This is a genomic window from Kribbella sp. NPDC050470, assembly GCF_044458365.1.
Lineage (GTDB): Bacteria > Actinomycetota > Actinomycetes > Propionibacteriales > Kribbellaceae > Kribbella.
Genome location: NZ_JBITHV010000004.1, coordinates 507752 through 565422, shown reverse-complemented (window position 1 = coordinate 565422; position 57671 = coordinate 507752). Strand labels below are relative to the sequence as shown.

At 69.6% G+C, this 57671-nt stretch carries 50 protein-coding genes (2 of these 50 running past the window's edge); 20 read left to right on the top strand and 30 right to left on the bottom strand.

Going from position 1 to position 57671, the window contains the following annotated elements; genetic code table 11:
- The 4 genes from ACIBGM_RS14680 to ACIBGM_RS14665 form a co-directional block, all read left to right on the top strand.
- Positions 1-2584: the 3' portion of a GNAT family N-acetyltransferase gene (locus ACIBGM_RS14680; RefSeq protein ID WP_396385735.1), read on the top strand. 2 nt of this gene lie to the left of the window's left edge; 2584 of the gene's 2586 nt are visible here — the last part of the coding sequence; its start codon straddles the left edge of the window (only 1 of its three bases is visible, at position 1); it ends in the stop codon at positions 2582-2584.
- 198 nt (positions 2585-2782) lie between these two features.
- On the top strand, positions 2783-3010 hold the full coding sequence (locus tag ACIBGM_RS14675; protein WP_396385734.1) for a hypothetical protein: 228 nt from the start codon (positions 2783-2785) through the stop codon (positions 3008-3010).
- A gap of 13 nt (positions 3011-3023) precedes the next feature.
- Complete coding sequence (locus ACIBGM_RS14670) at positions 3024-4355, top strand: protein kinase (protein ID WP_396385733.1); 1332 nt, start codon at positions 3024-3026, stop codon at positions 4353-4355.
- A 55-nt stretch (positions 4356-4410) separates the two neighbouring features.
- The gene (locus tag ACIBGM_RS14665; protein ID WP_396385840.1) at positions 4411-6564 is read left to right on the top strand and encodes a fibronectin type III domain-containing protein; all 2154 of its coding nucleotides are present in this window, start codon (positions 4411-4413) and stop codon (positions 6562-6564) included.
- Here ACIBGM_RS14665 and ACIBGM_RS14660 read toward each other — a convergent pair.
- From ACIBGM_RS14660 to ACIBGM_RS14645, 4 genes are all read right to left on the bottom strand, one after another.
- Entirely contained in the window at positions 6561-7370 is an 810-nt protein-coding gene (locus ACIBGM_RS14660; protein WP_360518313.1) for an SAM-dependent methyltransferase, read from the bottom strand. The genes ACIBGM_RS14665 and ACIBGM_RS14660 overlap by 4 nt on opposite strands.
- 81 nt (positions 7371-7451) lie before the next feature.
- Entirely contained in the window at positions 7452-8069 is a 618-nt protein-coding gene (locus ACIBGM_RS14655) for a right-handed parallel beta-helix repeat-containing protein (protein WP_396385839.1), read from the bottom strand.
- 321 nt (positions 8070-8390) lie between these two features.
- A complete protein-coding gene (locus ACIBGM_RS14650) occupies positions 8391-9032 on the bottom strand; it encodes a helix-turn-helix transcriptional regulator (RefSeq protein WP_360518310.1) in 642 nt (213 codons plus the stop codon).
- A complete protein-coding gene (locus ACIBGM_RS14645; protein WP_396385732.1) occupies positions 9029-9313 on the bottom strand; it encodes a hypothetical protein in 285 nt (94 codons plus the stop codon). Before ACIBGM_RS14645 ends, ACIBGM_RS14650 begins: the two co-directional genes overlap by 4 nt.
- Before the next feature lie 101 nt (positions 9314-9414).
- On the opposite strand from ACIBGM_RS14645, the gene ACIBGM_RS14640 reads away from it, so the two are divergent.
- Positions 9415-9537: a hypothetical protein gene (locus ACIBGM_RS14640; protein WP_396385730.1), complete on the top strand. Its 123-nt coding sequence runs from the start codon at positions 9415-9417 to the stop codon at positions 9535-9537.
- Between the two features lie 241 nt (positions 9538-9778).
- Here the strand turns inward: ACIBGM_RS14640 and ACIBGM_RS14635 are convergent, their stop codons facing one another.
- Complete coding sequence (locus ACIBGM_RS14635) at positions 9779-11368, bottom strand: BTAD domain-containing putative transcriptional regulator (protein ID WP_396385729.1); 1590 nt, start codon at positions 11366-11368, stop codon at positions 9779-9781.
- 450 nt (positions 11369-11818) lie between these two features.
- On the opposite strand from ACIBGM_RS14635, the gene ACIBGM_RS14630 reads away from it, so the two are divergent.
- Positions 11819-12292, top strand: coding sequence for a DUF4129 domain-containing protein (locus ACIBGM_RS14630; RefSeq protein ID WP_396385728.1), 474 nt, complete (start codon positions 11819-11821; stop codon positions 12290-12292).
- 100 nt (positions 12293-12392) lie between these two features.
- Here the strand turns inward: ACIBGM_RS14630 and ACIBGM_RS14625 are convergent, their stop codons facing one another.
- The 6 genes from ACIBGM_RS14625 to ACIBGM_RS14600 form a co-directional block, all read right to left on the bottom strand.
- On the bottom strand, positions 12393-12590 hold the full coding sequence (locus ACIBGM_RS14625) for a hypothetical protein (RefSeq protein WP_360518298.1): 198 nt from the start codon (positions 12588-12590) through the stop codon (positions 12393-12395).
- Between the two features lie 154 nt (positions 12591-12744).
- Positions 12745-14475: a malto-oligosyltrehalose trehalohydrolase gene (gene treZ / locus ACIBGM_RS14620; protein ID WP_396385727.1), complete on the bottom strand. Its 1731-nt coding sequence runs from the start codon at positions 14473-14475 to the stop codon at positions 12745-12747.
- Positions 14476-16872, bottom strand: a complete 2397-nt coding sequence (gene treY / locus ACIBGM_RS14615; RefSeq protein WP_360518292.1) for a malto-oligosyltrehalose synthase — start codon at positions 16870-16872, stop codon at positions 14476-14478.
- Positions 16869-18986: a glycogen debranching protein GlgX gene (glgX, locus tag ACIBGM_RS14610; protein WP_360518289.1), complete on the bottom strand. Its 2118-nt coding sequence runs from the start codon at positions 18984-18986 to the stop codon at positions 16869-16871. The genes treY and glgX overlap by 4 nt, the downstream gene beginning before the upstream one ends.
- Positions 18987-19096: 110 nt before the next feature.
- Positions 19097-19531, bottom strand: a complete 435-nt coding sequence (locus ACIBGM_RS14605; protein WP_360518286.1) for a hypothetical protein — start codon at positions 19529-19531, stop codon at positions 19097-19099.
- A 57-nt stretch (positions 19532-19588) separates the two neighbouring features.
- Positions 19589-20161 carry an SMI1/KNR4 family protein gene (locus tag ACIBGM_RS14600; protein WP_360518283.1) on the bottom strand — a complete coding sequence of 191 codons (573 nt, stop codon included), beginning with the start codon at positions 20159-20161 and terminating at the stop codon, positions 19589-19591.
- 335 nt (positions 20162-20496) lie between these two features.
- Between ACIBGM_RS14600 and ACIBGM_RS14595 the strand changes: the two genes are divergently transcribed.
- The 4 genes from ACIBGM_RS14595 to ACIBGM_RS14580 all read left to right on the top strand — a co-directional run bounded on the left by ACIBGM_RS14595 (position 20497) and on the right by ACIBGM_RS14580 (position 24737).
- The gene (locus ACIBGM_RS14595; RefSeq protein WP_360518280.1) at positions 20497-21000 is read left to right on the top strand and encodes a hypothetical protein; all 504 of its coding nucleotides are present in this window, start codon (positions 20497-20499) and stop codon (positions 20998-21000) included.
- A gap of 96 nt (positions 21001-21096) precedes the next feature.
- A complete protein-coding gene (locus ACIBGM_RS14590; RefSeq protein ID WP_360518277.1) occupies positions 21097-21558 on the top strand; it encodes a hypothetical protein in 462 nt (153 codons plus the stop codon).
- 38 nt (positions 21559-21596) lie between these two features.
- On the top strand, positions 21597-23690 hold the full coding sequence (locus tag ACIBGM_RS14585; protein ID WP_360518274.1) for a glycosyltransferase: 2094 nt from the start codon (positions 21597-21599) through the stop codon (positions 23688-23690).
- A gap of 108 nt (positions 23691-23798) precedes the next feature.
- Positions 23799-24737, top strand: coding sequence for a zinc metalloprotease (locus ACIBGM_RS14580; RefSeq protein WP_360518271.1), 939 nt, complete (start codon positions 23799-23801; stop codon positions 24735-24737).
- A gap of 46 nt (positions 24738-24783) precedes the next feature.
- Here the strand turns inward: ACIBGM_RS14580 and ACIBGM_RS14575 are convergent, their stop codons facing one another.
- Entirely contained in the window at positions 24784-25449 is a 666-nt protein-coding gene (locus ACIBGM_RS14575) for a TetR/AcrR family transcriptional regulator C-terminal domain-containing protein (protein WP_360518268.1), read from the bottom strand.
- An 81-nt stretch (positions 25450-25530) separates the two neighbouring features.
- Between ACIBGM_RS14575 and ACIBGM_RS14570 the strand changes: the two genes are divergently transcribed.
- Positions 25531-26223 (top strand): DUF4386 domain-containing protein, encoded by a 693-nt coding sequence (locus tag ACIBGM_RS14570; protein ID WP_396385725.1) that lies wholly within the window; start codon positions 25531-25533, stop codon positions 26221-26223.
- On the opposite strand, the gene ACIBGM_RS14565 is transcribed toward ACIBGM_RS14570, so the two are convergent.
- On the bottom strand, positions 26192-27865 hold the full coding sequence (locus tag ACIBGM_RS14565) for an alpha-amylase family protein (protein ID WP_396385724.1): 1674 nt from the start codon (positions 27863-27865) through the stop codon (positions 26192-26194). The two genes, ACIBGM_RS14570 and ACIBGM_RS14565, sit on opposite strands and share 32 nt — an antisense overlap.
- Positions 27866-27956: 91 nt before the next feature.
- On the opposite strand from ACIBGM_RS14565, the gene ACIBGM_RS14560 reads away from it, so the two are divergent.
- The 4 genes from ACIBGM_RS14560 to ACIBGM_RS14545 all read left to right on the top strand — a co-directional run bounded on the left by ACIBGM_RS14560 (position 27957) and on the right by ACIBGM_RS14545 (position 32004).
- Positions 27957-28718, top strand: coding sequence for a S1 family peptidase (locus ACIBGM_RS14560; protein WP_396385723.1), 762 nt, complete (start codon positions 27957-27959; stop codon positions 28716-28718).
- A gap of 114 nt (positions 28719-28832) precedes the next feature.
- Positions 28833-30416: an FAD-dependent oxidoreductase gene (locus tag ACIBGM_RS14555; RefSeq protein WP_396385722.1), complete on the top strand. Its 1584-nt coding sequence runs from the start codon at positions 28833-28835 to the stop codon at positions 30414-30416.
- Complete coding sequence (locus tag ACIBGM_RS14550; RefSeq protein ID WP_396385721.1) at positions 30413-31072, top strand: Rid family hydrolase; 660 nt, start codon at positions 30413-30415, stop codon at positions 31070-31072. The genes ACIBGM_RS14555 and ACIBGM_RS14550 overlap by 4 nt, the downstream gene beginning before the upstream one ends.
- A 65-nt stretch (positions 31073-31137) precedes the next feature.
- Positions 31138-32004 (top strand): LLM class flavin-dependent oxidoreductase, encoded by an 867-nt coding sequence (locus ACIBGM_RS14545; protein WP_396385720.1) that lies wholly within the window; start codon positions 31138-31140, stop codon positions 32002-32004.
- Between the two features lie 3 nt (positions 32005-32007).
- Here the strand turns inward: ACIBGM_RS14545 and aceB are convergent, their stop codons facing one another.
- The 6 genes from aceB to ACIBGM_RS14515 are packed head-to-tail and all read right to left on the bottom strand — an operon-like array spanning position 32008 to position 40143.
- Positions 32008-33576 carry a malate synthase A gene (gene aceB, locus ACIBGM_RS14540; RefSeq protein WP_396385719.1) on the bottom strand — a complete coding sequence of 523 codons (1569 nt, stop codon included), beginning with the start codon at positions 33574-33576 and terminating at the stop codon, positions 32008-32010.
- Positions 33577-33586: 10 nt separating this feature from the next.
- Positions 33587-35620: an alpha-amylase family protein gene (locus ACIBGM_RS14535; RefSeq protein ID WP_396385718.1), complete on the bottom strand. Its 2034-nt coding sequence runs from the start codon at positions 35618-35620 to the stop codon at positions 33587-33589.
- A complete protein-coding gene (locus ACIBGM_RS14530; protein WP_396385717.1) occupies positions 35617-37077 on the bottom strand; it encodes a hypothetical protein in 1461 nt (486 codons plus the stop codon). The genes ACIBGM_RS14535 and ACIBGM_RS14530 overlap by 4 nt, the downstream gene beginning before the upstream one ends.
- Complete coding sequence (locus tag ACIBGM_RS14525; RefSeq protein WP_396385716.1) at positions 37074-37889, bottom strand: carbohydrate ABC transporter permease; 816 nt, start codon at positions 37887-37889, stop codon at positions 37074-37076. Before ACIBGM_RS14525 ends, ACIBGM_RS14530 begins: the two co-directional genes overlap by 4 nt.
- Positions 37886-38833 (bottom strand): sugar ABC transporter permease, encoded by a 948-nt coding sequence (locus tag ACIBGM_RS14520; protein WP_360518235.1) that lies wholly within the window; start codon positions 38831-38833, stop codon positions 37886-37888. The genes ACIBGM_RS14525 and ACIBGM_RS14520 overlap by 4 nt, the downstream gene beginning before the upstream one ends.
- A gap of 5 nt (positions 38834-38838) precedes the next feature.
- The gene (locus ACIBGM_RS14515; RefSeq protein WP_360518232.1) at positions 38839-40143 is read right to left on the bottom strand and encodes a sugar ABC transporter substrate-binding protein; all 1305 of its coding nucleotides are present in this window, start codon (positions 40141-40143) and stop codon (positions 38839-38841) included.
- 134 nt (positions 40144-40277) lie between these two features.
- On the opposite strand from ACIBGM_RS14515, the gene ACIBGM_RS14510 reads away from it, so the two are divergent.
- Positions 40278-41279 (top strand): LacI family DNA-binding transcriptional regulator, encoded by a 1002-nt coding sequence (locus ACIBGM_RS14510; protein ID WP_360518229.1) that lies wholly within the window; start codon positions 40278-40280, stop codon positions 41277-41279.
- Here the strand turns inward: ACIBGM_RS14510 and ACIBGM_RS14505 are convergent.
- Genes ACIBGM_RS14505 through ACIBGM_RS14495 form a run of 3 tightly spaced genes read right to left on the bottom strand, consistent with a single transcriptional unit; the run spans position 41262 to position 45619 of the window.
- On the bottom strand, positions 41262-42128 hold the full coding sequence (locus ACIBGM_RS14505) for an LLM class F420-dependent oxidoreductase (protein ID WP_396385715.1): 867 nt from the start codon (positions 42126-42128) through the stop codon (positions 41262-41264). The two genes, ACIBGM_RS14510 and ACIBGM_RS14505, sit on opposite strands and share 18 nt — an antisense overlap.
- Positions 42125-42685 (bottom strand): TetR/AcrR family transcriptional regulator, encoded by a 561-nt coding sequence (locus tag ACIBGM_RS14500; RefSeq protein ID WP_360538390.1) that lies wholly within the window; start codon positions 42683-42685, stop codon positions 42125-42127. Before ACIBGM_RS14500 ends, ACIBGM_RS14505 begins: the two co-directional genes overlap by 4 nt.
- Before the next feature lie 48 nt (positions 42686-42733).
- Positions 42734-45619, bottom strand: a complete 2886-nt coding sequence (locus tag ACIBGM_RS14495) for a S8 family serine peptidase (protein ID WP_360538392.1) — start codon at positions 45617-45619, stop codon at positions 42734-42736.
- Positions 45620-45757: 138 nt separating this feature from the next.
- On the opposite strand from ACIBGM_RS14495, the gene ACIBGM_RS14490 reads away from it, so the two are divergent.
- Positions 45758-46780: a glycosyltransferase gene (locus tag ACIBGM_RS14490; RefSeq protein WP_396385714.1), complete on the top strand. Its 1023-nt coding sequence runs from the start codon at positions 45758-45760 to the stop codon at positions 46778-46780.
- A gap of 19 nt (positions 46781-46799) precedes the next feature.
- Positions 46800-47966 (top strand): hypothetical protein, encoded by a 1167-nt coding sequence (locus ACIBGM_RS14485; RefSeq protein WP_396385837.1) that lies wholly within the window; start codon positions 46800-46802, stop codon positions 47964-47966.
- Here the strand turns inward: ACIBGM_RS14485 and ACIBGM_RS14480 are convergent.
- Positions 47937-48506 (bottom strand): TIGR03086 family metal-binding protein, encoded by a 570-nt coding sequence (locus ACIBGM_RS14480; protein WP_360538396.1) that lies wholly within the window; start codon positions 48504-48506, stop codon positions 47937-47939. The genes ACIBGM_RS14485 and ACIBGM_RS14480 overlap by 30 nt on opposite strands.
- Before the next feature lie 65 nt (positions 48507-48571).
- On the opposite strand from ACIBGM_RS14480, the gene ACIBGM_RS14475 reads away from it, so the two are divergent.
- Both ACIBGM_RS14475 and ACIBGM_RS14470 read left to right on the top strand, forming a co-directional pair.
- Positions 48572-49513, top strand: a complete 942-nt coding sequence (locus tag ACIBGM_RS14475) for an aldo/keto reductase (protein ID WP_360538398.1) — start codon at positions 48572-48574, stop codon at positions 49511-49513.
- Between the two features lie 169 nt (positions 49514-49682).
- Complete coding sequence (locus tag ACIBGM_RS14470) at positions 49683-50021, top strand: YciI family protein (RefSeq protein WP_396385713.1); 339 nt, start codon at positions 49683-49685, stop codon at positions 50019-50021.
- Between the two features lie 17 nt (positions 50022-50038).
- Here the strand turns inward: ACIBGM_RS14470 and ACIBGM_RS14465 are convergent, their stop codons facing one another.
- The 7 genes in view from ACIBGM_RS14465 to ACIBGM_RS14435 are tightly spaced (at most 20 nt apart) and all read right to left on the bottom strand, a layout consistent with a single transcriptional unit that may run on beyond the window.
- Complete coding sequence (locus ACIBGM_RS14465) at positions 50039-50413, bottom strand: cupin domain-containing protein (RefSeq protein ID WP_360538402.1); 375 nt, start codon at positions 50411-50413, stop codon at positions 50039-50041.
- 20 nt (positions 50414-50433) lie between these two features.
- A complete protein-coding gene (locus tag ACIBGM_RS14460; protein ID WP_360538404.1) occupies positions 50434-50721 on the bottom strand; it encodes a hypothetical protein in 288 nt (95 codons plus the stop codon).
- 16 nt (positions 50722-50737) lie between these two features.
- A complete protein-coding gene (locus ACIBGM_RS14455; protein ID WP_360538406.1) occupies positions 50738-51895 on the bottom strand; it encodes a VWA domain-containing protein in 1158 nt (385 codons plus the stop codon).
- Positions 51895-54108, bottom strand: coding sequence for a DUF5682 family protein (locus ACIBGM_RS14450; RefSeq protein ID WP_360538408.1), 2214 nt, complete (start codon positions 54106-54108; stop codon positions 51895-51897). Before ACIBGM_RS14450 ends, ACIBGM_RS14455 begins: the two co-directional genes overlap by 1 nt.
- Positions 54105-55187, bottom strand: coding sequence for an AAA family ATPase (locus tag ACIBGM_RS14445; protein WP_396385711.1), 1083 nt, complete (start codon positions 55185-55187; stop codon positions 54105-54107). Before ACIBGM_RS14445 ends, ACIBGM_RS14450 begins: the two co-directional genes overlap by 4 nt.
- A complete protein-coding gene (locus ACIBGM_RS14440; protein ID WP_396385710.1) occupies positions 55184-56587 on the bottom strand; it encodes a DUF5691 domain-containing protein in 1404 nt (467 codons plus the stop codon). Before ACIBGM_RS14440 ends, ACIBGM_RS14445 begins: the two co-directional genes overlap by 4 nt.
- On the bottom strand, positions 56584-57671 hold the 3' portion of the coding sequence (locus tag ACIBGM_RS14435; protein WP_360524859.1) for an SWIM zinc finger family protein. The gene runs 202 nt beyond the window's last position; the window shows 1088 of its 1290 coding nt (coding positions 203-1290); its start codon lies off the right edge, out of view; its stop codon occupies positions 56584-56586. The genes ACIBGM_RS14440 and ACIBGM_RS14435 overlap by 4 nt, the downstream gene beginning before the upstream one ends.

Here is a 57671-nt window from a genome sequence, read left to right as displayed (position 1 = left end):
GAACGCGAGGGTCTACCGGGACGCGTACGGCGTACCGCAGCTGCAAGCGGGAGACCCGCTGGCGCTCGTCTACCTGCAGGGCCTCAACGCCGCAGAGGAACGCGCCTGGCAACTGGAGCTCGAACGGCGGCGTTTCCTCGGGACGAGCGCCGCCTTCCTCGGCCCGGAGGCCGCCCCGTGGGACGTGTTCGCCCGGCAGGCCCGGCTCGCCGACACCGCGCAGCGCTGCTTCGAGGCGCTCGACGACGAGACGCGCGAGTGGATCACGGCGTACACCGAGGGCGTCAACCACGCGCTGCCGGTCGGGGCGAAGCGCGCGCCCGAGTTCGCGCAGACCGGCCTGACGCCGCAGGGGTGGGAGCCGTGGGCGCCGCTCGGGATCTGGCTGGCCGTCCACATCCTGTTCGCCGGGTTCCCGACCAAGCTGTGGCGGACGCACGTCGCGCAGCACCTCGGCGACGAGAACATCGAGCTGTTCTCGTCGGAGGGTCCGCGGACCGCGGGCAGCAACGGCTGGCTGATTCCGGGTTCGCTGACCGCCTCGGGCCAGGCGATCATCGCGGGTGACCCGCATCGCTTCATCGAGAGCCCGGGCATCTACCAGCAACTCCGGCTGACCTGCCCGGAGTACGACGTCCTTGGTCTCGCCGTCCCCGGGGTCCCGGGGATCGCGCACTTCGGTCACACCGGCAAGGTCGCCTGGGCGATCACCAACGCGATGTCGGACTACCAGGACCTGTACGACGAGCAACTGCGGCGGACCGGGGCGACGGTCGAGGCGCTCGGCCCGGACGGGTGGAAGCCGGCCGCGGTGCACACCGAGGTGGTCGAGGTGGCCGGCGCGGATTCGATCGAGATCGAGGTGATCGAGACCGAGCGCGGACCGGTGATCATCGACACCCCGACGCGGACCGTCAGTCTGCGGTACCCGCCGCGGGTCACCGGACGCCTCGGCTTCGAGGTGCTGCCGAAGTTGCTTCGGGCAACGAACGCCGCCGACCTGGACGCCGCGCTGGAGGATTGGGTCGAGCCGGTCAACGTGGTCCTGGCGGCCGATCAGACCGGCGGTCTGTTGCATCGGACTGCTGGCCTGGTGCCCACCCGCGATCACTCGAACCGGCTGCGCGTGGTCCCCGCGTGGGAGGCCGGGAGCCAGTGGCAGGGCTGGCACAGCCCGATGCCGCGGGCAACCGTCGACGGGCCGGCGGTGATGGCGAACGCGCGTGAACTCGCCGCGCCGCTGGGCGTCGAGTTCGCCGCACCGCACCGATCCCGGCGGATCGCGGAGCTGCTGTCCGCACAGACTGCGTGGTCGGTGGACGAGATGCCGTCCGTGCACACCGACACTTATCTCGGCTCCGCGGCCGACCTGCTGGACATCCTGGCTGAGCTGGAAGATCTCTCGTCGGAAGCCGTTGCCTTGCGCACCGAGTTGCTCGAGTGGGACCGTCGGATGGACGCCGCGAGCACCACGGCGTCGTCGTACGCCGCGGTCCGCAAGGCCCTCGTCTCCCGGTTGGCGGACCACTTCGCCGTACTCGAGGGAGCGGACGGGCCGGAGGTCTTCGCCCCGTGGATGGACCCGCTCACGCATGTCTCGTACGCGCTGGAGAACCTCCTTGCCGCGGAGCTTCCCTTCGTCAACGTCAGCTGGCTGGCGCGGGAGGCGCTCGAGGAGGTGGCTGCGCGGAAGCCCCGGCCGCCGTGGGGTGAGACCCACCAGGTGGCGCCGCTGCACATGCTGCGTGGTCCGGTGTTCGCGCCGGACGAGGAGCCGTTCGACCTGGGCCTGTCCGGCGACCACCACTGCGTGATGTCGACGTCGAGCCTGCCCGGCCTGACCGACGTGTGCATCCGTGCCTCGGCGGCCCGGTACGCCTGGGATCTCGCGGATCGCTCGGCCAGTGGGTGGATCGTGCCGATGGGCGCGTCCGGCGTACTCGGGGATCCGCACCACCACGACCAGTTGCCGCACTGGCTTCGTGGCGAACTGGCACCGGTCCAGGGTGAACTCACTCGGGTCGAGAAGGGTTTCGCGCAGGACGTCGAAGGGTTCGGTTCGGTGCGGATCGTCGAGGCCGATCCGGACCGCGACCTCGATCTGATCCACGGCTGGGTGACGGCCGAGCGGGCGACGTACTGGGGTATGGGGCACCTGTCGCGGGACGAGATCGAGGGGATCTACCGCTTCCTCGACTCGGTGCCGACGCACCACGTGTACCTCGTGCATCTCGACGGTGCGCCGATCGCCTTGTTGCAGACCTACGACCCACAGGCCGATCCGGTCGGGGCGTCGTACGACGTCCAGGCCGGCGACATCGGCCTGCACTTCCTGATCGCGCCCGGCGACCCGCGCCCGAACTTCACCGGCAACCTGCTGAAGGTCCTCGGCCTGTTCTTCTTCGCCCACCTCGGCCACCCGCGCGTGGTCGTCGACCCGGACGTCCGCAACGACCGCGCCATCGACCGCTTCCTCCGCACCGGCTTCACCACTGGCCCCGAGGTCAAGATCACCCACCCCGACGGCACCACCAAGACCGCCCAACTAGCCTTCCTCACCCGCGACCGCTTCCTCGGCGCCTAGATAAGTCCCCAGCACCACCTCCAACCGCCCCCGCCGAAACCGCCCCGGCTCGGCGTCGTACACCCGCCGCCCTTCGACAGTCCAACATGCCTCCTCGGGTACGACGTCCGAACCATCCGGAATGAACTTCACCACCTCCCCAACCGCCGCCAGTACGTCGGCCTGGGCAACAGCCCGGAGAACCCCAGCCTGTTCGCTGTGGGCCTGCCCGGCGTCGGCGCAGCGGCCATGCTCGACCCGGGCAGCTACGAGCTGTGGCAGTGGGGTTCGCTGGCACCGTCGCTCTGGCACTGCTGCGAGGTCCGGGCGTCGGTGAGGAGCCAGCTCGACGAACAGGTTGGCGCGGCCGACGTGATGGCCGAGGTACTCGGGGATCTGCGGTTTCTGATCGCTCACGGTTGTGCCTACCTGGACGTTGTCGGGTGACAAGATGGCCTTGATGGCTGAGATTCCGTTGGACGCGTTGGTGCCGCATGGGAACGGGCCGGTTGCTTCCGTTTACTTGGTGACGGGTGGGCGTACGGCGGTTTTGAAGGTCTACCCGCAGCCGTTGGATCGGCGGACGTACAACGCGGTCGAGATCGAGCAGGCGAAGTTGGCGGGGTTGCGGTCGGCGGCGTCGATCGTGCGGGTGGAGGCGCTGGACGAACTGCCGGACAGGCGGACCGGGTTGCGGATGGAGTTCTGCCCGCAGTCGTTGCCGGACCTGGTGGCGAACGGGCCGTTGCCGATCGGGGACGTGGTCGTGCTCGGGCAGATCCTGAGCTCGGTGCTGGCCGAGGCGCATGACACCGGGCTGGTGCATGGCGGCGTGACGCCGGCGAACGTGCTCGAGCGGCCGAGCGGGCAGCCGGCGCTCGCCGACTTCGGCGTGGCGCTGCGGTTGCGGTTTCCGCGGGATCTGATGGCCGACGCCGCGTTCACGGCGCCCGAGGTACTGCGGGACGGCGAGCTGTCGGAGCAGGCCGACGTCTACGGGCTGGGCGCCGTACTGTATCTGGCGTTGACCGGGCAGTCGCCGTTCCCGGCGCAGACGGGTGAGTCGGCGGACGGCGTCGTACTGCGGGTGTTGCGCGAGCCGCCGCCGGAGGTGTCCGGGCGGGATGTGCCGCCGGAGTTGTCCGGGCTGCTGCAGCGGATGATGGCGAAGGACCCGGACGCGCGGCCGGAGGCGGTGACTGTACTGCGCGAGTTCGAGCAGCTGCTGACCGCCGAACCGGTCGAGGACGACCTTGACTTCGACGACTTCAGCGACGAGCTGGCGGCCGGCCGAAACGTGCCGGTGGCAACGGCTCCGCTGAAACCCGTTGTGCAGAAGGCGAAGAAGAAGACCAAGCAGCCGAAGCCGCGCAAGGGATTGCTCATCGGCGCAGCCGCCGCGATTGCTCTGATCGCGGTCGTCCCGGTGATGATCCAGCCCGGTGATGACGACCAGACAGCGCCTCCGGCCCCGGTCGTGACGCCGCCCACGAGGACGGCAGCGACGCCCCCAGCGCCGACCGCGATCACTCTGAAGCCGCCGCAGGACAACGGCACCTCGGTCGTCCTGGCCTGGTCGTCCCCGAAAGCCCTCGACCGGTACGTCGTCTTCGTCGCCGAGCAGGGGGCGAAGGAGCCGCGATCGGGCTACAACGGTTCCGGTACGACGGCCACCGTGCAGATCAGCCCCGGTCTCAAGTACTGCTTCCAGGTTCAGGGCACGGACGGCGTCGGCACGTACACGAGCCAGGCCCGGAGCATCCGCGGCGCCACCTGTGTCGGCGGGCGGTAGACGGAAACTGGACCGGTCCTGGACCCTGCTCGCCTAGGCTGGTCGGGTGAAGCCGATGTCCCTCCGCCCCAGGCGGCTCACCACGAGCCCGTCGGAACAGTCCGAGCGCAAGGCTCGCGCCGGGTTGGCAGCGGTCGTCGCCGGTTGCATCGCCCTGACGAGTGTCGTCGTCCTGACCGGCGCGGGCAGCGCGACGTCCGGAGTCGGGTTCACCCAGTCCGGGCACTGGGTCTACAACAGTGCGATCGGCCGGATCTTCCACCTGGACGGCGCGACCAAGGACGTCGACGCCGAGGTGAAGCTCGACACGGCCGGTCCCGGTGCGCAGGTGGTGCAGACCGACAAGAACGGGTACGTGCTGTCCGGGTCCCGGATCGATCAGTTCGGCAAGTCCGACCTGACCGTCGCGGAGCCGATCGAGGCGCCGGTCGACGAGCAGCCGGTCGGGCTGGAGGCCGCCGGCGCCGCGTTCGCTGTCTACCCGAAGGCCGGGCACGTCATGCGCCTCGGCGAGAAGCAGGCGGCCGCGTTCCCCGGCGGCCCGCTCGGCGATCCGGTGGTGACGCCGGACGGCACGCTGTGGGTGTTCCGCGCGAGCCAGGGGGATGTCTGTCAGTTGCCGCTCAGCGCGGACCGGATGTCCTGCCCGGCCTCGGTGCCGAAGGGCCACAAGGGTGGGCTGACCGTGCTCGATGACGAGGTCGCCTTCGTCGACCTCACCGCCCAGAAGGTGTACCGGTTGAGCAACGACGGCATCGACGAGCGGCTGGATCTCAGCGGCATCGAAGTACCGGACGATGCGCTTGTCGCCGGCAACGACGTCGGCGGCCGGCTGGCGATCGTCGACCCGGGCAAGAGCGTCGTCCACCTGGTCGAGATTGCCAAGGGCAAGCAACCGGCGGCGACGAGCGCACCGATCCGGCGCGGGAAGTACGACAAGGTCGCGTCCTCGGGCGACGGGCTCGCCCTGCTCGACCGGAAGCGCGCCGACCTGGTGACCCTCGACCGCAACGGCCGGGAGGTCTCGCACCAGCAGGTGCCGAGCCGTGCGGTCGCCGGCGAACGCAAGCGGGAGCCGAGCCTCTTCCGCGGCGACGATTCCCGCGTGTACGTCGAGAGCGGCAAGGGCGACCGCGTGGTCGTGGTCGACCGCGACGGACAGACCGAGTCGGTGACGGTCGGCGGCGAACGGCCCGGGCCGGTCCCGACGACCCCAACCCCGACCACCACGCCCAGCAAGACGACCGAGACCCCCAAGGTTCCGGTCAGGAAGACGCCGCCGACCCGCAAGACCCCGCCCAGCAAGACGACCGAGCCCGAGAAGACCACCCCGACCAACCAGGCGACGGCTAGGGCGGGCCTGCCCGGTGCGCCCTCCGCAGTCCGGGTGCGGGCGGTCAGCGGTGCCGCGACGGTGACCTGGCAGGCGGCGGCTCCACATGGCGCGACCATCTCGTCGTACCGGCTGAGCTGGACCGGTGGCTCGATGACGGTGCCGGGGTCGGCCCGGTCGGCGCGGATCACGGACCTGGCCGGGAACACCGGCTACACCATCAGCGTTCGCGCGGTGAACCGCGTCGGCGCCGGTCCCGCGGTCCGGTCGAATCGCGTCCAGTTCAATTGGGGCGTCGCGGAGTCGCCGGGCGGCCTCGCAGTCCGCGGCACCCCCAGCGGCGGGTCACTCGTCCTCGGCTGGAACCGGCCCCAGTTGGGCGAGGGCACCTTCGTCCGGTACGACGTCTCGATGGGCTCGCAGACCCGTACGACGACCGCCGCGCAGCTCACCTGGACCGGGCTGACCGCCGCGACGCGGTACACGTTCACGGTGCGGGCGATCACCCGCTCACCCGACGGCCGGACGCTGACCGGCGAAGCGGCCACCGTGACCGCCACGACGCAGCGCAAGGAGAGCGTGATCGCCTCGCGCGGCGCCGGCGCGGACTACGGGAACTGCGAGCCGCCGGAGTGCGCGTTCATCCTGATCCGGATGTCTGGTCTGCGCCCCGACACCAGGTACGAGATCCACCCGTGGACGACCGAGTGGGGCAACTTCAACCCGGGTGCGACGCTGACCACCGACGAGAAGGGCGGCATGGTCGTCGACGACCGCTTCCCCTGCAACGCGGTCGGCCAGACGGTCTGGGTGACGGTGAAGGCGCCGGACGGGACCACCTACACGTCCAACAAGTTCGTCTGGACGTCGAGTTAGTCCTTGACGGCGAGCACGGCGGCGATCAGGCGTTGCCAGTCGGTGATGTCGTCGGCGGGCTGCGGGTTGCGCCACTCGACGGCCGGGACCAGGCCCGGCTCGAGCACGGTGAAGCCGTCGCCGAACAGCGCGAGGATCTGCTCGTCGGTCCGCCAGCGGCCGCGGCCGAGCGACCCCTGCAGCACCTGCTCGAGCTCCTGGCTGCGCGGGTCGTTCTCACTGCGGAAGTGGCTGATGAACACGTAGCTGCCGGAGACGATCCGGTCGCTCCAGAACTTGACCAGGCCGGCCGGGTCCTCGTCGTCGTTCACGTGGTGCAGGGTCGCGCTGAACACGATCGCGACCGGCTTGGTGAAGTCGATCAGCCGCTGGGTGTCCGGGTGGTCGAAGATCGCCTTCGGCGTCCGCAGGTCGGACTGGATCACGGTGGTGTTCTCGTTCTCGGCCAGCAGCGCGCGGCCGTGGGCGAGCACGATCGGGTCGTTGTCGACGTACACGACCGTGGAGCTCGGGTCGTATCGCTGGGCCACCTGGTGCACGTTGTCCGCGGTCGGCAGCCCGCTGCCGAGGTCGACGAACTGGTGGATCCGGTTGCCCGAGACCAGTTCGCGGATGGCCCGGATCAGCGCCGCGCGGTTGTCCAGCGCGATCTGCTGCGAGCCGGGCAGGTCGTTGATGAACTTGTCCCCGAAGGCGCGGTCGACGGCGAAGTTGTCCTTGCCGCCGAGCAGGTAGTCGTACGTGCGCGCGATGCTCGGCCTGTTCATGTCGAATCCGGGGTACGGCGGCTTCTCTGCCTCGGCCATTCGCGACGGTCCTTCCGATCCGGTGCTGGCGCTCATCACTGTAGGCGATACCGGCACTACGCCGTCGGGGACCCCGGCCTGTCAGCCCCGGCGGCGGTCAGCACGTCGGCCGGGAGCAGCGACCGCAGTTCGTCGGTGGTCGGCATCCGCCCGAGCGTGCTTGCCGTACAACCGCGCGACCGTGGTCTTCCCGGTGCCCGGTGCGCCAGCGAAGATCAGGTGGTGGCTGACCGCGCCGACCGACAGTCCGGCGGTACGGCGCCACTCGTTGACCTGGATTTCGTCCACGAGCGCATGCACTTCGGCCTTCACGCCGGGCAGACCGACCATCGCGTCGAGATCGGCGAGCAACTCGTCGACGGGTCCGCCACCGCCGGCGGCGACGGCATGACTCTCCTCGACCACCTCGACCGTGGCCCCGGCGGCCAGCGCCAACGCGGGCTCCGCCGTGTTCGAGAACCGGCTGCCCTCGATCGTCCCGCCGCAACCCGGCGCGACGGTGATCGCGGAGCCGCGGGTGTCGTGCACGGTCACTCGCCGGATCACCGGTGTGCTGCCGTGGGCGACGCCGATGCCCTCGGCGCCGGTGTGGGCGATCTCGAGGTCGGTGAGCTCCGGCCGGCTGTACTGGTAGATGTAGACGCCGCGGCCGCCGCAGCCGGACACCGTGCCGCCGCGGATGACCGGATCGGCGCCCAGGGCAACGACGATGCCGTCGCCGGAGATGTCCCGGACGGTCGACCGAGACGGCGATGCTCTCCACAGCCCGTACGTCGAGACCGCGCAACGTCAGCGCGCCGTCGACGGCCCGGATGGTCGGCCAGTCGGCGCCGGAACCGTCGAGGATCACCGTCGCCCCGTCCTCGGCCCGGAGGGTGACCGAACGGCCGGTCAGCTCGAGCGTCTCGGCGTACGTCCCGTCAGCGATCGCGATCGCGGCCCCGTCCGGCGCCTCGAGAAGGGCAGAGCCGATGGTCGGATACGCGGCGGGACGGTCCGGGGCGACGGTGAGCACCCGCATCAGCTGGCTCGTTCTAGGAGCCAGCCGCGGTCGGCGGCCTTTACACCGGCTTGGAAGCGGCTGCGGGCGCCGAGCCTGTTCATGATCTGCGCGACCATCCGCCGGACCGTCCGGACCGAGATGCCGAGCTGGGCCGCGGCGACCTCGTCGGTCGCGCCGAGGGCGAGCAGCCGCAGCATCTCCTGCTCGCGCAGGGACAGGTCGGTGTCGTCCGGCAGGTCGTCGCCTGCCAGCGGTACGGCGTCCGGCCAGATCCGCTCGAACAGCTCGACGGCCGTGGTGACGACACTGGTCAGCCGGAGTACGGCGACGCTGCCGTTCGCCGTGTCCGCGGGCAGCACAGCGATCGAGCCGTCGATCACCAGTGCGTTCATCGGGATGTACGGCATCGTCCGCACCGCGACCCCGGCCAGAGACATCGCCCCCAGGTGCCGGCACGCGGTCGGCGCCGTCCGGGCGGTGTCGGGGTAGATCGCCCGGTACCGCAGGCCGGGCCGCACGTCGCGCGGCCCGAAGGCAGGCCCGGCCGGGGTGAGGTTGCTCATCGCAATCACCTCGTCCTCGGCGGCAGCCAGCAGCTCGGCGATACCGCCGTGGGCAGAGATCTGGTGGAAGGCAGCGGGCAGCATCGTGACAGTCATGTGAGAGGGACCCCCAGAGGTAGCGTGGCGGCGACGCCGTCGGCGTGCCGGCCGTCGAGGCGCTCGGGCTCGGCCCCGAAGGACCGGGCCAGGTTGCTCAGTACGGAGAAGGCCGTGTCGAGGGTGGCCGGGTGTGAGGCGGCCAGCCGCAGTACGGCGTCGTGGCGAGTGGGCAGGTGGTGATCGGCGGATGCCGTCACCGTGATCGCGATGGTCTGGGCGGCGCCGGTGCCGGTGCCGAGCAGGACTGCGGCCAGCGCCTGCATGTTTGTGGCAGGCAACGAAGCGGACCCGGCCAGCCGGACGCACAGCTGCCGGACCGGCCCGCAGGACCAGGTCGACCAGCAGGACGCCGACCCAGCGGTACAGCCAGAGTCCACGGATGCGGATCGAGGTCAGCGCCACCAGCGAGACTGCTGCTGCCGAGGTCAGAATGAGCGCCGTCCGCGAACCGGCCGTCGCCGCGCCGACCGCGACCACCGCGGACTGCCAGCAGACGATCTGACCGACCCGGATCGACCGGTCCGGCCGCTCGACGGTGTCGGTCGCCGGCGCGGGCGCGGGCGGTTGCTCCACCAGCGTGAGTCGCTGCGCCTGCGCCGGCTGGGCGATCGGTGCCGCCGGCAACTTAGGCGGCCAGGGCCGGGCGACCGGGACACCCACCGACGTCTCCTGCGGGACCGCTCTGGTCACCCCGACCTGGACGGCCTCGCGCTGTGGGGCGGCGGCTGCCGCGGCGTGCGGCTTCATGCGACCAGCTCGGCCTTCGACTCGGTGGCGAGCAGCAGCCGGTGCGCGTGGTCGCGGACCACCGGCAGCAGGACGAACCGTCCAGGCGCCGGCTCGGCGACCAGGTTGAGATCCATCAGCAGGTCGACCATCGACTCGACCTCGTCCTGCCCGACGCCGGCGAGCCGGGCGGCCCGGCGCAGGTCGAACTGCGGTGTCGTCGCGATCCGCCGGTAGAACCGCTGCACCGGCCGCGGGAGCGCCTCGTACGCGGTGTCGAACGTCGCCAGCACCTCGGCCAGCGCACGGCACCGGGCCGCGGGGTCGTCGAGCCGGGCCGCCATCCGGGCGACCGTCCACGGCTGCCGGTTGCGCATCCGCTCGACCAGATGCCGGATCGCGCCGGGATGCCCCTCGCACCAGCGCAGGATCTGCTCGATGTCGGTGAGCCGCTCGGCCTCGTCGACGGCGAGGACGTCGAGGGTGACGGCGCGGGTGCGGTCGAGGCCGGTCAGGCGGTGCCGGCTGATCACGAGGACCAGTGCATCCGGGTCGTTCGGCAGAAGTCGTCGTACCTGGTCGGTGTGCTCGACGTTGTCCAGGATCAGCAGGCCGGTTGCTGAAGGCAACGAGGTGTCCGTGCGCAGGTCCAGGTAACGCTGGGTCTCGAAGCCGGAGGCGGCTGCGACCTCAAGGGCGAAGGCGGTCTTGCCGATCCCCGGCATCCCGTCGATCGTCACCACGCCGGTCGCACCCTGCAGAGAACGCAGCTCCGCGGTGCGGCCGACGAAGCCGGGGACCCGCGGCGGCAGGTTCGAGCTCACCGGCGGCGCGATCAGCCGCGGCGCCTCCTCGCTCAGGATCTGCTGGTGCAGCGCGGTGAGCTCGGCACCCGGCTCGATCCCGAGATCACGCCCAAGCGCGGTCCGGGCCCGTTGGTACGCAGCCAGCGCGTCGTGCCGACGACCGGTCTTCCGGTACGCCGTCATCAGCCGAGCCCACGCAAGCTCGCGCAGCGGCTCCTCCTCGGTGAGAGCCCGCAGTACGGCGATGGCCTCGGCAGGACATCCGAGCGCGAGCTGCGCGTCGGCCAGGTCCTCGCGCAGGCTGCGCTGGAGCTCGGCGAGGCGGTCGACGGCCGACGTGGCGTCGACGGTCAGGCCGTCGTACGGGCAACCGCGCCACAGGCCGAGCGCGCGCTCGACAATCGCGGCGGCCTCGGCAGCGGCACCGCGGACGAGCAACTCGCGGACCTCGTCGCGGAAGCCGGCGGCGATGTCGGCGTCCAGCTCGCCCGGCAGCACCCGGACCCGGTACGCGCCGGGACGGCTCTCGATGCGCTCGTCCGGCAGCGCCCGGCGGAGCTGCCAGACGTAGGTCTTCAGGTTGTTCTGCGCCGACGCGGGGATGTCCCGGCCGGCCCATACGGCGTCGACCAGCTGCTCGGTGCTGACCCAAGCGTTGCGGTGCAGCAGCAGCAATGTCAGCACGGTGGCGGGCTTGCCGCCGCAGACGTCGAGCGGGTGTCCGTCCGGGCCGTCGACCTCGAGCGGGCCCAGCACGCGGAAGGACAACCGGGCCGGTGCGTGCGCTGAGTGACCGTTCATGACACATACGATCCGTGCCGACGATGACATTTCGATGACACACGAGGGTGCCGGTGCGCGTACTGGTGGTAGAGGACGACGAGGACCTGCAGGTGGCGGTGCCGGCCGCGCTGCGGTCGGCGGCGCTCGCGGTGGACGTCGCGGGCACCATCGCGGCCGCGGACGAGGCGCTGTGGGTCAACTCCTACGACTGCGTGGTGTTCGACCGGATGCCGGCTCGTCGTCGGGTTCCGGGCACCCGCCGAGCCCGAGGCCGACGGGCTCTACACGATCCGCGACAGCGACGCGTACGCCTGGCCGGAGGTCGCGGTCGAGGGGGTCGGCTGGTGGCCGCTCGACCCGGTCGACCAGGCCAAGACCGGGAAGGCCTCGATCGCCGGCTCCACCGCCGAGATCACCGAGCAGGCCCGGGCCGCGGTCCCGCCGGTCGAGCAGATCGAGGACCCGGAGGTGCCGCCCTCGACCGACGACGGCGGCTCCGACCGGAGCTGGAGCGGCGTCCGGATCCCGCTGCTGTGGATCTTCCTCGGCTCGGCGGCGTTGCTGCTGCTGTGGCTGGCCGGCGTACCGCTGCTGAAGTCGGTGCGGGCGCTCCGACGGCGGCGCCGTACCGGCAGCGCGTCGGTGGTCGGGGCATGGGCCGAAGCCCGCGACCGGCTGCGGGCGCACGGCGTGCCGGTGACCGCCGGTATGACGGTCCGCGACCTGGCACATGCCGCCCGAGAGCTCCCGGACACCGAGCCCGGACTCACCCACGTCGCCCGAGCGGTGGACCATGCCCTCTGGTCCGGCGGTCCAAGCGGCCCGGATCTCAGCGACCAGGCCTGGACCGGCGTGCGTGACCTCCGCAAGGCGCTCCGATCCCGTCCCTGGACCGACCGACTCCAGGCATCCCTCGAGCTACGGACGCTGTTCAGCCGGTAAGGCATGCCGCAGCGGCCGTCGGGTTCCGGCTCGACGGCCGCTGTGGTGACTGTTCGGCGGACTACGGTGACCTGGTCTGGCGGGCCCTGCCACCGGTTCGTCAGCCGAGAACGGTCTTCTTCTCGTCCCTGCCGACGTGCTCACGTCCGGCCGGAAGGCGTTCGTGAGTCTGGGTGTGGTCGGCTGTTCGTGGCGCCGGGCAGACCGGCCCGCGGTGGATCGGCCCACCGCCCAGCCGCCGGCTCTTCCACTGCTTCTCTTCGTAGTCGTAGTAAGTGTCGACGCCTCCGACTGTCATATATGTCCTCCCGTCAACCCCTGCTCCCCTGCTGGCGGATTCAACACTCCGCTACGAGTGGCCTAGGACACAAGCAATTCCGGAAATCCCCATCGACAAACGGATTCGAACAGCCGGATATGTTCGGTTTCCGCACAAATCTGGGCCAAACCCGTTAAATGCTTGACGTTCGCAGACTGACGGCGTGCGCGGAGAGCCGAACACCATCCGTGACGGCCGCGGCCGTGCCGAAGGTCAGCAGCTCGTGCGACAGCCCACCGTCGACCGGGACCACGGCCTCTCCGGCGGCCAGGTTCACCACGATGCGCACGCTCCCACGGGTGACCACGATCCAGTCGCCGTCGGCGTCGTACGCGATGCCGACCGAGGACAGCCGGTCGTCGCGCAGGTCCGGCGTCCGGGCGCGCAGGGCCAGCAGGTCGCGGTACCAGGCCAGCAGCTCGCGGTGCGGCGACTCGTCCAGCTCGGTCCAGTCGAGGACCGAGCTGTGCCAGGTCTCCGGGTCCTGCGGATCCGGGATCTCGTCGGCGTCCCAGCCGTGGTCCGCGAACTCCCGCCGCCGGCCGGTCCGGACCGCCTCGGCCAGCTCGGGTTCCTCGTGGTCGGTGAAGAACCGCCACGGCGTCGAGGCGCCCCACTCCTCGCCCATGAACAGCATCGGCGTGTACGGCGACGTGATCACCAGCGCGGCCCCGATCGCCAACTGGCCGGGCGTCAGCGCGGGCCGGTCGCCGAGCGCCCGGTTGCCGACCTGGTCGTGGTTCGAGGTGTACGCGAGGAACTCGCCGCCGCGGTGCCGGGCCGGATCGACCGGCCGTCCCCAGTCCTTGCCGCGGAAGGTCGAGTACGACCCGTCGTGGAAGAACACCTGGGTCAATGTCTTGGCGAACACCCCGGGATCGCCGAAGTCCACGTAGTACCCGGCCCGCTCGCCGGTCAGCAGCGTGTGCAGTGCGTGGTGGAAGTCGTCACTCCACTGCGCGGTCATGCCCAGACCACCCTCGGACACCGGCTCGACCATCCGCGCGTCGTTGAGGTCGGACTCGGCCACCAGCCCCAGCGGCCGCCCGAGCTGCTCCGACAGGTCAGCGGTCTCCGACGACAGCTGGGCCAGCAGGTGAGTCGGACTGTCGTCCGCCAGCGCGTGTACGGCGTCCAGCCGCAGAGCGTCGATGTGGAACGCCCGGAACCACCGCAGTGCGTTGTCGCAGATCCACCGCCGTACCTCGGCGCTGCCGGTGTCGTCGAGGTTGACCGCCGGTCCCCACGGGGTGGTGTGCCGGTCGGTGAAGTACGGCCCGAACTCGCCCAGCCGGTTCCCACTCGGGCCGAGGTGGTTGTAGACCACATCGAGGCAGACCGCCAGGCCTACCTCGTGGCAGCGGTTGACGAACCGCTGCAGCGCCTCCGGCCCGCCGTACGGCTCGTGCACGGCGTACAGGTGCACACCGTCGTACCCCCAGCCGTGCCGTCCGGGAAAGGCGGCGACCGGCATCAGCGAGACCACCTCGACGCCGAGCAGGACCAGGTAGTCGAGGTGCTCGGTCGCCGCGTCCAGCGTGCCCTGCTCCGTGAACGTGCCGATGTGCAGCTCGTAGAACACCGAGCCGCGCACGTCGCGACCCGCCCAGTCGCCGTCCGTCCAGCGGAAGCGGTGCTCGTCGAACACCCTGCTGAAGCCGTGCACCCCGTCCGGCTGCCACGCGCTGCGCGGATCGGGTAGCGGCTCACTCCCGTCCACGGTGAACGCGTAGTCGGTGCCGTGGTGGGCCTCGACGACGTCCCGCACCCACCAGGCGCCGGCCTGGTGCAGCGGCAGACGACCGTCGCGCAGGACCAAGTCGACCGACTCGGCGTTGGGCGCCCAGACGCGGAAGGTGTGCATTCAGCTCCTTACGAGCAGCGCCACCGGGAGATCCTCCAGCAGCTCATGGATCCGGGCTGCTCCACTACCCACCTCGCGGCCGGTCAACACGTTCTTCCACTGACCGCTCGGCAGCACCACCGTGCTGTCACCCCATCCGCCGAGTCGGTACAGCGCAGCCGGCAGGCGGGTCGCGACCGTGATGACCGCGTCACCACGGGCGAAGGCGACCGCGTGGCCGTTGGAGGTCGGGAGCGGCGTGTAGCTGCCGGTGAAGGCCTCCGGGTACTGCCTGCGGAGACGGAGTGCCCGGCTGGTGACCAGCAGCTTCTCGTCAGACAGGTCGTCCGGCTTCGTACCCTCGTCCAGCCGCTGCAGCCGGGCGATCCGGTGCTCGTAGTCCACCGGCCGCCGGTTGTCCGGGTCGACGAGCGACAGGTCGACCAGCTCGGTGCCTTGGTAGACATCCGGTACGCCGGGCATCGTGAGCTGCACCAGCTTCTGGCCGAGCGTGGCCGCTCGGACGAACTCCGTTTGTCCTGCGGCGAAGCGCCGTACCGAGTCCAGGACCGTGGTGTCGGCGAGGACTGCGGTCGTGAAGGCGGCGACGGCGTGCTCGTACTCCTCGTCCGGGGAGGTCCACATGGTGTGGCGCTTGGCTTCGCGGATCGCCTTGAGCAGGTAGGCCTGCAGGCGGTCCTCCGGCAGCGGGCCGTCGTCCCAGGTGCCGAACAGTGTCTGCCAGAACAAGTACTCGGTGCTGCCGTCCAGCAGCGGGCTCCGGTGGTCCTCCGAGAGCCGTCTCCACTCCCGGACCGCCTCCGACCAGGCCGCAGGCTGCTCGGACAGCACACCGAGCCGGGCACGGACGTCCTCGGACCGCTTGGTGTCGTGGGTGGACAGCGTGGTCATCGTCTTCGGCCAGTGCTGGTTCAGCCGGGCCGCGTACGCGTGGAACTCCTCCGGCGTCACACCGAAGTGCTCCGGGTCCCCACCGACCTCGTTGAGCGACGCGAGCCGGAACCACCGGTAGAACGCGGTGTCCTCGACCCCCTTGGCCATCACCGGCCCACACGTCTGCTGGAACCGGACGATCAGCTCGTCCCGCGCGTGCTCGTCGATCGGACTCGTGTCTTTACCGAGCAGCAGGTGCAGCACGACGTCCAGCGTCTCCTGCCGGTCCTCGTCCAGCCTCTCCCGCGCCTTCTCGGCCGCCCGCTCCAACGCGACGACCGCAGTCGGAGACGGCTGCTCCCCCGGTACGACGTACGCCCGGTAGATCTCGAAGTGGACGAGCAGCTCCACGACCACCTCGTGGAACGCTCGCCGCGTGTGGTCGCGCAGCCGGACGTCGTCCTGGCAGATGCGGGCCAGCAGCTCGACGAGCCGGTGCACCTCGGCGTACTGGCCGTGCTTCACGACCTCCCGCTTGGCCTCCTCCACGACCGGACCGAAGTCGGCAGGCTCACCGGTCAGCTCGGAGTGGAACGCCGCCAGCGGCGCAGCACCGGCCGGGTCGACGAAGAGGCCGCCGACGCGCAGCAGGGCGTCGTACCCGGTCGTGCCGGCGCACGGCCAGTCGCGCGGCAGTTCCTCGTCGCCTTCGAGGATCTTCTCGACCACGACCCACGCGCCGCCGGTGCGCTCCGCCAGTCGGCGCAGGTACCCACGCGGGTCGGCCAGGCCGTCCGGGTGGTCGATGCGGAAGCCGTTGAGCTTCCCCTCGTGCAGGAGCTCCAGCAACAGCTCGTGCGTGGCCTCGAAGACCTCCTGCGTCTCCACGCGGACTGCGGCGAGCGTGTCCACGTCGAAGAAGCGCCGGTAGTTCAGCTCCTCGTCAGCGACCCGCCAGTGCGCCAGGCGGTACCACTGCTCGGTCACCAACTCGGCCAGCGGCAGGTCTCTGGTCCCGGGCCGCAGCGGGTACTCGTGGTCGTAGTACCGCAGTACGTCGCCCTCGACCGACAACTCGCCGTCCGCGAGCACCTTGCCGATCCGCTGACCCAGCACGGCCATCAGCAACGGCTGGTTCCCCGCACCCCAGTCCACGTCGAACCACTCCGCGTACGGCGACCCCGGCCCGTCCCGCAGCACCGACCACAGGGCCTTGTTGAGCCGCGCCGGCGTCGGCACCGCGACGTGATTCGGTACGACGTCCGACACCGCGCCCATCCGGTGATCGGCCAGCCGCGCGGCCAGCCGGTCGAACGCAGGGCGTCCCCCGGCCGGTTCGGACAGCCGGCTGTGGTCCACCACGTCGTACCCGTGCATGGATCCGGGCGCGGCCTGGAGGATCGGGGACAGGTAGGCGTGCGAGATCCCGAGGCTCTGCAGGTACGGGACGACCGCCGCTGCGTCGTCGAACCCGAAACCGGCGTGCAGTTGCAGTCGGTAGGTGGCCTGGGGAGCTGAGGTCATTCCGCGGCCTGCCTCGCGCGGGTCAGGACGAGCGTGCTGCGGGACTCCAATCGAATCGTGCTGCCGGCTGCGTGCGGCTCGTCGCCGGCGCCGCCCTGCGCGGTCGTCGTGTCCACGGCGACCGTCCAGCTCTCGCCGTACTCCTTGGGCGGGAGCAGGAAGTCGAGCGGCTCGTGGTTGCTGTTCAGCAGGACCAGGAACGAGTCGTCCACGACCGGCTCACCACGCGGGTCCGGCTCGGAGATCGCATCGCCGTTCAGGAACACCGCGATCGCGCGGGCGTCGTCGCGCTGCCAGTCGCCGTTCTGCATCTCGGTGCCCTTCGGCGTGAACCAGACCAGGTCGCCGAGACCGTCGATGCCGGTGTCGCCGTGGAAGAAGCGGCGGCGGCGCAGGACTGGGTGGTCGTTGCGCAGCTTGACGAGGGCCTGGGTGAAGGCCAGCAGGTCCTTCTGGCCGTCGGTGAGCTTCCAGTCCACCCACGAGATCTCGTTGTCCTGGCAGTAGACGTTGTTGTTGCCGCTCTGGGTCCGGCCGAGCTCGTCACCGTGCGCGATCATCGGCACGCCCTGCGAGATCAGCAGCGTGGTCAGGAAGTTGCGCTGCTGCTTCGCCCGGAGCGCGAGCACCTCGGCGTCGTCGGTCGCGCCCTCGACGCCGCAGTTCCAGGAGCGGTTGTGGCTCTCGCCGTCCTTGCCGCCCTCGCCGTTCGCCTCGTTGTGCTTGTCGTTGTAGGAGACCAGGTCGCGGAGCGTGAAACCGTCGTGCGCGGTGATGAAGTTGATGCTGGCCAGCGGGCGGCGGCTGTCGTCCTGGTACAGGTCCGACGAGCCGGTCAGGCGGGAGGCGAACTCGGCCATCGTGTACCGCTCGCCGCGCCAGAAGTCCCGGACGGTGTCGCGGTACTTGCCGTTCCACTCCGTCCACAGCGGCGGGAAGTTGCCCACCTGGTAGCCGCCGTCGCCGACGTCCCAGGGCTCCGCGATCAGCTTCACCTGGCTCACCACCGGGTCCTGCTGGACCAGGTCGAAGAACGCCGACAGCCGGTCGACCTCGTGGAACTGGCGGGCCAGAGTGGCCGCAAGGTCGAACCGGAACCCGTCGACGCGCATCTCGGTCACCCAGTAGCGCAGCGAATCCATGATCAGCTGCAGCACGTGCGGGTGCCGCATCAGCAGGCTGTTGCCGGTCCCGGTGGTGTCGTAGTAGTGCCGCTTGTCGGCGTCCACCAGCCGGTAGTACGCCGCGTTGTCGATGCCCTTGAACGACAGCGTCGGGCCGAACTCGTTCCCCTCGGCGGTGTGGTTGTACACCACGTCGAGGATCACCTCGATGTCCGCCTCGTGCAGCGCCTTCACCATCGTCTTGAACTCGGTCACCTGCTGGCCGAGGGTGCCGCCGGCGGCGTAGTCGTTGTGCGGCGCGAAGAAGCCGATGGTGTTGTAGCCCCAGTAGTTCGACAGGCCGCGCTCCTGCAGGTGGCCGTCCTGGGCGAACTGGTGGATCGGCATCAGCTCGATCGCCGACACCCCGAGCTCCTTCAGGTGCTCGACGATCGCCGGGTGCCCGATCCCGGCGTACGTGCCGCGGATCTCCTCCGGCAGCGCCGGGTGGGTCTTGGTGAGGCCCTTCACGTGGGCCTCGTAGATGACGGTCTCGTGGTAGGCGTGCCCCGGCGGGCGGTCGTTGCCCCAGTCGAAGAACGGGTTGGTCACCACCGACAGCATGGTGTGCTCGCGGTTGTCCATCGTGTTCAGCTCGTCCGGCTTGGCGAACCGGTAGCTGAACAGCGACTCGTCCCCGTCGAGCTGGCCGTCGATGGCCTTCGCGTACGGGTCCAGCAGCAGCTTGGACGGGTTGCACCGGTGCCCCTCGGCCGGGTTGTACGGCCCGTGCACCCGGAACCCGTACCGCTGCCCCGGCTGCACCGCCGGCAGGTACCCGTGCCAGACGAAACCGTCCACCTCGGTCAGCTGCACCAACTGCTCGGCCCCGTCGTCGCCGATCAGGGCCAGGTCTACTCGCTCAGCTACCTCCGAGAACACCGCGAAGTTCGTCCCGGAGCCGTCGTACGTGGCTCCGAGTGGGTAAGGACGGCCAGGCCATTTCTGCACCTGATGACAGTAGCCACCCCACCCCCCAGACCATGCACGCCGGGGCGATTTGCTCCCGACTATTCACCCACCACGCCCCGGTACGCGCTTCCCGGGCCGTGCCTGCTTCGTCAGCTGTGGTCCGACGGGTCCTCGTAGACGAGCCTCGGCGGGACCCGGTCGTCGTAGACGGGCGACTGGCGGGGCTTTCCTCGCGGTAGGACCGGCGCCAGGGCGTGAAACACTCGGCGGATCGCGTCGTCGTCGTACTCCTCCAGCCTGTCGGTGGCGCGCAGTAGCGCGGCGCCGTAGTCGAGCCGCCGTACCTCCGTGAAGGCTCCGGTGGCCTCCAGCGCCTCGTACCCGCCTAGGCGATCGACGAGCGCCGGCGGACAGACCGTGACCCAGGAGTACCCGCGCAGTACCTCGTCACTCTGGAGCACACCGTGGTCCTCCAACCGGGGCAGGACGACTTCCAGCGCGGTTCTGCCGCCGTCATTGTCGTCGGCGACGTTGCCGAACGAAGCACGAGCACGTTCGGAGAACTCCGCGAGGAAATCGACCAAGGCCTCCTGCACCTGCACCGGAACCGGGACGTCAGCGGTTCGCTCATCGCAGCCGTCCTACGCCAGCGGGCCGCCGGACTCGGCGAGTCGACGAAGGACGGGGATGAGTCTCCCGCGCCGGTGGGCGAGCACCGGCTGACCACTCGGCTCGACCGACGACACGACGAACTCACCCTGCCGGGCCTCCGATGCGATGAAGCTCAGCAGGTCGGACATCGACCGGGAGATCACAGCCTTCCGGTCCTCGTCACGGCCGAAGTTGATGACCTGTCCGGGCTGACCACCAGGTCCCGGAGCGAGGTCCAGGCCCAGGTAGCTGCCCTCCATACTCTCTTTCAGGATCGGCAACCAACCAGCGGCTGTGTACTCCAGTTGAACTGCCTCGGCCGGGACCGACGCGGAGAACATGCGCAGTGCCTGCATGTCCTCGTCGGACGTCTCGTCCCGCAGCGATGACCAATCGGCCCATTCTCGCAAGGACTCCGCCACCCCGAGGAACACCAGCCCGCCGATCGTTCCGCCGCTGGGCTCGGGACCGGCTTCACCGTCGTGTATCCCCCACAATTGCCGCAACTCGGCAGGCAGTTCCGCGCCGACGGCTTCCTCGTACTGATCGACCTGAGCCTCCACCGCAGGCCCCCTCAACGCGGCATCCAAGTCCGGCACAACCCCCCGAAGCCAAGTCCGGTGCACCGCAAAGAACGAATCCAGATTCACCGTGATTACCTCTCACTGATGCCAGATCAAGTGCGGAGTGAACGAGTAGACGTACAGCAACCGACCACAGCGCAGAACCGACAGAACCAGCACCGCACCAGGAAGCAGGCGCCGTTGTCGCGTCAACCAGATGGCGACAGTGGCGAGAACGATGGCGACGACCGCCCCAGCCAACGCCACACCCTGGAGTGCTCCACGCTCATCACTCTCGACCAACCGTGGTCCTCGCTGAACTGTAGGTTGGTGCGATGGGTTACTGGGGCTACCTCGTCGCGACCAAGAGCGACGTACCACTGGATCAACTGGCCGAACTCGCGACTTTCGGCGAAGACTACGTGCGGGTCGAACCACTCCACGACGGCTGGCAACTGGCCTGGGTCGCCGGAGCCAACGTGGACCCGCTGGTCGGCGCCGAGCTCCTCGCCAAAGCCACCGGCCACCCCGTCCTCGCGGCCTTCATCCTCGACAGCGACTGCGGCCCCGTCGCCGCCGCAACCCCCGATGGCCTCACTTGGTCGGGCACCCTCGCCAAGTCCATGGCCATCAACTCCTACGAAATGCCCGACGACGGCATCACCCAAACCGCCGCAGTCGACTCCTTCCTCACCTGGACAACCACAGCCGGCCTCCCCACCAACCAGCCCCTGGTCACCCAAGCCCTCTCCCCAGACGCCACCGCCCCCGAACACCTGCTCACCCTTCTCCTCCAGTCCACCGGAATCGCCCCTCTTCCGCACGACGGTCAGTCGTAGCTTCTCGAGGCAACTGGTATAGGCCTTGTAATGCAAGCGTTTGACGTTCGGGGCCGGGTTCCTGCCGTGGGGCGGGGCTAGTAGGATCTCGCGCTTGTGAAGTCGCCTTCCGCTCGGCGGCCGGTTTTCCTGGACTCGACCGGGCGTCGCCATCGCGCCATCCGGCGCGCCGGTGCGGTTCTCGCCGTACCGGCTGCGGGTTATCTGATCCTCGTGGTCAGCAGCGTGCTCGGTGGACCGAGTCTGGACACGCCGCTGGTTCCACTGCCGGAGGCGGCCAAGCCTGCGCCCAAGAAACCGGCGGTGACGCCTGCTCCGGCCGCCGTACAGTCCGTGCACCCGAGTGAGGCGGCTGTCACCCCGGACAGCACCAGTACGCCGACGCCGAGCGGCACGCCGCAGCCCAGCAGCACGCCGACCGTCCTCCCCACTCCGACGATCACCCCGTCGACCCGGGCGACCGCTTCGCCCACGACTCCGCCTGGCAAGCCCACCGCTCACGTGAGCAACAAGCCGACCACACCGCCTGGTCGGACCAAGTCGCCGTCCAAGCCGTGAGTCCTCGCCCAGCCGCGCGACGCGCGAAGCCCGTCCCGATGCGCACGCATTGGATCGTTCTGACCGTGCTGCTCGTCTGCCTGTCGAGCATGTTGCTGCTGAACGGCTACACGCACCACATGTTCGGCGCCGAGCCCGACGGGGCGGTCAAGGCTGCCGGCTCGGCCGAGTCGGTGCCGGAGGCGATCGTCAAGGGCGGGCCGGTGGTCGACGCCGCGCCGGACCGGCCGCGGTCCGTGGCGCCCAAGGCCCGCACGATCGCGCTGACCTTCGACGACGGTCCGGATCCGGTCTGGACCCCAAGGATTCTCGACCTGCTGAAGGCGCAGCAGGTCAAGGCGACGTTCTTCGTGGTCGGCACCGAGGTCGCCGCCCATCCGGAGCTGGCCCGCCGAATCGTTGCTGAGGGCCACCAAATCGGCGTGCACACGTTCACCCACGCCAACCTGAGTACGGCGGCCGGCTGGCGCCGATCGCTCGAGCTCCGGCAGAGCCAGCTGATCCTGGCCGGCGCGACCGGGATGAGCACGCCGCTGCTCCGGCCGCCGTACTCGTCCGAGCCCAGCGCACTCACCGATGCGGACTGGACCGCCATCGAGGCCGCCCGCCAGGACGGCTACCTCACCGTGCTGAGCACGCAGGACAGCGAGGACTGGCGACGGCCGGGTACGACGAAGGTCATCGCCAACTCGATGCCGCGCGGGACCGCCGGCCAGGTGCTGCTCATGCACGACGCGGGTGGCGACCGGAGCGAGACCGTCGACGCGCTGGCGAAGCTGATCCCGACGCTGAAGAAGCGCGGGTTCACGTTCGCCACCGTGAGCGACGCCGTCGGGCTGCCGCAGCCGGTCCACAAGGCGAGCCTGATCGAGCGCGGGCGCGGCCTGGCCGCGATCTGGGCGATGCGGATCAGCGACGGCGTCCTGACGCTGCTGACCTGGTTCCTGTACGCCGCCGGCGCGCTGAGCGTGCTGCGAGCGATCACCACGGTGGTCGCGGCCCGGCGGCACGCGCGCCAGCGGGACTGGTCGTGGGGCGATCCCGTCACCGAGCCGGTCAGCGTGATCGTCCCGGCGTACAACGAGAGTGCCGGGATCGAGGCCGCCATCCGCTCGCTGGTCGCCTCGGACCATCCGATCGAGGTGATCGTCGTCGACGACGGCTCGACCGACGGTACGGCGGACATCGTCGAGGCGATGCGGATCCCGGGTGTCCGGGTGATCCGGCAGGCGAACGCGGGCAAGCCGGTCGCGCTGAACACCGGGCTGCAGGCGGCCCACTTCGACCTGATCGTGATGGTCGACGGCGACACGGTCTTCCAGCCGGACACCGTGCGGATGCTCATCCAGCCGTTCGCGGACCCGTCGGTCGGCGCGGTGTCGGGGAACGCGAAGGTCGGCAATAGGCGTGGTCTGCTCGGTCGCTGGCAGCACATCGAGTACGTGATCGGCTTCAACCTCGACCGGCGGCTGTTCGACCTGGCCGAGTGCATGCCGACCGTCCCCGGTGCGGTCGGCGGCTTCCGTCGTACGGCGCTGGAACGTATCGGCGGCCTCAGCGACGTCACGCTGGCCGAGGACACCGACCTGACGATGGCGCTGTGCCGCGACGGCTGGCACGTGGTCTACGAAGAGCGTGCGATCGCGTGGACCGAGGCGCCGGCGTCGCTGGGTGCACTGTGGCGGCAGCGGTACCGCTGGTGCTACGGGACGCTGCAGGCGATGTGGAAGCACCGTGGTGCGTGGGTCCAGCGCGGCCAGGCGGGCAAGCTGGGTCGACGCGGGCTGAGCTACCTCCTGCTGTTCCAGGTCCTGCTGCCGCTGCTGGCGCCGGTGGTGGACGTGTTCGCGCTCTACGGCCTGCTCTTCCTCGATCCATGGCGGGTGGGCGTGGTGTGGCTGGGCTTCCTGGCGTTGCAGTTCGGGATGGGCTTCTACGCCTTCCGGCTGGACGGTGAACGGGCCGGACCGCTGTGGACGCTGCCGCTGCAGCAGCTCGTCTACCGGCAACTGATGTACCTGGTCGTCATCCAGTCCGTGTTCACCGCGCTGGCCGGCTCGCGCCTGCGCTGGCAAAGGATGGAACGCTACGGAAGTCTGTCCGCCCGCCCGAGCACCGAAGGTTTTCCCTAAACCGCGGGCAAATTTCCGGCGATGGCTTCCGGATCAGCCATCCGTCCACGCAAGATCTCCGGCAACCGGCCGCCCGCCCAGCGGCCCGACCCGGAGGAGCGCAATCAGATGCGATCTTTCATCACCCGTCCACGCGCCCTGGCGGTCATGCTGGCCGGCACGGCGCTCACCTTCAGCCCGCTGGGTGGTCAGGCGACCGCCAAGCTTCCCGCAGACCTCCCGTTGGACTGTCACGTCCCAGCGGCGAGCGCGTCCGCCAAGGGCGGGCACGGCCCGGACACCCGGGAGGTGTCGGCCGCCGAGCAGAAGGCGATCGAGGCCCGGACCGCGCAGATCCTGAAGGCCAAGGCTGCTCGTGGCATCGGTGTGCCGAAGGGTGCGCTGGCGGCCGCGAGCGTGCCCGTCTACGTGCACGTGATGCGTGACGCGGCCGGCAACGGCGACGTCACCGACACCCAGATCGCGCAGCAGATCGCCGTACTGAACCAGACGTTCGCCGGGCAGGAGTCGTCCGCCGCGGCTAACACCGGCTTCACCTTCACGCTGGCCGGGACGTTCCGCTACAACAACAACAACTGGCACAAGGACAAGCAGAGCGCCACGTACCGCAAGCAGACCCGCAAGGGCGGCGCGAACGCGCTGAACGTCTGGCTGGTCGACTTCGCCTACCTCGGGATCGCCACGTTCCCGTGGGACTACGACCGCAACCCGGGCGTCGATGGCATCCGCGTGCACTTCGACTCGCTGCCGGGCGGCGGGATCGCCAACTACAACCTGGGTGAGACCGCGACCCACGAGGCCGGGCACTGGTTCGGTCTGTACCACACGTTCCAGGGCGGCTGCACCGCCACGAACGACGAGGTCGCCGACACTCCGGCGCAGGGCAGCCCCACCAACGGCTGCCCCGAGGGCCGTGACTCCTGCTCGCTGCCGGGTCTCGACCCGATCCACAACTACATGGATTACTCGTACGACTCCTGCTACAACCAGTTCACCCCTGACCAGAGCACCCGCATCAGCAACATGTGGACGGCCTACAGGGCCTAGGCTGTGAGGCGTGGTCACCCCGGCATGCGTGGCCGGGGTGGCCATCTCAGTTCGGGGTGATGCCGTCGAGCAGGCGGCGTAGGCCCCAGAGGTACTGGTCCGTGGTGATGAAGCGCGACATCGTCGGCGCCGCCGCGGCCGAGCGCGGGAACATCTCCGCCGGGATCTGCGCGAACCCGGCCCGCCGCCGCGCCACCCGGTCGTCTTCTGACGGCAGCGGACCGGCTCCGGTCTCGTCGGCCACCTCGAGCGCGATCGAGCCGAGGACGTAGACGATCAGCAGGTACGTCGCCCGCGCCGCATCGGCCGGGTCGAGTCCAGCGCCGATCAGCACGTCCAGCAAGCGCTCGTTCAGCGCGGTCGTCCGCGGGCCATCCATCGGGCCGCTCATCAGCAACGCGGCCGCCCCCGGGTGTGCAACCAGCCGAAGGCGTAGGCCGATCGCCAGCGCCTCCACGCGCTCCCGCCACGGCGCGCCCTCGTCGGCGAACGCCCCGCCGTCCGCCTCGCCCAGCAGCTTCTCCACCAGCGCCCGGTCGACCGCCGCCTTGTCGGGGAAGTAGGTGTAGACCGCGTTCGGCGCCACGCCGACCTTCGCCGCGATGCCCCGGATCGACGCCGCCGACCCCTCGTCGAGCAGCTCCAGCGCCGCGGTCAGCAGCTCGTCCTCGGTCAACGTCCGCCGCGGCCCCGGCCGGCCTCTTGTCGCCATCCGCCCTCCTAACTCTGGACAGCGTACAGGATTGCCTGCATGCTAACTCTGTACGCCGTACAATTTTGGGAGGGAATCCAGATGCGTCGCATCACCGGGGGACTGTTCGTCGTCAGCGCCGTCAGCTTCGCCATCGCCGCCGGCGTGCTGTCGGCCACCTTCGACTGGCCGGACATCCTGCGCGAACCGGCCGGCACCGTGCTCACCTCGTTCACCAAGGGCGGGCCGGGACTGGTCTGGACCTGGTTCGCCACCGCCTGGACCTACGGCCTGCTCGCGATCCCGATCCTGATGTTGCCCCAAGCAATCAATCGGGAGTCGTCGACGGTGTTGCGAGTCGCCACCGCGCTCGGCGCCGCGTCGGTGCTGCTGTCGCTGATCGGGTTCCTGCGCTGGGTGTTCGTCGTACCGCCGCTGGCTCGGGCCTACGCCGACGGCGACCAGGCGGTCGCGGCCGCGTGGACCGCGCAGCACCAGTACGGCGGTGCGCTGCTCGGCGAGCACCTCGGGCAGCTCCTGGCCATCGCGTGGAGCATCGGCGTCAGCGTGGTCATCCTGCACACGAACGCCGTACCCCGCTGGATCGGCTGGGGCGGACTGCTCGCGAGCGTTCTCTACTTCACCAACCAAGGCGACGTCATGGCGACCGCACTCCCCGACTTCCCGGTCTGGGATGCCGCCGGACTCATCGGCAGCACCGCCTGGGGAGTGTGGACGATCCTGCTCGGTCTGATGCTGCTCGTCAGACGAGGTACCGATCGCCTAGCTGGGTGATACGGAGCCAGCGGGAGCCGTAGGGGTCCAAGCCCAGCTCGAGTACGCCGTCCTCGCGGACGCTCGCCGTACCGTCCTGGAGGAGGTCGACGGCCTGGACGCCGACTCCGTTGCCGGCGACCGCGAGGGTCACGTGAGCTGGTTCGTCGGCGAAGTTGTGAACGGCGACGACGCGGCCGCCCTCGTACTCGGAAAGGTGGGCGAACACCGATGGCGCCTCGGACTCGAGGACCGTGTACTTGCCCCAGGACAGCTCCGGGCACTCGCGGTAGCGCAGCACCAACTGCTTGATCCAGCTCAGCAGCGAGTCGGGATCACGGCGCTGGGCGGCGACGTTGACGTGCTCCGGTCCGTACTCGCCTTCGGTGACGGGTACGGCCAGGTCGTTCGGGTCCGCGGTCGAGAAGCCACCGTTCGGGTCGGCCGTCCACTGCATCGGCGTGCGGACCGCGTTCCGCCCTTCCACAGCGAGGTTCTCGCCCATGCCGATCTCCTCACCGTAGAACAGCACCGGCGTGCCAGGCAGCGAGAAGAGCAGGCTGTAGACCAGCTTGAGCCGGTCCGGGTCGTTGCCGAGCATCGGCGGCAGCCGGCGGCGCAGACCGCGGCCGTAGAGCTGCATGCCCTCCTCGGGACCGAAGGCGTCGAACACCTCCTGCCGCTCGTCGTCGGAGAGCTTGTCCAGCGTGAGTTCGTCGTGGTTGCGCACGAACGTGCCCCACTGCGCCTCCTCCGGCGGGTCCGGCCGTTCCCGCAACGCCTTCACCAGTTCGGCGGGGTCGCTGCGCGCCAGCGACAGGTACAGCCGCTGCATGGCGATGAAGTCGAACGACATGGTCAGCTCGTCGCCGTCCTCATCACCGAAGAACTGCCGGGTCTCCTTGTAAGGCAGGTTGACCTCGCCGAGCAGCATTGCCTGTCCACTCCGCCGGGACAGGAACGCTCGCAGGTCACGCAGGTAGTCGTGCGGGTCGGGCAAGTCCGCCGCGTCGAGTGAGCCCGCCGGGTCGATCAGGAACGGCACGGCGTCCACGCGGAACCCGGACAGCCCCAGCCGCAGCCAGAAGCCGATCACCCGCATGATCTCCTCGCGCACCGCGGGATTGGTGATGTCGAGGTCCGGCTGGTGCTTGTAGAACCGGTGCAGGTAGTACTGGCCAGCCTCCTCGTCGTACTGCCAGAGGCTCTGCTCCTGGTCGGGGAACACGATGCCCTTGTCGGCGCCCGGCGGCGGCTCGTCCCGCCACACGTACCAGTCCCGGTACGGCGACTCGCGCGACGCCCGCGCACTCCGGAACCACGGGTGCTGGTCGGAGGTGTGGTTGACGACCAGGTCGGCGATCACGCGCATCCCGCGGTCCTGGGCGAGCGTGATCAGCTCGACCAGGTCGCCGTGCGTCCCCAGCCGCGGGTCGACGCCGTAGAAGTCGGTGATGTCGTAGCCGTCGTCTCGGTCCGGTGTCGGGTAGAACGGCATCAGCCACAGGCAGGTCACGCCCAGCTCGGCCAGGTGGTCGATCCGCTGGCTCACGCCGCGCAGGTCGCCGCGCCCGTCGCCGTCGGTGTCGAAGAAGGTCTCGACATCGAGGCAGTACACCACTGCGTTCTTCCACCAGACATCCGCGGTCTCGGTCAGCCTCATGCCTTCGCGGTGCCCCGCAACATGGCGAGCTACACCGGTCGTGGACTGATCGGTGTGTAATCAGCCAGTCACGTGGAGTAGGTTCGTTGTCATGCTGAAACGGGCTGTCGTGCTTGCCGGGGTTCTCTTGCTCGCCACTGCCGGATCCTCTGCCGACAAGCAGTTCATCGTCGGCGGGACGCTGGCGAGTGTCAGCGAGGCGCCGTGGGCGGTGGTCGTGACCAACACGCAGTCCTCGCGGCCGACCGGGCGGTGGTGTGGTGGCGTCCTGCTCGCACCCGACAAGGTCCTGACGGCCGCGCACTGCATGACCAAGCCGGTCTCGACGTACGGCGCGATCCAAGGACGCGCCGACCTCGGCGACCACTCGACCGGCCGGGTGTCCGGGATCAGCAAGATCTGGATCCACCCCGGGTACAACACCAAGAACAACCGCAACGACTTCGCGATCCTCACCCTCGCCAAGCCGTTCACGCGAGTGCCGTTGATCGCGCTCGATACGAACCCCAAGGCCGATCGGCGCGGCGTCACGCCGACCGTCTACGGCTGGGGCGACACCGCGGACACCGGCCCGGACGACACCCTGCAGAAGGCCGCCGTACCCGATCTCGGCGACGACGCCTGCCTGGCGAACAAGGAGTACGTCGCCAGCGGGTACGCCGCCGCGTCGAACGTCTGCGCCGGCAACGGCAGCACCGACGCCTGCCAGGGCGACTCCGGCGGTCCGCTCGTCCTGAACGGCCGTCTGCTGGCCACCGTGTCCTGGGGCAAGGGCTGCGCCGACCCCGATTTTCCCGGTGTCTACGCGGAAATCGCGCCAGTGGCTGAGACCATGCTTGAACAGGTTCGTTAACCCGAAACATACCTGTCAGTACCGGTCTCAGGTCGTCACCGCTCGGACACAGCGGGAAAACACCATGTCTTTACCTTTCTGGTCAGCTACTTCGTTGCCCAGTGAGGAGAAGGCATGGCGCAGACCAGACGTCAGTTCCTGCAGCAGGTCGGTATCACCGGTGGAGCCGGTGTCATGTACTCCACGATGTCGGCGCTCGGCCTCACGGGCGTCGCCGAGACGCCCGCGTACGCCGCCCCGTCGCGAGTCGAACTGAACGGCCACGGCCGCAAGCACATCGTCGTCCTCGGTGCCGGCATCGCCGGGCTGACCTCTGCGTACGAACTGCTGAAGGCCGGCTACAAGGTCACCCTGCTCGAGGCTCGCACCCGTCCCGGCGGCCGAAACTGGACCGTCCGCGGCGGCACCGTGGAGACCGACCTGGCAGGCAACACCCAGCGGGCGACGTTCTCGTCCGGTCAGTACATGAACGCGGGACCGGCCCGCCTGCCGCAGCACCACGTGACCCTCGACTACTGCCGCGAGCTCGGCGTGCCGATCGAGCCGTTCATCAACCAGAACGCGGACGCCTACCTGTACCGCGAGGGCACCACAGCCCTGTCCAACAAGCCGATCCGGCACCGCACCGCCAAGGCCGACGCCTACGGCTACGTCGCCGAGATGCTCGCCAAGGCCACCGACCAGGGTGCACTCGACAGTCAGCTCACCGCCACCGACAAGGCGGCGCTGATCAGCTTCCTCAGCAGCTTCGGCGCGATCGGGAGCAAGGCGGCCGGGTTCGCCTACACCGGCACCGACGGCCGCCGCGGCTACACCGTCGAGCCCGGCGCCGGCCTGGAGGGCGGGACGACCGAGGCGCCGTACGCGCTGAGCGACGTGTTCGCCAGCGGGGTCGGCAACTACTTCTCGTTCGAGTTCGGCTGGGACCAGGCGATGATGATGTTCCAGCCGGTCGGCGGGATGGACCGGATCCCGTACGCGTTCGAGAAGGCGATCGGCAAGGAGAAGATCCAGTACGGCGCCGAGGTCACCGGCCTGCGCAACACCACGGAAGGCGTCGAGGTCACCTACAAAACCGGGACCCGAACCCGGGTGATCGCCGCGGACTACGCGATCTGCACACTGCCGCCGCACCTGGCCGCGAAGGTCCCGTCGAACCTGCCCACCCCGATCCTCGACGCGCTGAAGTACGCCCGCCCGACGAACGCGGGCAAGATCGGCATCGAGTACGGCCGGCGCTGGTGGGAGGAGGACCACCGGATCTACGGCGGGATCACCAACAGCAACCTCGACACGGTCAACACCTGGTACCCGTCCAGCGGCTTCCACGGCCGCCGCGGCACCGTCATCGGGTACTACAACACCGGCGCGAACGCCAACGTGTACGGCGCTCTGACACCGGCCGCGCGACTGGACCGAGCCCTGATGCAAGGCACCAAGATCCACGGCGACGTGTACGGCAAGGACGTCAAGGCGGCCTTCTCGGTCAACTGGCTGGGCACCAAGTACTCCGAAGCAGCCTGGGTCAGCTGGCCGTCCCAGACCGACGGGGTCTACGCCCGGCTGCTCGATGCCACCGGCAACATCTACTTCGCCGGCGACCACCTGTCGCACGCCATCGCCTGGCAGCACGGCGCGATGACGTCGGCCCGCGCGACTGTGACCGCTCTGCACAGCCGGGTGGTGGCGAGCCGATGAGGAAGCGTGCACTGATCGCCGGTGTCGCGGCGGTCGCGATCTCCTTCAGCGCCGGCGCCGGTACGGCGGCCGGTTGGTGGGACAAGCCGAAGCCGCCACGACCGGGCACGGTCGCTCCGGTCCTGCCGGCCGGCCAGGCCAACCCGATGATCGCCAGTGGTGTCGGCATCGGGGCCAACACACCGATCTACAAGACGAGCGGGCTCGGCCCGTCCGCCCTCAACACCGGCGCTCCGGCCGGATCGGAAGCGTCGTACGTCGACACCGTCGTCTTCCCGGGTGGGACGCTGCCGGCCGGTGTCACGATCACCGAGGCCCAGGGCATCAACGTGCTGCGGCGGATCGGCGAGAACCTGCAGGCCCAGGGTCTCTCGTACGCCGACGTGTACACGATGCGCGTCTTCCTGCAGAACCCGGCCGGCGCCGCCACCGCCGACTTCGCCGGCTGGAACCGCGCCTACCGCCAGTACTTCGCCAACACCGACCTGACCACCGGGAACTACGTCCCGGTCCCGCTCGGTACGGCGGCGCCCGCCAGGCCGTTCGTGGTCAACAAGGCCCGCCCGTCCCGCTTCGCCCTCGAGATCGAGAACCTCCCGGTCAACGGCTGGCTGGTCGAAGTCGAGGTCGACGCGGCGTACCCCGCCCAGCGCTGACCACCTCGCCGGGGCCCTGGTCCGAGCAGGGTCCCGGCGTAGGCTGGCCGATGGGGGTGGGGCGGATGCGGCACGGGATCTACTTGCCGAACCAGGGGCCGTTTGCGGATCCCGCCGTACTGGCCGAGCTCGCACGGACGGCCGAGGCGGCGGGTTGGGACGGGTTCTTCGTGTGGGACGAGTTGCTGCCGTTGCACGCCCACAGCAAAGCGGTCGCGGCCATGCTCGGCGACTCCGATGATGCAGCGGACGCGATGGTGGCGTTGGCCGCGGTGGCGGCGGCGACCGAACGGATTCGCTTCGGCCCGCTCGTCACCGCGGTGGCACGGTTGCGACCGGAAGCCTTCGCCAAACAGACCGCCACTCTGGACCGGTTGTCCGGCGGCCGGCTGATCCTCGGCGTCGGGCTCGGCCACCCGGACGACCAGTTCACCGCCTTCGGCATCGACGCGGACCTGAAGACCCGAGCCACGATGGTCGACGAGTTCCTCGACCTGGTGACGCGCCTGTGGACCGGGGAGCGCGTCGACTTCGAGGGCAACTACTACAACTGCGTCGGCGCCGCCCTCCGGCCCACGCCGGTCCAGCAGCCACGGATCCCGATCTGGATCGGCGCAGGCGGCTCCTACCGAGCACCCCGCCGCCGGGCCGCTCGCTGGGACGGGTTCGCGCCCGCCAGCGAGCAGTGGCCGACCGTGGTCATCCCGCCCGAGACGTACGCCGCGATCGCCGCCGAGCTGCAGGCCACGCGATCCGCCCGTCCCTTCGACCTGGTCCTGATCGGGAACGCCGACGCCACCGAGCCAACACAGCCAAGCCTCCGGCAGTACGAGCGCCACGGCGTCAACTGGCTGCTGACCCAGGCGCTCACCGTGGCGGACGCGCAAACACGCATCCGCCTCGGCCCGCCCCCTCCAGGACCGCCCCGCTGACGCTCAGGCCATGCGTTCGTACGCCGGAAGCGTGAGGAAGTCCGCGTAGTCGTCGGCCAGCGCCGTCTCCAGGAAGAGCTCGCGAGCCGCCTTGAAGCGGCCGGAGTCGTCGCCGAGCTTGGCGATCTCCTCGTCGGCGATCCGCTGGACCAGGTCGGTCGTGACGGTCTCGCCGGTGTCCAGGACGACGCCGTTCTGCCGCCACTGCCAGATCTGGGAGCGGGAGATCTCGGCGGTCGCGGCGTCCTCCATCAGGTTGAAGATGCCGACCGCACCGGTCCCCTCCAGCCAGGCCGCCAGATACTGGATCGCGACGCTCACGTTGTTCCGCAGCCCGGCCTCGGTTACCGCACCTGGCGTCGCGGCGACGTCGAGCAGGTCCGCGGCGGTGACGGACACGTCCTCCCGCAGCTTGCCGAGCTGGTTGGGCTCCGCACCCAGCACCGAGTCGAAGACGGTCCGGCAGGTCTCGACCATGCCGGGATGCGCGACCCACGACCCGTCGAACCCGTCACCGGCCTCGCGCCGCTTGTCCGCCTCGACCTTCGCGAACGCCTGCTCGTTCACCGCCGGGTCCTTGCTCGGGATGAACGCCGCCATCCCGCCGATCGCGTGCGCGCCGCGCTTGTGGCAGGTCCGGACCAGCAGCTCGGTGTATGCGCGCATGAACGGCACCGTCATCGTGACGCTGTTGCGGTCCGGGAGCTGGAAGTCCGTGCCCCGGGTCCGGTGCGTCTTGATCACGCTGAACATGTAGTCCCAGCGGCCCGCGTTCAGCCCGGCCGAGTGCTCCCGCAGCTCGTAGAGGATCTCCTCCATCTCGAACGCGGCCGGGTAGGTCTCGATCAGCACGGTGGCCCGGATCGTGCCGCGCGGGATCCCGAGGTACTCCTGCGCGGTCACGAACACGTCGTTCCACAGCCGCGCCTCCAGGTGCGACTCCATCTTCGGCAGGTAGAAGTACGGTCCCTGGCCGCGGTCGAGCTGCAGCTGTCCACAGGCGGCCAGGTAGAGGGCGAAGTCGACCAGCGAACCGGACACCGGCTCGCCGTCGACCACGATGTGCTTCTCCGGCAGGTGCCAGCCCCGCGGCCGGACGACGATGGTGGCAAGCTCGTCGTCCGGCTTCAGGGCGTAGCTCTTGGTGTCGGTGCTGAAGTCGATCCGCCGGGTGATCGCGTCCAGCAGGTTCAGCTGACCGCCGACCACGTTTTCCCACAGCGGGGTGTTCGCGTCCTCCTGGTCGGCCAGCCAGACCTTGGCGCCGGAGTTCAGGGCGTTGATCGTCATCTTTCGGTCGGTCGGCCCGGTGATCTCCACCCGCCGGTCCACCAGTCCGGGCGCGGCCGGGGCGACCCGCCAGTCCGGGTCGTCCCGCACGTCCTTGGTCTCCGGCAGGAACTCCAGCGACGCCCCGCCCTCGATCGCCGCCACCCGCTCCCGCCGGCGCTCGAGCAGTTCGAGCCGGCGAGCGCCGTACTCCCGGTGCAACGTCTCGATCAACCCGAGCGCACGCTCGGTGAGGATCTCGTCGTACCGCTCGTTGATCGGCCCGGTGACGTCGATTGACACAGAAGGCTCCTTAGCTGAGTACTACGACTTCGTGATCGGTGATCCGGTCTACTCCGACCGTAATCCAGCCGTCCTGCGCGGTCACCTCCGCCTCCACGCCGGCGACCAGGAAACGGGCCCGGCCGGCCGCTGCCCGCACCCGGACGGTGAACGGCCCGACCGGCGTGAGCTCCTCCAGCCGGCCCCGCCACGCCCCGCCCTGGTCGAGGTTGACCAGGTGCAGGATGTGCGCGTCGCCCTGCTGGTAGAGCTGGCAGTCGAGGACGCCGGCGCCCTCGACCTGCAGCGGGATGCCGTCGTGCCGCACCAGGTTCGCCAGCAGCCGGCCGTGGTCCGGATGATGGTGCAGCGCGTACTGCCGATCGAGGTCCGCCGCGAGGTACGTCGTCCGCTCGCCGACCACGAGCGCCGGGATGTCACTCCACGGCTCGGCCATCCACGACAGCTCCGGCGGGTAGATCGGGAACGGCCGCACGTAGGTCAGCGCCGCCCCGGTCGCCTCGACCAGCTCCAACTGTCCCCCGAACGGCAGCAGGTCCGTGTCGTCGAAGCCGTCGGCCACCGCCCGGTCTTCGATCCGCAGGTACGTGTGGGCGTCGTACGTCTCCCAGTCGACCTTGCCCGCCTCGAGCCGCTTGCCCTGATGCCGTACGCCGAGCAGTTCGGCGAGCGCGAAGTCGTCCCGCCGATCCCCCCACTCGTCGTACAGGCTCGACTCCCCGGTGACCACGAGCCGCCCGCCGCCTTCGACGTACGCCGTCAACGCCTCGCACTGCGCATCGGTGAGCACTCCGACGTTCGGCACGACCAGTACGGCGAAGCGCGAGTCGACCTCATGGGTCGGCAGGTACGGGATCCGGGCCCGGACCAGGGCGTCGACCCACCCCCGATAGGGCAACTGGCTCGTCGTCTCCGGAGCGTCCTTGCCGTGGAAGTCCACACTGCGCTGACTCCACAGCAACCCGACCGTCGCGACCGGCTCGCGGTCGACCAGGTAGGCCTCGTTCGCGGCATGCCAGCCGAACAGCGGCTCAGCCGTCGCGTACTGCCGACGGTCCTCGTGCACCGATCCGATGTGGTGCCACCACGGCTGGATCCCGCCGGCGAACCCCTCCACCGCCCACATGCGGGCCTCCGGCTCCGGCTTGCTGCCGAGGCGGAACGTCGGCGTGCCCGCGTCGTACATGGCCGTGCTCTCCGGGATCAGCGTGTCCCAGCCGAGCAGGCCGTGCAGCCGCTTGCCGCTGTCGGCGTTCGCCTGGAAGCCGGACTCCTCGTGCCGCCACTGCGAGTCCAGCATGAAGATCGGGGTGCGTTTGCAGATCTCCACGTCGTCCCGCAGTCGCTTGCTCTGCGCAACGAGCTCGCCACCGTTCATCCCGATCCACAGGCAGTCCGGGCCGCCCGCGCGCCGGGTCACCTCGTTGTTCAGGTCCCAGACCGCGAGCCGCCGCTCGTAGCTCCAGCGGATCCACTGCCGGTACGCCGGATCCGCCCAGTCGACTCCGGTCGGCAGGTCCTGGCCGAAGCTGTCTCGGCAGTTCGGGCAGTAGCAGATGCTGTCCCGGCCGAGACCGCTCCAGCTGTTGTCGGTGATCCCGTCCGCGGCGCTGCGCTCGACGATCTCCTCGAGGATCCCGGTCAGGAAGTCCTCGTAGTACGGGCCGGTCACGCAGGCGACGTACAGCTTCCCGGCCCGGTAAGGGTTGCCGTCGGCATCGACCGCGAACCAGTCCGGGTGCGCGTCGTACAGCGGCTGGTGGGCCCGGTTGGAGTCCATCCGGGCCAGCACCGTGAGGCCGTCCGCCTTGGCTAGCTCGACGATCTCGCCGTACAGGTCGCGATCGCCGAGGAACTCAGCGCGGTGCTGCAGGTCGAACTTGCTCGGGTAGTAGGCGACGATCCCGCCGGCGTTGACGATCACCCCTTGGACCTTGGTACGACGCCAGTGGTCCCGCCACCACTCGGCGTCGTACCGCACCGGGTCCTTCTCGGTGAGGTTCGTCTGCGCCCACCGCAGGGTCCGCTGGTGCCAAGGCTTCACGGCAGGCTCCGGACCGCGTCCCCCGCACCGGACAGGTTCTCCAGCAGCATCTCGGAGTACTTCCGGCTCAGTACGACGCCCTCCGCGCCACCCTCGAATGCGGCCAGCGTCGCGTCCCGGACTGACTCGCGGGTGCACTGGGTCAGGTCGCCCTCGTTGTCGTCCCAGTTGATCTTGGTCCCGAGGTCGCGCGGCTGCTCCAGCCGCTGCTTCGTGACGCCGACCGGGATGTCGATGTCGATCCCGGGGTAGATCGCGCTCTGCCCGGCCACGCCCGCGACCGCACGCGCAGTCTCACGACGCACGTAGTCGGCGGTGAACCCGGTCTGCGGCAGCTTCTCGTAGTCGCCCTCGTCGAGCTGCAGCAGCTTCATCATCAGCGGGTAGACATCCTCCGGATCCGCGTCGGCGAACAGCGCGCCGCAGATGCTCTTCACCCAGGTGAAGAATCGCGGCCCGGCGCAGTTGTTGTAGATGACCACCTTGATGAAGTCGGAGAACTTCGCCATCTCGGTGTAGTCCTGGTCGGCCCGGTAGAACGGGCTGAACGAGATGTTGTGGTAGACGTGCCAGCCGACCTGCACATCGGGCGAGATCGCCTTGGCCACGCCGTAGATGTCGCGGTACAGCTGCCGCTGGCTCTCGGTCCACAGCGTCTGCCAGGCGAGCACCTCGGGGAAGTTCAGCAGGATCCGCCAGAACGTCACGAACGCGCCGTCGACCGGCCGCTCACCGTCGCCGACCCGCTGGTTCCACTCGACCAGCTCACGGTAGCCGCGCATCGCGCGCTCGACGTCGATGCCACGGTCGCGGGCGATCTGCCGGCAGTGCGTGCAGAAGCAGCCGATCTCGGGGACGTCGACAGTGCCCTGCATCAGCATGTTCAGTGGGCCCGGCCGCTCCGAGCACCACGCGAGACCGTCCAGCTGGTAGCTCTGCAGGTAGTCCTCGACGAACCCGAGGTGCCAGTTGCGGTAGTCCGGGTTGTTGAAGCACGGCCGGCGGCCGGGCCGTCCCCACGCGTCCACCTCGAGCACCTTGACGAAGTTCGGGTAGGTCCGCAGCTGGCGGGCGCCGCCGCTCTCCTCCATCCAGGCGAACGACTTCATCCCGCGCTCGCGGGCCTTCGGCACGACCTCGCCGAGCAGGTCGAACTCCGGGTTCTCCGGCGCCTTGCCGACCGCGCCGAGCACGGTGTTGCCGTAGTACTGCGGATGCGGCGTGGCGTAGTTGCCGCCGACCCAGCCGAGGTCGTACTCGGCGCCGCCGTGGTCGGGAATCGGGTGCCCGGGGATCTGGCGTCCGCCGGTGCCCCGGGTCCAGGTCGGCGTGGCCAGGAACAGCGCGTTCACCGCGCCGCGGTCGGCCAGGATGTCCAGTGTCTGGTCGACGCCTTCGTCGACGAACGAAACCGCTCCGATCTGCATGGCAACGAGCCGGTCCGGCACGGTGCTCACCCCTTCATTCCTGTCATCGTGATGCCCTGGATGAAATAGCGCTGCGCAAAGAGGAAGACGGCGATGACGGGGACCACCGACACGGTCGCCCCGCACATCAGCAGACTGATCTGGGTGAAGTACTCGCCCTGGAACTGGGCGAGCGCCACCGGCAGCGTCTGCAGGTTCTCGGAATTGATGTAGATCAGCGGACCGAACAGGTCGTTCCACGACTCGAGGAAGGTGAACACCCCGATCGCGGCCAGCGCCGGCTTGGTCTGCGGCAGCATGATCCGCCAGTAGATGCCGAACGTGGACGCCCCGTCGATCTTGCCCGCGTCCTCGAGCTCCTGCGGGATGGTCAGGAAGGACTGCCGCATCAGGAACGTCGCGAACACCGGCGTGAGCACCTTCGGCACCCACAGCGGGTACTGCGTGTCCACCCAGCCGATCTGGCGGAACACGATGTACTGCGGGATCAGGTAGGCGATGCCGGGGATGATCGAGGTGGCCAGCAGCACCATGAACGCGAAGTCCCGGCCGGCGAACCGCAGCCGCGCGAACGCGTAGCCGACCATCGACGCCACGATCAGGATGCCGACCACGTTCAGCCCGGCCAGCTTGACGCTGTTCCAGAGGAACACCGGGATCAGCTCGAAGATCTGCCGGTAGTTCTCCCACTGCGCGTCCTTCGGCAGGAACTGCGGCGGCACCGAGAGCACCTTCGCCTCCGGCCGCAGCGACGCGCTGATCATCCAGACCAGCGGCGCCAGGAAGACCACCGCGAACAGCGACATCACGACGTACTGCGAGGTCCTGCTCACCAGCCTCATGAGTAGAACACCCACCTCTTCTGGAGCTTCCACTGCAGGAAGGTGACGGCCGCGATCACCGCGAAGAGGATCCACGCCATCGCCGAGGCGTAGCCGACCTTCCCGAAGCTGAACGCGTTCTGGTAGATGTTGAAGATGTAGACGCTGGTGGCGTGGCCGGGCCCGCCCTTGGTCATCACGTAGATCAGGCCGAACACCTGGAACGACGTGATGAACTGCGTGATCAGCAGGAACAGGAAGTGTGGGGTCAGCAACGGCAGCGTGATGAACCGCAGCCGCTGCAGCGCCCCGGCGCCGTCGATCCTCGCGGACTCGAAGTACTCGTTCGGCAGGCCCTGCAGGCCCGCGAGCAGGATGATCATCGGGTAGCCGATGCCCTGCCAGACGCTGACCATGATCACCGCCGGCATCGCCCAGGTCGAGCTCGACAGCCACTGCGGCCCGGTGATCCCGACCTGGCCGAGCAGCCCGTTGACCACGCCGTTGTCCGGCTGGAAGAACCAGAACCAGACGAACCCGATCGCGACCACGTTCGTCACGTACGGCGCGAAGTACGCCGTCCGGAAGAACGCGACCCCGCGGATCGGCCGGGCGCACAGCAGTGCCAGCACCAGGCCGATCCCGATCGTCAGCGGGATGCTCGCCAGCGTGAAGTAGATGGTGTTCTTGAACGTCTGCAGGAACAGCGGGTCGTCCCCGAACAGGTCGGCGAAGTTCTTCAGGCCCACGAACTCCGGCGCCGAGATCCCGTTCCAGTCGGTCAGCGAGGCGCCGATCGAGACCAGGATCGGGAAGAACTGGAACGCCACCACCCCGACCACGATCGGGCTGATGAACAGCCAGCCGACCAGGGTCTGCCGGCGGCGCGCCCGCCGTACCTCGGCCTCCCGGTTCGGCGCCACGACCTCGGCCACCGGCTGCCTCGTCGGTGTTGTCGTTGCCATTGGCATCAACCCTTCAAGGCGTCGTCCACCTGCGGCTTGATCTGGCTCAGCACGTCGCCGACCGGCTTCTCGCAGTTGTAGGCCTGGTCCAGCGCTGGCCGGTACAGCTCGCGGGCGCCGAGCGTGTTCTTGGTCTGGTTGGTCGCGGTCAGGTGGTTCGCGGCCTCACCGAACAGCCCGATGTGCTCGGGCATCTTGCCGCCCGGCGCCAGCTGGGCCGCGACCTTCTTGTTGATCGGCGTGAACGCGCCACCCTGCAGGAGGATCTTGCCGCCCTCCTCGCCGGCCAGGAACTTCAGCAGTTCCCACGCCTGGTCCGGGTTCTTCGCCGCCTTCGGGATGCAGAACACGATCACGCTGGCCTCGGTCTTCTGCTGCACGTCGGCCGGGGGTGGCGCGACGTCCCAGGTGAAGTCCTTGATCGTGGTCCGCATGTACGGCACGGTGCCGAAGGTCGCGAACATCATCGCGATCTTCCCCTGCGCGAACAGCTGGTTCTGCACGTTGTCCTGCTGCAGCGCGGACCACGGTGGTTGCACCTTGTCCTTGCAGGTCAGGTCGGTCGCCCACTGCAGCGCCTCGACCTCCTTGGCGCCGGGCAGCGTGAACTGGGCGCCGTCGGTGGAGTAGATGCCGGTCTCGCTGCCGTGGTTGACCGTGAACGTCTGCTCGTAGCCGGTGTCGAGGTAGACCAAAGCGCCGTACTGCTTCTTCGCCGGGTCGGTCAGCTTCCTGGCCCGGTCGGCGAAGTCTGCCCAGGTCCAGCCGTCCGGCGACCAGGTGGTCGGCGGCAGCGGCACACCGGCCTGCTTGAACAGGTCGACGTTGTAGAAGATCAGGCGCGGCTCGTAGCCGAGCACCCAGGCGGTGTGCGAGCCGTCCGGCTGCTTGGGGAACTCGAACGCCTCCTTGGCGAACGCCGCGGTGTCCACGCCGTCCTTGTCGAGGTACGGCTTCAGGTCGAGCAGCGCCCCCTGCTCGGAGAAGCCGCGGACGAAGTCGTCGTTGATCCGCATCACGTCCGGCGGGCTGCCGCCGGCCAGCAGGGTGCGCATCTTGGTGTCGTACTCCTGGGTGACGGCCGGCTGCACCGTGACCTTCGCGCCGGACGACTTCTCGTAGGCCTGGATCGCCTGCTCGAGCGGCGTGCCCTTGACCTGCTGCCAGTTGAGGAAGGTCAGGCCCTTCCCGTCCCCGCCACCACCTGCGTTGCCGTTGCCACCACAGCCGGCCAGCATGCCGCCGGCCGCGAGTCCCGTCAGTCCGGCGAGAAACCTGCGGCGGCTCAGGTTGGAGTGGAATGTCTGCACCGGAATCTCCCATCCGCGAGGGATGAATACGTATACAATGAATACGTATACAGACCGTCTCGCGCGTGGTCAACGGCGAACGGCGACACTCTTCAGTAGGGTTTCGGATTCTGAGGACGAGGGGAGGGCGGATCATGACGCGACCACCGACGAGCCGTGATCTGGCACGCCTGGCCGGGGTCTCACAGGCCACGGTCTCGCGGGTGCTGACGAACAACCCGAAGGTCAACGCGGAGACGCGGGCCCGGGTGCTGCGGGTGCTGGAGGAGGCGAACTACACGCCGAACGCGCTGGCCCGGGCGATGAAGACCGGCCGGACCGACACCATCGGCGTGTTCATGACCCGGGTGACCAGCCCGTTCCACGCCGAGCTGCTGGACGAGATCGGCCGGGTGCTGAGCGCGCTCGGGTTGCACATGATCCTGTGGAACATCGAGCACGACCCGGAGGAGTCGGTCGGCAAGGTGCTCCAGCAGCGCCTGGTCGACGGATTCCTGCTGACATCGGCGACGTACGACTCTTCCTTGCACACGATGGCGGTCGAGTCCGGCACACCGACCGTGCTGCTGCACCGCGGGATCGACGGCCTCGACTGCGACCAGGTGGTCGGCGACAACTGGCAGGGGGCGTACGACGCCGGCCGTTATCTGGTCGAGTCCGGCCACACCGACATCGGCCTGGTCACGCTGACGCACACCGGGAACACCTCCCGGGACCGCGACCTCGGCTTCCGCGCCGCGCTCGCCGACGCCGGCGTGAAGATCAAACCCAGCAACGTCGTGTCGGTCGGCGTACCGCATGCGGACGGTCATGCCGCGGCGCAGAAGCTGCTGTCGCGGAAGAAGCCGCCGACCGCGATCTACACCGTCACCGACCTGCTCGCCTTCGGCATCCTGGACGGCGCTCGCGCGCTCGGCGTCCGGGTGCCGGACGACGTCTGGGTGATCGGCTTCGACAACACGTCACTGGCCGCGTGGGAGGCGTTCGACCTCACGTCGGTCTCGCAACCGATCCACGCGATCGTGGAGAAGGGCATCGACCTGCTCCGCCGCCGCATCGAGGATCCCGAGCGGCCGACGGAGATCATCACCTTGCCGTGCCCGCTGGTGGTTCGGGGGTCAACCGGTGGGCGCTAACCTCGGGAGGACGTCCTGGAGCAGTGCCGCGTGATCCTCGGGCTTGGACAGGCCCAGCTTCATCGTGTTGACGGCCAGGTGGGTGGCGCCTAGCTCGCGCCAGCCGTCGACGAAGTCCGGCCAGTTCTTCTCGGGGATCTCGGCGAGCGTGAGGCGGGGCTCGATGCCGATGGTCGCCGGGTCCCTGCCGGCCTCGGCTGCCGCTTCGCGGATCGTGGCGAGCTGGGCGCGGGCTCGGTCGTCGGGTCTCCCTTGCGGCATCCAGCCGTCGCCGATGCGTCCTGTCCGACGCAGTGCACCCTCGGCGCTGCCGCCGAACCAGATGGGGATCCTGCTCTTCGGGAGCGGGTTGAGTCCGGCTTCCTCGATCTGGTGGAACTTGCCGTCGTACGAGATCACCGGTTCTGTCCACAGACGGCGCAACACGTCCACCTGCTCCTCCAGCAAGGCGCCACGCTGCTTGAACGGTACGCCGAGGGCCTGGTACTCCACCTGGTTCCACCCGATGCCGACACCGAGCCGCATCCGGCCGCCACTCAGCACGTCGACCTCAGCCGCCTGCTTCGCGACCAACGCCGTCTGCCGCTGCGGCAGCACCAGTACGCCGGTCACCAACTCGACTCTGGTCGTGATCGCCGCCAGGTAGCCGAACAGCACGAAAACCTCGTGAAACAAGGACTTGTCGGTGTACCCGCTCCAGCCGGGCCTGTTCTTGGGGTCGGCGCCGAGCACGTGGTCGTACGCGTGCACGTGCGTGTAGCCGGCCCGCTCGACTGTCGTCGCCCACTCCTTGACAACGTTCGGATCCGCGCCGATCTCCAGTTGCGGGAACACCGCGCCGATCTTCACATCGCCTCCGGCAGCAAGGCGATCAATCCCTGCACAGCAAGCTCGAACGGTTCGTCCGATCCCTCGGCCCGGGCCAGCACGTACCCACCCTGGAGGACGGCGGCGATCGTCGCCGCCGTCCGCTCCGGGTCGAGCGTGCTCGGGTACTCACCATTCCGCTTGCCCTCGGCAATGATCCCGGCAAGCCGGCCGCGCAACCACTGGAACGTCTCCGCGACCGGTCGGCGCAACTCGGGATCGGCCATCACGTCCGGATCCGCGGTCAACCGGCCCACCCGGCAGCCACGCAGCACGTCGCGATCCCGCTCGAGGTACTGCGTGATCCGCTCGGTCGCCGTACCCGTGCCCGCGAACTGCTGCTCGGCGGCCGCCCGCAACTCCGCCCCGGACCGCTCGATCGCCGCCTTCGCGAGCTCCGCCTTCCCGCTGAAGTGGTGGTACATGCTCCCCTGACCGGCGTCCGCAGCACGCTGGATCGCCTTGGGGCTGGTCCCGACGTAGCCCCGTTCCCACAGCAGTTCCTGCGTACTGCGAATCAACCGTTCGACGGTCTCCATGCCACCAACTGTACCTAGAGGTACAGCCGGTGGCCTGCGGAGCTCCGGCTAGCTGATCGTCAGGATCTTGTTCGCGGTGTAGGCCGGCGCGTGGTCGGCGTCGCCCGGGAACCAGACCCGGTAGGCGATCTGGCCGCGGACGGCCGGCTTGATCCCGAACGCGTACTTCCCCGAGGTGCTGAGCTTCACCGACGCGATCGACTTCCACACCTTGCTGCCGTACTGCTGCAGGTAGACGGCCTGCCCCGCATGCGCCGGAGCGACGTACCCACTGAAGGCAGTCGCCTGACCGAGGCGGATCGCCGCCGGCGACAGCGCCGCCGAGATCGTCGGCCTGACCTGCACGGTGAGGTCCGGGGTACGGGTTCCCATCAGGTTCGCGTTACCCGGGAACGTCAGCATGTAGACCGACGACACCAGCGGCTTGTGCGTCAGGGAGAACGTCCCCAGCCCGGACGTCTGCATCGCCGCGAGCAGGGTGAACCTCGACGAGTTCTTCGGCCGCACGTACACGTTGACGGGCAGCTGCGAGTACCGCACGTTGTCGATCCGCAGGGTGCTGCCCTTGATCGTGATCGAGCCGCCGTAGTCGATCAGCGTCGACGACGTCGCGATCCCGGACTTCATCCCGAGCAACTGCTTGACCGCGGGCGTGCTGTAGTGGCCGGTGCGGTCCTTCACCCAGACGGCGTACGTGTACGTCGTGCCCTGCGCGAGGCCGGTGTCCTTCACCGCGGTCCCGGTGCCCGTGTACACGAGCGTCCCGGTGCTGATCGTCGGCGCCTTGCTCCCGACGTTGCGCCGTACGATCACCTGGTCGAGATCAGGCGTCGGGGGCAGCTTCCAGCTCAGGTTCGCGGCCAGGTAGGCGCCGGCGCCGGAGAGCTGGACCGGCTGCGGAACGAGATCCTCGGTGCTGAACACCGAGGTGAACGGCTCCACCGGGACGACCCGGCCGCTTTCCAGGATGCCGCTCGCGGTGATCAGCAACGGAGTTGCCTCGGGCCACGACGTGATCGGCTCGAGCACAGCCTGGCGGGTGGCCGGGTCGTACGAGATGCTCATGTCGACCACGGCACCGGTCTTGGCGTTGCGGACCCACGTGCCGATGGTGACGCTGTCCCCGTCGACGTCCCGCGCGAACGTGATCGCAACCTTGCTGTTGACGGGCACGTTGGTCGACAGGTGTCCCGGCTGGATGTCGCGGACCGGGTAGGCGGGGATCGGCGCGGTGCCCACATTGCCGTCCGCGTTGGTGACCTTCAGCGAGTACGGGCGGCTGTCCCGGGACCCGTTGGCGTTCCGGACCGAGATGTAGACCGTCTCGGCCGGCAATGTCGCGTAGGTGCTGGCGGTCAGCGGCTGCGGGATCTCGTACCCGTCGCTGTCCACCGGCGGCTCCGGCTTCTGGACGAACGCCAACGGCTTGAGGTCGTTGTCATACGCAGAGACGACCGGCCCGAAATTCTGCGCGTAGGCGCCGGAGTCGAACCTCGCACCGGTGACGTCGATGCGCACCTGGTGGGCGCCCGCGGCCGGGATCTTGTACCAGTCGACGTCACCCTCGACGCCGATCGTCGACGAGACCGCGACACCGGCGATCAGCTCGCCCGCGCGGGCCGGCTGATCGTTCTTGTCCGCGACTCCTTGCGCGAAGTCCGTGGTCCATTTGCCGCCGAGGGCGTAGTAGGCGTCGAGGATGCCGGCGCCGTAGTACGGGTCGGTGCCGCGGGGGCCGGCGTCGCGGGCGGTGGCCTTCAGGCGTGCCATCACCTGGGCCGGTGTATACGACGGCCACTTGTTGCGGACCAGGGCGGCGACGCCGGCCACGATCGGGGCCGAGAACGAGGTCCCGGCCAGGCCGATCCAGTACGGCTCGTAGCCTGGTGGGGTCTGGGCGCGCGGTGCGAGGCTGGTGATGTCGTAGCCGGGTGCGGCGATGTCGACGGTGTCGCCGTAGGTGCTGAAGCTGGTCAGCACGCCGCCGGTGTTGGTGGCGCCGACCGACAGCACCTCCGGGTAGGCGGCCGGGTAGTTCAGTGCCGGCGAGCCGCTGTTGCCGGCCGAGGCGACCAGGACGACGCCGTTGGCGACGGCGTTCTTGATCGCGGTGTGCAGGATCGGGTTGTCGCCCTCGCCGCCGAGCGACATGTTGATCACCCGGGCGCCGTTCTTGACCGCCCAGTTGATGCCGTTGATCAGGTTCGCGTCGCTGCCGCTGCCCTGGTCGCTGAGCACCTTGACCGGGCGGACCTTCGCGTTCCAGGCCACCCCGGCGATCCCGAGGCCGTTGCCGGTGCCGGCCGCGATGATGCCGGTCACCGCGGTGCCGTGGCCCTCGCCGTCGGTGGGCGGCAGGGCGGTGTTGAAGGTGTTGTAGCCGGGCAGCAGGTGCCCGGCCAGGTCCGGGTGCCCGGCGTCCACGCCGGTGTCCAGGACCGCGACGACCTGGGTGCCGGCCGACTTGGTCAGGTCCCAGGCCTGGTTCACCCGCACGGTCGGCAGGTACCGCTGGTAGTTGGCGTAGAGCCAGTCGTTCGGGGTGGCGGACTTGCGCCGGATGTAGTTCAGCGAGGCGAGTTCGACCGCCGGGTCGGCCTTGACCTTCTTCAACAGGTCGGCCGCCGGGACCTCGCCGGTCACCGTGACCACGTCGGCGGTCACCGACACGTCCGGGGTGGCCTTGACCTTGGCCAGCGCGGCCTTGCGGGCCGACGTGGTCGCCTTCGGCTTGAACTTCACCACCACCGACTTCGCCTCGTACGCGGGACCGGTCGCGGTGTCAGGACGGAACTTGGCCTTGAGCACAGGTGGCTCGGCGGAGGTCGCCGCGGTGCCGGACGAACCGGTGACGGCGACCAAGCCGGCTGCTACCAGCGCCGCGGCCACGGTGGCGGGCACGGCGAGGCGCAGCAGACGGGCGGGACGGGACACCACAAACCCCCAGGAGACTGGATCGATGACCGAGAAAACGGCCCGACCCTAAATCGGCCGATTGACCTTCGCCGTTACACCCTTTCTGGTGCCGGTTGGATGAGCGGTGGTTGGGTGGGACCGATAGTCTCGGGCGCCATGAGCACCAGCGTCGCCATCGCGGTCATCACCTTCCGGCGACCTGCTCTGTTGCATGCTCTGCTGACCAGCCTGCAGGCCCAGGCGCTTCCGGAGGATTCGGACTACGCGATCCGGATCGTGGTGGTCGACAACGACGCGGAGGGTACGGCGGCCGCGGTGGTCCGCGGGTTCGACGAGGCGCAGTACCCGATCGAGTCCGTGGTCGAACCGGAGCCTGGGATCCCCTTCGCCCGGGAGAAGTCGGTCGAGCTGTGCTGGAACGACGACGCGCTCGTCTTCGTGGACGACGACGAGGTCGCCCCGCCCGGCTGGCTGGCGACGTTGCTGCACGCCTGGGAGACGTCCGGTGCCGACGTTGTCACCGGCCCCGTCAAGGGCAACCTCCCGCCCGGCGCCCCGCCGTGGAACCACTACAGCGACGTCCACGACTCGACCGGCAAGCACACCACCGGCGAGGAACTGCGCAAGGCGTACACGAACAACACCCTGGTCAGCCGCCGCGTCTACCACACCGTCACGCCCGGATTTCACCCCGCGTTCCGCTACACCGGCTCCAGCGACCTGCACTTCTTCCTCCGCGTGCACCGCGCCGGATTCCGGATCGTCTGGTGCGAGGAGGCGTGTATCGCCGAGGAGGTCCCGGCCGGGCGGACGACGCTGCGCTGGCTGGTACGGCGTGCCTTCCGCTCCGGCAGCGGGGACACGATCAGCCGGCTGCTGATCCGGCCGGGCGCGGTCAGCTACGTGCTGGTGCTGGCCTATGCTTCGGCCCGGGTGGTCTCGGCGATCGGGTACGCCCTGGCCGGGCTGCTGCTCGGCCGCAAGACGCACCTGCTGAAGGCTGTCCGCCGGTTCTTCTCAGGCGTCGGCAGTCTCGCGGGGATAGTTGGGATCAACCATGACGAGTACCGGGAACGGCACGGGGCCGAGCACTGCCCCGACGGTGGCGAGCCTGTGCCGGGCGATCTGGCAGGTGGAGCGGGACCTGAGTCTGCTCGACTGGCGGATCGGGGACCTTAGCCCCTGGCCGGTCATCCGGATGCGGATCTTCCACGAGCTGACCCGGCGCAGCGGGATCCACGGCGCCTCCCATCCGGTACGACGTACGCCGTACGACAAAGCGCGGCTGGTCGGCAGGCATGTGGCCGGCCTGGTCACCCGCACCCCGTTCCTGGGCGCGTACGACGCGATGGTCGTCCCGCACCCGCGGAAACCGGGCGGTGTCGAGATCTACACCGACGAGCTGCGCAAGGCGCTCGGAACCAGCGCGCTGGTCCTGGACTCCGCGATCAACGGCACCCCACTCCCCGGCAGCAAGAACCTCGACTTCTTCACGTCGGCCGCCGGCGCGGTGCACAAGCGGCAGGTGGACGATCGCGGCATCGCCGGGGCACTCGAGCAACTGACCGGTTTCCGGGTCCCGGTCGGGGCGTTGCTGGCGCGGGAGGCGCCGAAGCACGAGCGGCTGCGCGCGCTCTACCGGGCGCTCCTGCGGAGGCACCGGATCCAGACCGTCTACGTCGTGGTCGCGTACTTCCACCAGCACATCGTCGGCGCCGCCCGCGACCTCGGGATCCGGGTGGTCGAGCTCCAGCACGGCGCGATCAGCCCGTTCCACCTCGGCTACAGCTACCCGGGTCGTCCGGTGGTGGCCGACCAGCCGGACGAGCTCTGGTGCTTCGGCTCGTACTGGACCGACATCGCGGACCTTCCGGCCGGAATGCGTACGTCGGTCATCGGGGCGTCGTACCTGCCTGAGACCACCGCGAAGGAGCCCACCCTGGCGGTCTTCCTGTCGCAGGGCACGATCGGCGCAGAGCTGCTGCACGTCGCGGAGTCGGTTGCGAAGGAGCACCCGTCGCTGAATGTCGTGTTCAGGCCGCACCCGAGCGAGCGGGCGGCGGACTACACGATCCCGGACGGCGTCCGGTTGTCTACAGAGGGCAGCACGCTCGAACTGCTCGCCGCCGCCACCTACCAGGTCGGCGTCTCCACAACCGCGCTGTTCGAGGGGATGGCGCTCGGCTGCCGGACCGCGGTGGCGAACCTGCCCGGCCACGAGTACCTCGAGCGTCCGATCTCTAGCGGCCACGCCCTCCTGATGACGAAGCCGGCCCAGCTCACCAGCGCGCCGCTGTGCCCGACGCCGGAGACGTACTACGCGCCGAGCGACCTCTCACGGCTGGCGGCCGATCAGCCCGAGTAGGCGGTCCTGCAGCGGAGCGCTCGACGGGACCTGGACCTCGGGCCCGTAGACCTCGACACCTTCACCGAAGGCACCCGGCGTACGGAACTTCTCCATGACGTCCGGGGGTATGGCGGACGCGGTCGCCCACAGGAGCTCGACATCGTCCGGGTCCATCGTCTCGTCCTGGCCGGTCGCGCGGGCCAGGTCCCAGCCGTGCAGGACCAGGTCGTCGGAGATCACCTGGTCGATGTGCTGCTCGGTCGTCAGCCGGCCGGCCGGGGTGTCGGTCTCGGTGAGGGCGAGGATCGGGTCGTCGAGGACGTCCTCGACCGCCGCACGGGCCTCCTGGAACGCGGTCAGCGGGTCATCCGCCGGCTCCAGCTTGCGGGCGACCGGCATCAGCATCACGCCGTGCATCATCACGATGTGGTCCACGACGTCCTTGGCCGTCCACTTCTCGCACGGCGACTGGTTGTCCCACTGGTCCGTCCGGACGGCGGCGACCTTCCGCTCGAACGCCTCGGCCCGCCGCCGGTACCGCTCCGCGATCTCACCCATCTCCGCATACTGCCGTGTCCGGACCGCACGCGGAAGTGTCGGTGGGGGCTTCTAGGGTCGGCGGCATGCGGAGTGTGGAGCTGGGGCGGACGGGGTTGCGCGTGAGCAGGTTGGGGCTGGGGCTTGCCTCGATCGGGGGGATGTTCGCCGCCGTACCGGAGCCGGACGCCGTGGCGACCATCGACCGGGCGTGGGAGCTGGGGATCCGGCTGTTCGACACTGCTCCGGTGTACGGGTACGGGCTGTCGGAGCAGCGGGCCGGGATCGCGCTGCGCGGTCGGCCGCGGGAGGAGTTCGTGCTGTGCAGCAAGGTCGGGCGGCTGATCGAGCCGGGCGGGCCGGACATCCAGCCGATCTGGGCCGAGCCGCCGGCTGGGGTGGGGCCGCGGCTCGACTACTCGTACCGGGCGGTGATGCGGTCGTTCGAGGAAAGCCTCGGGCGGATGGGGATCGACCGGATCGACGTACTGCACATCCACGACCCCGACCTCGACTACGCGACCGCGTCGACGGACGCCATGCGCGCGCTCGCTGAACTGCGAGGCCGGGGCACGATCCAGGCGATCTCGCTCGGGGTGAACCACGCCGACGTCGCCGCCCGCTTCCTGCGCGACACCGGGCCCGACGGCCCCGACTGCATCCTGCTGGCCGGTCGGTACACCCTGCTCGACCAGTCCGGCGCCGAGGAGCTCCTGCCGCTGTGCGAGAAGCTCGGCGTCGCCGTACTCGCGGCCGGCGTCTTCCAAGGCGGCGTACTGGCCGAAGGCGCTCCCCACGGCCAGCAGCCGCTCCCCAAACCCCTGGTGCGACGCATCGCCCAGCTACGCGACTTGAGCCGCCGGCACGACGTGCCCCTCCTGGCCGCCGCCGTCCAGTTCCCCCTGTCTCACCCCGCCGTACCAGCCGTAGTGGTAGGCGCCCGGAACCCCCAAGAAATCACCGAAGTAGCAACCTGGCTCACCCACGAAATCCCCGAAGAGTTCTGGAAAGCCCTCAACCAGCCATAAAGGGGCCGCCTCCGGCGGCGCCAGTTCCCCTTGAGCGCGAACTGCCAAGCCGATCAGCCGTGGTTGCGCGGATGAGCTGTGGACGCGCATCGGCGAGGAGCCATGCCGCGGCGGTCAAGCCTGCGGGCGCTGGAGGGGTTGGGGCGGTTAAGGTCGGTTTATGCGGTACATGTTGCTTCATAAGACCAATGACGGGTTGGAGGCGGGGGAGCCGCCGGATCCGGAGATGTTGGCTCGGGCGGATGCGGTGCTCGAGGAGATGCGGCGGGCGGGGGTGTTGCTGGCCGCCGAGGGGTTGATGCCGAGTGCGCGCGGGGCCCGGATCACGTTCCCGGTGCCGGGTGAGGAGCCGCGGGTGGTGGACGGGCCGTTCGCGGAGACCAAGGAACTGATCGCCGGCGTCTCGATCATCCGGGTCGAGTCGAAGGCCGAGGCGGTCCAGTGGGCCCTGAAGTTCGCCGAAGCCGACCCCAACACCCCGATCGACATCCTCGAACTAGCCGACTGACCCCACCACCAGTTGCGTCAGCGCCCCGGAGGGGCGTCCACGTTGACTGTTGGGATGCCGCCGCCGGCTCGGGCGATTATGGCTAGGGAGGGTTCGTCGGTGGGGTTGCTCTCGCGGTGCACGGTGTACGACGGGACGTGGACGAAGTCGCCGGCGACGGCGTCGAGGTAGTCGTCGTACCCCTCGAACTCCAGCCGCAGCACGCCCGACACGATGTACAGGCTCGACTCGTTCCGGTCGTGGTGGTGCCAGCCGGACACCGCCCCCGGCGCCGTCACGACCTGACCGGCCCAGAGGATCGGCAGCTCGAACGCCCGGGTCCGGAACATCCCCGGTGTCGGGTCCGCCGCCACCAGTTCGCCGGCCCGAATCACCCGAACAGGCTCAGTCATGACGGCATTGTCCCACCGGATCAGTCCGCCAGCGTGCCTTCCTCGGCGACGACCAGCGAGTCGATGGCCGCGAAGAAGCGGGCGATGCCGGGCAGGTTCGGGCCCTTCGCACGGGAGGCGGCGAAGTCCTCCGGCGTCTTCCATTCGACGATGTCGAGCCACTCGTCGTTCGGCAGCCGGACCAGGCGCGCACTGACGAACCCGTCCCGGTCGGCTTCGAAATCGGCGACCATGCCAGGTCGCGCGGCGAGGAGTTCGGAGACCTGCGAGGGGTCCACCCGGAAGCGGGTCAGCTCAACTGTCGTCATGTCGAGCAGCAACCACTCAGCGCCCGAGATACTTCCCGGCCCACTCCGTGATGTCCTCCCGCTTGATCGCCGCGGCCATCAGGTCCGGAAACAGGTCGGGAGTGCAGGCAAAGGCCGGTACGCCGAGGTCGCCCAGAGCAGCCGCGTTCTCCGCGTCGTACGACGGAGTCCCCGAGTCGGCCAGGGCGAGCAGAGCGATCAGCTGGACACCCGACTCGACCAGCGAGCGCGCCCGCCGCAGCATCTCCTCGCGGACGCCGCCCTCGTAGAGGTCCGAGATCAGCACCATCACCGTCTCGCCGGGCTTGGTCACCAAGTCCTCGCAGTACGCCAGCGCCCGGTTGATGTCCGTGCCACCACCGAGCTGCGTCCCGAACAGTACGTCGACCGGGTCCTCCAGCTGATCGGTCAGGTCGACCACCGCAGTGTCGAAGACGACCAGACTCGTCCGCAGCGTCCGGATCGACCCGAGCACCGCACCGAACAGCGCCGCGTACACGACCGACTCCGCCATCGACCCCGACTGGTCGATCGCCAGCACGATGTCGCGCTGGACGCTGTGGTTCCGCCGCGCGTACCCGACCAGCCGATCCGGGACGATCGTGCCGAGCGTCGGTGAGAAGTGCTTGAGGTTGGCCCGGATCGTCCGGTCCCAGTCGATGTCCGAGTGCCGCGGCCGCCCGGTGCGCCCGGCCCGGTCGAGGGCGCCGGTGACCGACGCCCGGGTGCGTTCGGCCAGGCGCTCCTCCAGCGTCGCGACGACGCGCGCGACCACGTCACGCGCGGTCTGCTTGGTCTCCTCCGGCATCACCTCGTTGAGCGCGAGCAGCGTGCTGACCAGGTGTACGTCGGGCTCGACGGCGCCCAGCAACTCCGGCTCCATCAGCATCCGCGTGATGCCGAGCCGCTCGACCGCGTCCCGCTGCATCACCTGGACGACCGTGCTCGGGAAGTACCGCCGGATGTCGCCCAGCCACCGCGCCACCCGCGGCGCCGACGACCCCAGTCCCGCCGCTCGCTGGTTGCCGCCGGACTCGCCGGGCGTCGTGTCGTACAGCGCCGCCATCGCGGCGTCGACGGAGCGGTCCTCGGCGGACAGCGTCGTACCGATCTCTTCCTCGGCCTCGCTGCCGAGCACGAGTCGCCAGCGGCGCATGCGTTCGTCGTCGGTCATCACACCCCCAGCAACTGCGCGACGACGGGCAGGACGGTCGCGGCCAGCTCGGTGTCGAGGTCGTTGTCGTCAGCAACCACCACGGCGGCGGGATCGCTCAGCGCCCGGGCGCGCGTGCCGATCGACCGCCGCTCCGGCGACGCGAAGGTTCCAAAGGTACGACGAAGCAGCGGCAGCACCTCCACGAACGCGTCGGCCGGAATCGCCGCCAGCCACGTATCCACCAACGCCAGCAAGCGCTCGTCGTGCACGAGCAACAACCCGCCCCCGGCCAGGAACCCCTCGACGTACCCGGCGGCGTCGGCAGTCGGCGTACCAGGAGACAACGCCCGCCCGAGTCGCAGCGCCACCTCGTGATCCGGCAGCCGCGACGTGTCGAGCATCAGCCGGGTCAGCCGCCCCCGGATCAACGGCGGCACCGACGACCGATCGCTCAACCCCTCGAGCGTCGCCAGCCACTCGGCCCGGACATCCTCGGCCAGCAAGACCGTCGCGTCCTGCACCCCGTCGATCAACTCCTGTACGGCGGCCGCCGCCTCCGGATCGAGTCCGTGCACAGTCCGCCCGAGTCCGGCACACACGCGGGACACCATCCGGCCGGCGACCGAAGCCAGACCGGCCGTGTCGGTGCCGCGCACGTCGCCGTACCGCGAAGATCGCGCCAGCGCAGGCAACGCCGCCATCAGGTGACCGACGTCAGCATCAGCGGCCGCCCGGGTGTCGACACCGCGCAGCAACGCGGGCAACGCGTCCGCGAGATCGGCCAGCAGCGACTTCTCCAACGCGGCAGTCACGTCCGCGAGCGTGGACGACTCGTCGGCGACCCGCAGCATCACGGTCGTCGCGGCGCCGAGGACCGTCGTACCGTGCGCTCCCGCGGCGACCAGCTCGACCTCGAGCCCGGGATCCCAGGTCAATCGCCAGATCTCCCGGAACGTGCCTTGGGCCCGTCGCTCGTCCGCGGTCGGCACACCCCAGTGCACGCCGAGGATCCGCAGCCGGTGCAGCAGCCGCGACTTCTCCAGGTCGTTCGGCTTCCGCAGGTCGAGCTCGACCACCCGCTCGGTCGCGTCCCGCCGCATCCGCAACCGCCGCGCCTGCGCGGCCAGATCCGCCGCGACCGGAGCCTGTGGCGTCTCCCCCGGCACCGACCCGAGCAGCTCGCCGACGACCGCTTCTCGGGTGACAAGATCCAGCAGTACGTCGTTCCCGCCGCACAGCACGGCCCGGGTCGCCTCGGTGACTTCGCTCAGCCCGGCCAGCGGCCGTCCCCGCAGCGCGGCCAGCGTGTCCGCCAGCCGGACCGCCTCGATCACGTGAGCGCTGGACACCGGCAGATCCTGGGACCGCAGCACCCGCGCGACCTTCGACAACCAGCGCGCGGTGATCTGGTCCGGCGCCGTGAACAAGTGGTGGTACCAACCAGGTGACGTGATCCCCGCGCCGTACCCGGACGACGCTGCCAGCCGGCCGTGGGTCCAAGGAACCCACGTGCACGCGACCTTCCGCTTCGGCAGGCCCTTCAGGATCCGTTGGTCGTGTGCTGCCGGAGGCAACGGGACTTCCAGCGCGGGCACATGCCATGCACCGCAGATCACCGCGATCCGCTCGAACCCCTCACGGATCGCCTTCCGCAACACCGTCCGCATGTAGGCCTCGCGCTGCGCCTCACGGCCACCTGACCGGGGCGGTGGGGTGGGGAAGGAATTGGAGACAGCCTCGTCGCCGTGCCGAAGCTCACGCATCGCGTCGGCGATCACCGTGAACGGCTCGGCACCTTCCCGCCGGGACTCGATCACGTCGTCCCACCAGCGCTCAGGATCGTCGTACCCGCCTGCGTTCGCCAACGTGGCCAGCGGATCGATCGACAACCCACGCCGCCCCTCACCACCGGACGACGCGAACTGATGCGCGGCTGGCAGGTCGCAGAACCGCACCGGTACGCCGGCCCCGAGCGCGTATTCGATCGCCTGCCACTCCGGGCTGAACACCGCGAACGGCCAGAAGGCGGCCCGGGTCGAGTCGTCGACCGCATACGCCAGCAACGCGACCGGCGGAACCATCTCCTCCGACCCCGCCAACTCGACCACCTTGTCGGCTTCCGGCGGCCCCTCGATCAGCACCACGTCCGGCCGGAGGTCAGCGAGCGCAGCCGCGACCGCACGCGCCGACCCCGGCCCGTGGTGCCGAATCCCCAGCAGGTGAACGGTCATCCGGTGATCTCTCGGCAGGCGCGGTAGAACGGTGCCCACTCGTCGCGTTCCCGGACCACGGTCTCCAGGTACTCCGACCAGACGACCCGGTCCGCGGACGGGTCCTTGATCACCGCACCGAGGATGCCGCCGGCCACGTCGGTCGGCCGCAGCACGCCGTCGCCGAAGTGGGCCGCCAGCGCGAGCCCGCCGGTGACGACGCTGATCGCCTCGGCGGTGGAGAGCGTGGCCGACGGCGACTTCACCGCGGTCCGCCCGTCCTCGGTGCGGCCGGAGCGCAGTTCGCGGAAGATCGTCACCACCCGGCGGATCTCGTCCAGCGCGTCGTCCGGCTGCGGAAGCTCGAGCGCGGTCCCGAGCTGCGCGACCCGGCGGGACACGATCTCGACCTCGTCGTCGGCCGAGTCGGGCAGCGGCAGGACGACAGTGTTGAACCGCCGCCGGAGCGCGCTCGACAGCTCGTTGACGCCCTTGTCGCGATCGTTGGCGGTGGCGATGACGTTGAAACCCTTGCGGGCCTGGACCTCCGTGGCCAGCTCGGAGATCGGCAGCGCCTTCTCCGACAGGATCGTGATCAGCGCGTCCTGGACGTCGGACGGCATCCGGGTCAGCTCCTCGATCCGGGCGATCTTCGCCTCGGCCATCGCCCGCTGCACCGGACTCGGCACCAGCGCCGCCTCACTGGGGCCCTGGGCAATCAACTGGGCGTAGTTCCAGCCGTACCGGATCGACTCCTCGGCCGTGCCCGCCGTACCTTGCACCAGCAGGGTCGAGTCGCCGCTGATCGCGGCCGCGAGGTGCTCACTGACCCAGGTCTTCGCCGTCCCCGGTACGCCGAGGAGCAACAGCGCACGGTCCGTCGCAAGCGTGGCCACCGCGACCTCGATCAGCCGGCGCGGGCCGACGTACTTGGGTGAGATCTCCACGTCGCCGGCGCGTCCGCCGAGGAGGTAGGTGACGACCGCCGACGGTGAGAGCCGCCAGGCCGGTGGTCGCGGCCGGTCGTCGGCTGCGTGCAGCGCGGCGAGCTCACCGGCGTACTCCTCCTCGGCGTGCGGGCGCAAAACCTCTGTGCTCATGACAGCTCCTCGTACATTTCACGGCGGAAGGTCAGGGTCTCCACCAGCCGGCGTCGCCAGGTGTCTTCCTCACCGGTCGGCTCGCGGGTGATCGGATGGTTCAGTACGTCGGGTGGCGCCGCCCGGGCCGCGATACTCGCCAGCCGGGCCGACGATCGCGCGGTCCCGGCAGCAGCCAACTGGTCGAGGATGAGCGAGCCGAGCGACGCCGGCCACGGCACCGGCAGCCCGCCCACCAACTCGGCCAGGTCGATGGTCTCCTGCAATGCCTGCACCGCTCGGACCCATTCCTCAGCAGGCAGGACCCGCAGCAACTCGGCCGCGCTACGAGTGCCCGTCGAAGCGTTTGCCTTCAGCAACTCGCGTGCCCAGCTCTCCGAGCGTTCCCGTACGGCGGCCTCGGCCCACGCCGCCTGCAGGACCTCAGGGGCACAACCCTCGACCGGCAGGTGCAGCCAGGACGGATCCATCACCGCGAGCGGGGTGTTCGCGACGATCTGCAGGAACCACCAGGCGCGCTTGCCGAGGCCCTCCGGGTTCTGCGAGTCGAGGCCGTCGCGTTCCATCGAGGCGCTGAGGCGTTTCGGCAGGTCGACCGCCAGGACGCCTTGGCTGACGACCAGGTGTGACCACAGTCGCTCGGCCATCCGGTCGCCGTACCGGGATCCTTGGAGTCGGGCGAGCAGGCGGGCGGCGCCTCGACGGACATCCTTGGAACGGTCGTCGAGCGCGGCCTCCAAGAACTCCTCGTCGGCCAGCGACAAGGCGTCGCCGAGCACGGCGAGGAACTCGGCCCGGGTCGCGGCGGACTCGGTCGGCCAGACTTCCTGCAGCGCTGCGCGCGCGGCGGCTGGATCCTGCTGGCGCGTCGTACGCAACCAAGTCCGACGCTGGAGCGAGTTGCCATGCGTCCACAGCGCAACATCATTGCTCTCGGCAACCGCCGCATGGAGGAACTTCCACTCGGAATTGAGGTCGGCCAACCAGGTCGCCCGGCGTCCGGCCGCGGCGATGACGAGCGGCCGGTACTCCGCGCGGTGCCGTGCGTAGTCTGCCAGCGCCGGCAGATGCTCCGGCGGAACACCCCATCCACGGGCATCCGCCGCACGCAACCACTCGCCGAGCGCAGTCGTCTGGAAACCACCGAGCATCGCGGCCAGCCTGCGGATCGCGACCGGCCGGGGCAGCGGACGATCCTCACCAGGGGCCGCAGGCAACGGTTCGACGTCACGCAACGGCTTGCGGCCCGCGCGCCTGTAGACGGTCGCCAACGCAGCCGCGTCCAGCAGCCCGCCGTCGCCCAGCCGCTCCTGGATGTGCTCCGGCAGGTCCTCGAAGTGCACCGGTCGCCGATCGGTCCCGAGCAGCGCCGAGCTGACCAGCCCGTCCCAGCCCTTCACACGATCACCGGCCGATCACCGTGCCAGCACGTCATCGGCCGGAAGCCGGCCCGGTTCCACTCACCAGCGACCGTGACCGGATCACCGGCCGAGACCGCGAGCAGCTTCACCGGATCCAGGCCGGGCAGGATCTCGAGCCCGTCACCCGCACCGTCCACCAGCGCCCAGCCCTCGCCGTACGCGGCCGGGCGGACGTCCTGGAGGACCAGCGGCCAGCGCTCGTTCCACGGGTCGGCCGCGACGGATTCGACGTACGACGCCAGCGCCTGGCGCGCACCCAGTCCGGCGGGCCGGGGCGCGGGCAGCCGTGGAGCGGTCTGGGTGAGGAGTGCGCGCATCGGCAGCGCGCCGGGGTAGTAGGAGAGCGCTCCGGGCACGTACTCACCCGGGCGGGCCGGGAGTGGGTCGAGCGGACGTCCGGCGGCGGCGAAGGTGAGGATGAGTCCGAGCCGACCGGTTGTTGCTCCGCGCAACCAGACCCGGCGGACCGTCAGCCGGTCGTCGGGCTCGATCACCCGGCCGAGCACCAGCCAGTCGTCCTCAACCTTCTCGCCCTCGGCCAGCACTCGCGCGGTCTCGACCGTCCAGCCGATCCGGGACTGCACGGTGTCGGCCAGCGACGGCGGGAGGTCGGCCAGCCGACCGTGCGCGGACACGATCAAGTGGATGAGTGACAACTCCTCCAGCAATTCGCCCGGCCAGCCGTGACCGCGGCCGACGACGCCGGCCGCACGCCGTACCGCTCCGGCAACGCCTGGCGCCTGGGCGTCCACCATGCGCGCAGCCAGCCGGCTGAGCTCGCTGTACGCCCGCTGGTCGAAGCCACCCAGCCCTTGACGGACCTGATCGTCGAGCCAGCTCGCCAACTCGGCCATGCCCGCGGAGACCCGGTCCGCGCGCCTCGATGCGCGCTGTTGAGCCGCCAACGGATCAGCGACCTCACCGGGCTTCCGCTCGGGTCGCTCGGCCCGGGCGACGCGCTGGTCCACCCAGGTCTTCACCCACTCCGGCTCATCACCCGATCGGACCTCGCCGGTCGCCCAAAGCAGTAGCAACCCGAGCGAGTGCTTGCACGGGAACTTCC

Excerpts from the sequence above, each read along its gene's own strand:
- ACIBGM_RS14485 (WP_396385837.1), top strand. The coding sequence starts at position 46,800 with ATGCGGATCTTCCACGAGCTGACCCGGCGCAGCGGGATCCACGGCGCC.
- ACIBGM_RS14575 (WP_360518268.1), bottom strand. The coding sequence starts at position 25,449 with ATGGCGACAAGAGGCCGGCCGGGGCCGCGGCGGACGTTGACCGAGGAC.
- ACIBGM_RS14480 (WP_360538396.1), bottom strand. The coding sequence starts at position 48,506 with ATGGGTGAGATCGCGGAGCGGTACCGGCGGCGGGCCGAGGCGTTCGAG.
- ACIBGM_RS14525 (WP_396385716.1), bottom strand. The coding sequence starts at position 37,889 with ATGAGGCTGGTGAGCAGGACCTCGCAGTACGTCGTGATGTCGCTGTTC.
- treY (WP_360518292.1), bottom strand. The coding sequence starts at position 16,872 with ATGACCTCAGCTCCCCAGGCCACCTACCGACTGCAACTGCACGCCGGT.
- ACIBGM_RS14555 (WP_396385722.1), top strand. The coding sequence starts at position 28,833 with ATGGCGCAGACCAGACGTCAGTTCCTGCAGCAGGTCGGTATCACCGGT.
- ACIBGM_RS14635 (WP_396385729.1), bottom strand. The coding sequence starts at position 11,368 with ATGAACGGTCACTCAGCGCACGCACCGGCCCGGTTGTCCTTCCGCGTG.
- ACIBGM_RS14500 (WP_360538390.1), bottom strand. The coding sequence starts at position 42,685 with ATGGAGACCGTCGAACGGTTGATTCGCAGTACGCAGGAACTGCTGTGG.
- ACIBGM_RS14660 (WP_360518313.1), bottom strand. The coding sequence starts at position 7,370 with ATGGCCGAGGCAGAGAAGCCGCCGTACCCCGGATTCGACATGAACAGG.
- ACIBGM_RS14445 (WP_396385711.1), bottom strand. The coding sequence starts at position 55,187 with ATGAGCACAGAGGTTTTGCGCCCGCACGCCGAGGAGGAGTACGCCGGT.
- ACIBGM_RS14670 (WP_396385733.1), top strand. The coding sequence starts at position 3,024 with ATGGCTGAGATTCCGTTGGACGCGTTGGTGCCGCATGGGAACGGGCCG.
- ACIBGM_RS14490 (WP_396385714.1), top strand. The coding sequence starts at position 45,758 with ATGAGCACCAGCGTCGCCATCGCGGTCATCACCTTCCGGCGACCTGCT.
- ACIBGM_RS14455 (WP_360538406.1), bottom strand. The coding sequence starts at position 51,895 with ATGACCGACGACGAACGCATGCGCCGCTGGCGACTCGTGCTCGGCAGC.
- ACIBGM_RS14520 (WP_360518235.1), bottom strand. The coding sequence starts at position 38,833 with ATGGCAACGACAACACCGACGAGGCAGCCGGTGGCCGAGGTCGTGGCG.
- ACIBGM_RS14650 (WP_360518310.1), bottom strand. The coding sequence starts at position 9,032 with ATGACTGTCACGATGCTGCCCGCTGCCTTCCACCAGATCTCTGCCCAC.
- ACIBGM_RS14545 (WP_396385720.1), top strand. The coding sequence starts at position 31,138 with ATGCGGCACGGGATCTACTTGCCGAACCAGGGGCCGTTTGCGGATCCC.
- ACIBGM_RS14595 (WP_360518280.1), top strand. The coding sequence starts at position 20,497 with ATGGGTTACTGGGGCTACCTCGTCGCGACCAAGAGCGACGTACCACTG.
- ACIBGM_RS14470 (WP_396385713.1), top strand. The coding sequence starts at position 49,683 with ATGTTGCTTCATAAGACCAATGACGGGTTGGAGGCGGGGGAGCCGCCG.
- ACIBGM_RS14625 (WP_360518298.1), bottom strand. The coding sequence starts at position 12,590 with ATGACAGTCGGAGGCGTCGACACTTACTACGACTACGAAGAGAAGCAG.
- ACIBGM_RS14475 (WP_360538398.1), top strand. The coding sequence starts at position 48,572 with ATGCGGAGTGTGGAGCTGGGGCGGACGGGGTTGCGCGTGAGCAGGTTG.
- treZ (WP_396385727.1), bottom strand. The coding sequence starts at position 14,475 with ATGCACACCTTCCGCGTCTGGGCGCCCAACGCCGAGTCGGTCGACTTG.
- ACIBGM_RS14465 (WP_360538402.1), bottom strand. The coding sequence starts at position 50,413 with ATGACTGAGCCTGTTCGGGTGATTCGGGCCGGCGAACTGGTGGCGGCG.
- ACIBGM_RS14640 (WP_396385730.1), top strand. The coding sequence starts at position 9,415 with ATGCGGATCGAGGTCAGCGCCACCAGCGAGACTGCTGCTGCCGAGGTC.
- ACIBGM_RS14580 (WP_360518271.1), top strand. The coding sequence starts at position 23,799 with ATGCGATCTTTCATCACCCGTCCACGCGCCCTGGCGGTCATGCTGGCC.
- ACIBGM_RS14560 (WP_396385723.1), top strand. The coding sequence starts at position 27,957 with ATGCTGAAACGGGCTGTCGTGCTTGCCGGGGTTCTCTTGCTCGCCACT.
- ACIBGM_RS14460 (WP_360538404.1), bottom strand. The coding sequence starts at position 50,721 with ATGACGACAGTTGAGCTGACCCGCTTCCGGGTGGACCCCTCGCAGGTC.
- ACIBGM_RS14570 (WP_396385725.1), top strand. The coding sequence starts at position 25,531 with ATGCGTCGCATCACCGGGGGACTGTTCGTCGTCAGCGCCGTCAGCTTC.
- ACIBGM_RS14450 (WP_360538408.1), bottom strand. The coding sequence starts at position 54,108 with ATGACCGTTCACCTGCTGGGGATTCGGCACCACGGGCCGGGGTCGGCG.
- ACIBGM_RS14665 (WP_396385840.1), top strand. The coding sequence starts at position 4,411 with ATGTCCCTCCGCCCCAGGCGGCTCACCACGAGCCCGTCGGAACAGTCC.
- ACIBGM_RS14550 (WP_396385721.1), top strand. The coding sequence starts at position 30,413 with ATGAGGAAGCGTGCACTGATCGCCGGTGTCGCGGCGGTCGCGATCTCC.
- ACIBGM_RS14585 (WP_360518274.1), top strand. The coding sequence starts at position 21,597 with ATGCGCACGCATTGGATCGTTCTGACCGTGCTGCTCGTCTGCCTGTCG.
- ACIBGM_RS14510 (WP_360518229.1), top strand. The coding sequence starts at position 40,278 with ATGACGCGACCACCGACGAGCCGTGATCTGGCACGCCTGGCCGGGGTC.
- ACIBGM_RS14565 (WP_396385724.1), bottom strand. The coding sequence starts at position 27,865 with ATGAGGCTGACCGAGACCGCGGATGTCTGGTGGAAGAACGCAGTGGTG.